Source organism: Chthoniobacter flavus Ellin428 (assembly GCF_000173075.1).
GTDB classification, from domain to species: domain Bacteria; phylum Verrucomicrobiota; class Verrucomicrobiia; order Chthoniobacterales; family Chthoniobacteraceae; genus Chthoniobacter; species Chthoniobacter flavus.
Window position 1 is genome coordinate 1 of sequence record NZ_ABVL01000022.1, and the last position, 57,671, is coordinate 57,671.

At 62.8% G+C, this 57,671-nt stretch carries 46 protein-coding genes (1 of these 46 running past the window's edge); 24 read left to right on the forward strand and 22 right to left on the reverse strand.

Translation table 11 applies throughout. The features are described from left to right. From CFE428DRAFT_RS25280 to speD, 4 genes are all read left to right on the forward strand, one after another. Nucleotides 1-870: reverse transcriptase domain-containing protein (locus CFE428DRAFT_RS25280; RefSeq protein ID WP_042725782.1), on the forward strand; the 870-nt coding region annotated here is incomplete at its 5' end. A 197-nt stretch (nucleotides 871-1,067) separates the two neighbouring features. Next, on the forward strand, nucleotides 1,068-2,582 hold the full coding sequence (locus CFE428DRAFT_RS25285) for a polyamine aminopropyltransferase (protein WP_006982525.1): 1,515 nt from the start codon (nucleotides 1,068-1,070) through the stop codon (nucleotides 2,580-2,582). After that, complete coding sequence (locus tag CFE428DRAFT_RS25290) at nucleotides 2,579-4,165, forward strand: FAD-dependent oxidoreductase (protein ID WP_006982526.1); 1,587 nt, start codon at nucleotides 2,579-2,581, stop codon at nucleotides 4,163-4,165. The genes CFE428DRAFT_RS25285 and CFE428DRAFT_RS25290 overlap by 4 nt, the downstream gene beginning before the upstream one ends. Before the next feature lies 1 nt (nucleotide 4,166). Beyond that, the gene (gene speD / locus CFE428DRAFT_RS25295; protein ID WP_006982527.1) at nucleotides 4,167-4,511 is read left to right on the forward strand and encodes an adenosylmethionine decarboxylase; all 345 of its coding nucleotides are present in this window, start codon (nucleotides 4,167-4,169) and stop codon (nucleotides 4,509-4,511) included. Nucleotides 4,512-4,513: 2 nt separating this feature from the next. Here the strand turns inward: speD and CFE428DRAFT_RS25300 are convergent, their stop codons facing one another. From CFE428DRAFT_RS25300 to rtcR, 7 genes are all read right to left on the reverse strand, one after another. Beyond that, nucleotides 4,514-5,911, reverse strand: a complete 1,398-nt coding sequence (locus tag CFE428DRAFT_RS25300) for a GntP family permease (RefSeq protein ID WP_006982528.1) — start codon at nucleotides 5,909-5,911, stop codon at nucleotides 4,514-4,516. Then, a complete protein-coding gene (locus CFE428DRAFT_RS25305; RefSeq protein ID WP_006982529.1) occupies nucleotides 5,908-6,681 on the reverse strand; it encodes a 3-hydroxybutyrate dehydrogenase in 774 nt (257 codons plus the stop codon). The genes CFE428DRAFT_RS25300 and CFE428DRAFT_RS25305 overlap by 4 nt, the downstream gene beginning before the upstream one ends. Then, the gene (locus CFE428DRAFT_RS25310; protein WP_006982530.1) at nucleotides 6,678-8,534 is read right to left on the reverse strand and encodes an AMP-binding protein; all 1,857 of its coding nucleotides are present in this window, start codon (nucleotides 8,532-8,534) and stop codon (nucleotides 6,678-6,680) included. The genes CFE428DRAFT_RS25305 and CFE428DRAFT_RS25310 overlap by 4 nt, the downstream gene beginning before the upstream one ends. Before the next feature lie 103 nt (nucleotides 8,535-8,637). Beyond that, the gene (locus CFE428DRAFT_RS25315) at nucleotides 8,638-9,762 is read right to left on the reverse strand and encodes a thiolase family protein (RefSeq protein ID WP_042725797.1); all 1,125 of its coding nucleotides are present in this window, start codon (nucleotides 9,760-9,762) and stop codon (nucleotides 8,638-8,640) included. A 99-nt stretch (nucleotides 9,763-9,861) separates the two neighbouring features. After that, on the reverse strand, nucleotides 9,862-10,356 hold the full coding sequence (locus CFE428DRAFT_RS25320; RefSeq protein ID WP_006982532.1) for an endonuclease V: 495 nt from the start codon (nucleotides 10,354-10,356) through the stop codon (nucleotides 9,862-9,864). Nucleotides 10,357-10,509: 153 nt separating this feature from the next. Next, nucleotides 10,510-11,343 carry an NAD(P)-dependent oxidoreductase gene (locus CFE428DRAFT_RS25325; RefSeq protein WP_006982533.1) on the reverse strand — a complete coding sequence of 278 codons (834 nt, stop codon included), beginning with the start codon at nucleotides 11,341-11,343 and terminating at the stop codon, nucleotides 10,510-10,512. A 318-nt stretch (nucleotides 11,344-11,661) separates the two neighbouring features. After that, complete coding sequence (gene rtcR / locus CFE428DRAFT_RS25330) at nucleotides 11,662-13,281, reverse strand: RNA repair transcriptional activator RtcR (protein WP_006982534.1); 1,620 nt, start codon at nucleotides 13,279-13,281, stop codon at nucleotides 11,662-11,664. 229 nt (nucleotides 13,282-13,510) lie between these two features. On the opposite strand from rtcR, the gene CFE428DRAFT_RS25335 reads away from it, so the two are divergent. The 3 genes from CFE428DRAFT_RS25335 (at nucleotide 13,511) to rtcA (ending at nucleotide 18,483) form a co-directional block, all read left to right on the forward strand. Then, complete coding sequence (locus CFE428DRAFT_RS25335) at nucleotides 13,511-15,067, forward strand: vWA domain-containing protein (RefSeq protein ID WP_006982535.1); 1,557 nt, start codon at nucleotides 13,511-13,513, stop codon at nucleotides 15,065-15,067. Between the two features lie 700 nt (nucleotides 15,068-15,767). Beyond that, a complete protein-coding gene (locus CFE428DRAFT_RS25340; RefSeq protein WP_006982536.1) occupies nucleotides 15,768-17,282 on the forward strand; it encodes an RtcB family protein in 1,515 nt (504 codons plus the stop codon). 172 nt (nucleotides 17,283-17,454) lie between these two features. Beyond that, complete coding sequence (gene rtcA / locus CFE428DRAFT_RS25345) at nucleotides 17,455-18,483, forward strand: RNA 3'-terminal phosphate cyclase (protein WP_006982537.1); 1,029 nt, start codon at nucleotides 17,455-17,457, stop codon at nucleotides 18,481-18,483. Nucleotides 18,484-19,027: 544 nt separating this feature from the next. Here the strand turns inward: rtcA and CFE428DRAFT_RS40060 are convergent. After that, nucleotides 19,028-19,351 carry a VOC family protein gene (locus CFE428DRAFT_RS40060; protein WP_237705565.1) on the reverse strand — a complete coding sequence of 108 codons (324 nt, stop codon included), beginning with the start codon at nucleotides 19,349-19,351 and terminating at the stop codon, nucleotides 19,028-19,030. 175 nt (nucleotides 19,352-19,526) lie between these two features. Here CFE428DRAFT_RS40060 and CFE428DRAFT_RS25355 point away from each other — a divergent pair, with 175 nt between their 5' ends. Both CFE428DRAFT_RS25355 and CFE428DRAFT_RS25360 read left to right on the forward strand, forming a co-directional pair. Continuing rightward, nucleotides 19,527-19,949, forward strand: coding sequence for a VOC family protein (locus CFE428DRAFT_RS25355; protein ID WP_006982539.1), 423 nt, complete (start codon nucleotides 19,527-19,529; stop codon nucleotides 19,947-19,949). A 203-nt stretch (nucleotides 19,950-20,152) separates the two neighbouring features. After that, entirely contained in the window at nucleotides 20,153-20,791 is a 639-nt protein-coding gene (locus CFE428DRAFT_RS25360) for a hypothetical protein (protein WP_006982540.1), read from the forward strand. A gap of 4 nt (nucleotides 20,792-20,795) precedes the next feature. Here the strand turns inward: CFE428DRAFT_RS25360 and CFE428DRAFT_RS25365 are convergent, their stop codons facing one another. From CFE428DRAFT_RS25365 to CFE428DRAFT_RS25385, 5 genes are all read right to left on the reverse strand, one after another. Continuing rightward, complete coding sequence (locus tag CFE428DRAFT_RS25365; protein ID WP_131989986.1) at nucleotides 20,796-21,173, reverse strand: hypothetical protein; 378 nt, start codon at nucleotides 21,171-21,173, stop codon at nucleotides 20,796-20,798. An 87-nt stretch (nucleotides 21,174-21,260) separates the two neighbouring features. Then, nucleotides 21,261-21,665: a type II toxin-antitoxin system VapC family toxin gene (locus CFE428DRAFT_RS25370; RefSeq protein ID WP_006982542.1), complete on the reverse strand. Its 405-nt coding sequence runs from the start codon at nucleotides 21,663-21,665 to the stop codon at nucleotides 21,261-21,263. Then, entirely contained in the window at nucleotides 21,662-21,871 is a 210-nt protein-coding gene (locus CFE428DRAFT_RS38480) for a ribbon-helix-helix domain-containing protein (RefSeq protein ID WP_006982543.1), read from the reverse strand. The genes CFE428DRAFT_RS25370 and CFE428DRAFT_RS38480 overlap by 4 nt, the downstream gene beginning before the upstream one ends. Before the next feature lie 91 nt (nucleotides 21,872-21,962). Then, entirely contained in the window at nucleotides 21,963-22,829 is an 867-nt protein-coding gene (locus CFE428DRAFT_RS25380; RefSeq protein WP_006982544.1) for a cysteine hydrolase family protein, read from the reverse strand. Next, nucleotides 22,826-24,160, reverse strand: coding sequence for an amidohydrolase (locus CFE428DRAFT_RS25385; RefSeq protein ID WP_006982545.1), 1,335 nt, complete (start codon nucleotides 24,158-24,160; stop codon nucleotides 22,826-22,828). Before CFE428DRAFT_RS25385 ends, CFE428DRAFT_RS25380 begins: the two co-directional genes overlap by 4 nt. Nucleotides 24,161-24,246: 86 nt before the next feature. On the opposite strand from CFE428DRAFT_RS25385, the gene CFE428DRAFT_RS25390 reads away from it, so the two are divergent. Further along, nucleotides 24,247-25,791 carry a DUF3592 domain-containing protein gene (locus CFE428DRAFT_RS25390; RefSeq protein WP_162145313.1) on the forward strand — a complete coding sequence of 515 codons (1,545 nt, stop codon included), beginning with the start codon at nucleotides 24,247-24,249 and terminating at the stop codon, nucleotides 25,789-25,791. 278 nt (nucleotides 25,792-26,069) lie between these two features. On the opposite strand, the gene CFE428DRAFT_RS25395 is transcribed toward CFE428DRAFT_RS25390, so the two are convergent. The 3 genes from CFE428DRAFT_RS25395 to CFE428DRAFT_RS25405 form a co-directional block, all read right to left on the reverse strand. After that, nucleotides 26,070-26,984, reverse strand: coding sequence for a restriction endonuclease (locus tag CFE428DRAFT_RS25395; protein ID WP_042725784.1), 915 nt, complete (start codon nucleotides 26,982-26,984; stop codon nucleotides 26,070-26,072). Between the two features lie 597 nt (nucleotides 26,985-27,581). Then, nucleotides 27,582-28,667, reverse strand: a complete 1,086-nt coding sequence (locus CFE428DRAFT_RS25400) for a Fic family protein (RefSeq protein ID WP_006982549.1) — start codon at nucleotides 28,665-28,667, stop codon at nucleotides 27,582-27,584. Nucleotides 28,668-28,999: 332 nt separating this feature from the next. After that, nucleotides 29,000-29,842, reverse strand: coding sequence for a PEP-CTERM sorting domain-containing protein (locus CFE428DRAFT_RS25405; protein ID WP_006982550.1), 843 nt, complete (start codon nucleotides 29,840-29,842; stop codon nucleotides 29,000-29,002). Nucleotides 29,843-30,092: 250 nt separating this feature from the next. On the opposite strand from CFE428DRAFT_RS25405, the gene CFE428DRAFT_RS25410 reads away from it, so the two are divergent. From CFE428DRAFT_RS25410 to CFE428DRAFT_RS25420, 3 genes are all read left to right on the forward strand, one after another. Beyond that, entirely contained in the window at nucleotides 30,093-30,536 is a 444-nt protein-coding gene (locus CFE428DRAFT_RS25410; RefSeq protein WP_157447631.1) for a hypothetical protein, read from the forward strand. Nucleotides 30,537-30,812: 276 nt separating this feature from the next. After that, a complete protein-coding gene (locus CFE428DRAFT_RS25415) occupies nucleotides 30,813-31,763 on the forward strand; it encodes an ABC transporter ATP-binding protein (protein WP_006982552.1) in 951 nt (316 codons plus the stop codon). After that, nucleotides 31,760-32,950, forward strand: a complete 1,191-nt coding sequence (locus CFE428DRAFT_RS25420) for an ABC transporter permease (RefSeq protein ID WP_006982553.1) — start codon at nucleotides 31,760-31,762, stop codon at nucleotides 32,948-32,950. The genes CFE428DRAFT_RS25415 and CFE428DRAFT_RS25420 overlap by 4 nt, the downstream gene beginning before the upstream one ends. A gap of 6 nt (nucleotides 32,951-32,956) precedes the next feature. On the opposite strand, the gene CFE428DRAFT_RS25425 is transcribed toward CFE428DRAFT_RS25420, so the two are convergent. Both CFE428DRAFT_RS25425 and CFE428DRAFT_RS25430 read right to left on the reverse strand, forming a co-directional pair. Further along, nucleotides 32,957-33,856 carry a hydroxypyruvate isomerase family protein gene (locus CFE428DRAFT_RS25425; RefSeq protein WP_006982554.1) on the reverse strand — a complete coding sequence of 300 codons (900 nt, stop codon included), beginning with the start codon at nucleotides 33,854-33,856 and terminating at the stop codon, nucleotides 32,957-32,959. A gap of 115 nt (nucleotides 33,857-33,971) precedes the next feature. Beyond that, a complete protein-coding gene (locus CFE428DRAFT_RS25430; protein WP_006982555.1) occupies nucleotides 33,972-34,337 on the reverse strand; it encodes a L,D-transpeptidase in 366 nt (121 codons plus the stop codon). 300 nt (nucleotides 34,338-34,637) lie between these two features. On the opposite strand from CFE428DRAFT_RS25430, the gene CFE428DRAFT_RS25435 reads away from it, so the two are divergent. The 10 genes from CFE428DRAFT_RS25435 (at nucleotide 34,638) to CFE428DRAFT_RS25485 (ending at nucleotide 50,528) form a co-directional block, all read left to right on the forward strand. Then, nucleotides 34,638-36,338, forward strand: a complete 1,701-nt coding sequence (locus CFE428DRAFT_RS25435) for a hypothetical protein (protein WP_006982557.1) — start codon at nucleotides 34,638-34,640, stop codon at nucleotides 36,336-36,338. A 548-nt stretch (nucleotides 36,339-36,886) separates the two neighbouring features. Then, on the forward strand, nucleotides 36,887-38,212 hold the full coding sequence (locus CFE428DRAFT_RS25445; RefSeq protein ID WP_042725788.1) for a hypothetical protein: 1,326 nt from the start codon (nucleotides 36,887-36,889) through the stop codon (nucleotides 38,210-38,212). 107 nt (nucleotides 38,213-38,319) lie between these two features. Continuing rightward, entirely contained in the window at nucleotides 38,320-39,930 is a 1,611-nt protein-coding gene (pckA, locus tag CFE428DRAFT_RS25450) for a phosphoenolpyruvate carboxykinase (ATP) (protein WP_006982559.1), read from the forward strand. A gap of 81 nt (nucleotides 39,931-40,011) precedes the next feature. Then, entirely contained in the window at nucleotides 40,012-42,144 is a 2,133-nt protein-coding gene (glgX, locus tag CFE428DRAFT_RS25455; protein ID WP_006982560.1) for a glycogen debranching protein GlgX, read from the forward strand. 79 nt (nucleotides 42,145-42,223) lie between these two features. Beyond that, nucleotides 42,224-43,129: a polyphosphate kinase 2 family protein gene (locus CFE428DRAFT_RS25460; RefSeq protein WP_006982561.1), complete on the forward strand. Its 906-nt coding sequence runs from the start codon at nucleotides 42,224-42,226 to the stop codon at nucleotides 43,127-43,129. After that, nucleotides 43,126-44,844: a SulP family inorganic anion transporter gene (locus CFE428DRAFT_RS25465; protein WP_006982562.1), complete on the forward strand. Its 1,719-nt coding sequence runs from the start codon at nucleotides 43,126-43,128 to the stop codon at nucleotides 44,842-44,844. Before CFE428DRAFT_RS25460 ends, CFE428DRAFT_RS25465 begins: the two co-directional genes overlap by 4 nt. A 48-nt stretch (nucleotides 44,845-44,892) precedes the next feature. Next, complete coding sequence (locus CFE428DRAFT_RS25470) at nucleotides 44,893-45,294, forward strand: hypothetical protein (RefSeq protein WP_131989982.1); 402 nt, start codon at nucleotides 44,893-44,895, stop codon at nucleotides 45,292-45,294. A gap of 106 nt (nucleotides 45,295-45,400) precedes the next feature. Next, nucleotides 45,401-46,093: a GntR family transcriptional regulator gene (locus CFE428DRAFT_RS25475; protein WP_006982564.1), complete on the forward strand. Its 693-nt coding sequence runs from the start codon at nucleotides 45,401-45,403 to the stop codon at nucleotides 46,091-46,093. Then, nucleotides 46,090-49,200, forward strand: coding sequence for a DUF1592 domain-containing protein (locus tag CFE428DRAFT_RS25480; protein ID WP_006982565.1), 3,111 nt, complete (start codon nucleotides 46,090-46,092; stop codon nucleotides 49,198-49,200). The genes CFE428DRAFT_RS25475 and CFE428DRAFT_RS25480 overlap by 4 nt, the downstream gene beginning before the upstream one ends. Then, nucleotides 49,197-50,528, forward strand: a complete 1,332-nt coding sequence (locus tag CFE428DRAFT_RS25485; RefSeq protein ID WP_006982566.1) for a DUF1552 domain-containing protein — start codon at nucleotides 49,197-49,199, stop codon at nucleotides 50,526-50,528. The genes CFE428DRAFT_RS25480 and CFE428DRAFT_RS25485 overlap by 4 nt, the downstream gene beginning before the upstream one ends. 5 nt (nucleotides 50,529-50,533) lie before the next feature. Here the strand turns inward: CFE428DRAFT_RS25485 and CFE428DRAFT_RS34475 are convergent, their stop codons facing one another. The 4 genes from CFE428DRAFT_RS34475 to CFE428DRAFT_RS25505 form a co-directional block, all read right to left on the reverse strand. Further along, nucleotides 50,534-51,679: a HupE/UreJ family protein gene (locus tag CFE428DRAFT_RS34475; RefSeq protein ID WP_006982567.1), complete on the reverse strand. Its 1,146-nt coding sequence runs from the start codon at nucleotides 51,677-51,679 to the stop codon at nucleotides 50,534-50,536. Beyond that, complete coding sequence (locus tag CFE428DRAFT_RS25495; protein WP_006982568.1) at nucleotides 51,676-54,702, reverse strand: DUF3604 domain-containing protein; 3,027 nt, start codon at nucleotides 54,700-54,702, stop codon at nucleotides 51,676-51,678. Before CFE428DRAFT_RS25495 ends, CFE428DRAFT_RS34475 begins: the two co-directional genes overlap by 4 nt. Nucleotides 54,703-54,787: 85 nt before the next feature. Further along, entirely contained in the window at nucleotides 54,788-55,384 is a 597-nt protein-coding gene (locus CFE428DRAFT_RS25500) for a class I SAM-dependent methyltransferase (protein WP_006982569.1), read from the reverse strand. A 12-nt stretch (nucleotides 55,385-55,396) separates the two neighbouring features. Next, complete coding sequence (locus CFE428DRAFT_RS25505) at nucleotides 55,397-56,503, reverse strand: hypothetical protein (RefSeq protein WP_006982570.1); 1,107 nt, start codon at nucleotides 56,501-56,503, stop codon at nucleotides 55,397-55,399. Nucleotides 56,504-56,683: 180 nt separating this feature from the next. Between CFE428DRAFT_RS25505 and CFE428DRAFT_RS34480 the strand changes: the two genes are divergently transcribed. Beyond that, nucleotides 56,684-57,671, forward strand: the 5' portion of a protein-coding gene (locus CFE428DRAFT_RS34480; RefSeq protein WP_006982571.1) for a protein kinase domain-containing protein. Its footprint extends 896 nt past the window's final position; the window shows 988 of its 1,884 coding nt (coding positions 1-988); its start codon is at nucleotides 56,684-56,686; the stop codon falls past the right edge of the window.

A 57,671-nucleotide genomic window follows, 5' to 3' on the forward strand; every position in this document is an offset into this window, starting at 1 on the left:
CGCAGTGCCCACGAGGCGCTGGAAAAGATCCGGCAGAACTTGATCCATGGGCGGAGCAGCATCTATGACGCCGACCTGGAAGGCTACTTCGATAGCATTCCGCACGAGCAACTCATGAAATGCGTGAGGATGCGGGTGGTCGACGGCAGCGTGCTGCGGTTGATCGAGCAATGGTTGCGAGCGCCTGTGGAAGAGGAGTCCAAAGGAGGTGGCCGGCGGCGGCGGCGGCGTCCGGAGAGCGGGACCCCGCAGGGCGGAGTCCTCTCACCGTTGTTGGCCAACATCTACCTGCACTGGTTCGACCATGCCTTCCACGCGGTGGAGGGTCCGGCGCAATGGGCCGGAGCGGTCCTGGTCCGCTATGCGGATGACTTCGTCATTATGGCGCGGCAAGTGGGGACGAAACTGGAAGAGTTCGTGCGGGCGAAAATCGAGGACTGGCTGGGGCTGAAAATCAACCGGGAGAAAACCCGCGTGGTGGAGGTGCGAGAGCCCTCTGCGGAGCTGGAGTTCCTCGGTTACAGCTTCCGGTTGGACCGCGACCTGGGTGGGCGGAAAATACGCTACTGGAACATGCAGCCTTCGGCCAAAGCGCTGGCGCGTGAGCGCGAGAAGCTCCGTGGGTTGATCAACCGTCGGCGTGGCTGCCAAGCGCTGCCCGAACTGATCGCCGAACTCAACCGTCATCTGCGCGGCTGGGCCAACTACTTCGGAGCCGGTTACAGCCGCAAGGCGTTCCGGGAAATCAACGCTCAAGTCAGTCGGCGGCTGGCGCGTCATCTGCGTCGCCGCAGTCAACGAGGGTGGCGACCACCGAAAGGTACTTCGATCCACGCTCATCTCCAGCAACTTGGCCTGATCTACTTGTGAATGCCTCGTCCAAGAACGTTCTGCGAAAGCCGGATGCGGGAAATCTGCACGTCCGGTTTGACGAGGGGAGGGGCGGTCGACGGTCATGGCCATTACGGCTCTCATTCCGTCACCCCCCTCCTACTCTACCGTTTAAAATTTCTTTAGTTGCGGCTCCGCCGCGCTAAGTCCTCTGCGTTAAATCCAGCCGTCACCAAATGCACGACCGCGGCCTCCGCCTTCTGCTCCTCGCGTCGGTCTTCACCATCGCGACTTGCGGGCTCATTTACGAGCTCATCGCCGGCACCATCGCCAGCTATCTCCTCGGCGATTCCGTCCTGCAATTCTCCACGGTCATCGGCGTCTACCTTTTCGCCATGGGCATCGGCTCGTGGCTCTCGCGTTATGTGGAGAAAAATCTCCTCGGCGTTTTCATCCAGGTCGAATTCCTCATCGCCCTCTTCGGCGGTTCCGCGGCCGCGGGACTTTTCGCGCTCTTCGCCTACGTCAGCTCCTTTCGCGTCCTCCTCTACGCGATCGTCCTCATCATCGGCACGCTCGTCGGCCTGGAGATCCCGCTGCTCCTCCGCCTCCTCGAGGGACGCCTGCAGTTCAAGGATCTCATCTCGAAAGTCTTCACCTTCGATTACATCGGCGCGCTGCTCGCCTCCCTGCTCTTCCCGCTCGTCCTGGTCCCTTACTGCGGCGTGGCGCGCTCCGGATTTCTTTTCGGCATCCTGAACGGCGTCGTCGGGCTCATCGCGCTTTGGGCCTTGTGGGATCAAGTGCCGCGCGCCCGCCTGCTGCGCCTCAGTGGCCTAGCCGTGCTCGCGCTGCTCATCACTGGCTTCGCCTTCTCCGAGCGCATCATGACCTGGAGCGAAGCGGCCGCCTACGGCGAGGACGTCATCTTCGCCAAGTCGACGCCCTATCAACGCATCACCATCACCCGCCGCGACGATGACATGCGGCTCTATCTCAACGGCAACCTGCAATTCAGCACCCGCGACGAGTACCGCTATCACGAATCGCTCATCCATCCCGGTCTTTCCCGTCTGCCGCACGCGCGGCACGTGCTGGTCCTCGGCGGCGGTGACGGCCTCGCCGTGCGGGAGATTCTGCGCTACCCGCAAATCGAAAACGTCACGCTCGTCGACCTCGATCCTGCGATGACGCGCCTCTTTTCCACGCAGGAAATGCTCACCGTGTTGAACCGCGGAGCGCTGACTGCCCCGCGCGTCCATGTCATCAATGGCGACGCCTTCGCCTGGCTGCGCGCCAATCGCGAAGTCTTCGACTTCATCGTGGCGGACTTTCCCGATCCCTCGAATTTCTCCATCGGCAAACTCTATTCCACCGCCTTTTACCAGCGCGCCAAAACCGCGCTGGCCGAGAATGGCGCCATGGTCATCCAGTGCACGTCTCCGTTTGTCGCGCGCAAAAGTTTCTGGTGCATCGACGAAACGCTGCACGCCTGCGGCCTCGTCACCGAGCCGTATCACGCCTATGTCCCTTCCTTCGGCGAATGGGGTTACATCCTCGCCTCGCCGCGCCCCCTCTCGCGGGACTTTGAGCTGCCCGGCGGATTGCGTTTTCTCGACCAGGGCAATCTCGTGTCGCTCTTCGAATTCCCGCCCGACATGGCGCGTGTGTCAACGGATATCAATCGCCTGAACAATCAGGCCCTCGTGCGCTACTTTGAAATCGAGTGGGCCCGCTATTCGCGCCAATGAAAACGCGGCGCGATTTCCTGGCAACGACCGGCGCGGGTGCCGCGGCTCTGCTCGCGGGCTGCCACCGGGCATCGGCCACTTACCCCGGCAGCATTGTCGGTGCGTCTTCCGCCATCGGCCATCGCCTGCGCGATGGAACTTTTCCCACGCCTTCCGAGACAATCGAGACAAAGGTCGTGATCGTTGGCGGCGGCATCAGCGGCCTGGCCGTGGCGCGGCGTCTGGATCATCACGGCATGCGCGAATTCCTGCTGCTCGAACTCGAGCACGAAGCCGGCGGCAACGCCGCCAGCGGACGCAACGCCGTCTCCGCCTACCCGTGGGGCGCACACTATGTGCCTCTGCCGAATGAGGAATCCACCGAGGTGCTCGCCCTCTTCGAGGAACTCGGACTCACCCGCGGACGCGGCACGAATGGCGCGCCGATTTTCGATGAGGAATCGCTCTGCTCCGATCCGCTGGAGCGCCTCTTCGACGCTGGCCGCTGGCAGGAAGGCCTGCTCCCGCAGATCGGCATCACCGATGCCGATCGTCGCCAGTACGAAGCCTTCTTCACCCGCATGGTGCAATTCCGGGACCGGCGCGGCAGCGATGGGCGGCCAGCCTTCACCATCCCGCTCGATCTCAGCTCCCGCGATCCCGAGCTGCTCGCCCTCGATCGGATCACCATGGCCGAGTGGTTGCGGACCCAACATTTCGACTCCGTGCCGCTGCTCTGGCACGTCGACTATTGCTGCCGCGACGATTACGGCGCCGGCATCGCCCATGTCTCCGCGTGGGCGGGCGTCCACTATTTTGCTTCGCGGCGAGGCCGCGCCGCCAATGCGGATCCCGATGCCGTCGTCACCTGGCCCGAGGGCAACGGTTGGCTCGCGCATCAACTCGCCGCGCCACTCCGCGAGCGCCTGCGCGGCGGATACGTCGTTTTCAATATCGAGCAAAACGGCGAGGACGTCTTTGTCGATGCCTTCGATCTCGCCCGCGAGCGCAGCGTCCGCCATCGCGCGCGCGGAGTGGTCTGCGCCGCGCCACGCTTCGTCGCGCAACGCATCGTGCGCGGTCTCTCGCCGACGAGTGGCCTCGAGTATTCCCCGTGGATGGTCGCGAACATCACCGTCGACACCCTGCCGGGGGGCAACGGCGCCGCGCTGGCCTGGGACAATGTTGCCCGCGCAAGCGCCTCGCTCGGCTACGTCGTCGCCACGCATCAGGACATCACTCTCGTCCCGCAGCAATCCGTGCTCACGCACTACTGGCCGCTCGATGTCGTCGATCCGCGCGACGCCCGTCAACAAGCCATCGCCAGGACGCATCGCGAATGGTGCGACCTCATCGTCGCCGATCTCGTGCAAATTCATCCCGGCATCGAAGAGCACATTCAGAACATCGACGTCTGGCTCTGGGGCCACGGCATGATCCGCCCTGTGCCCGGTTTCATCTGGGGCGAGGAACGCGCCCGCATGTTGCCACCGCACGGTGCCGTCGTCTTCGCACACTCCGACATGAGCGGCATTTCCATTTTCGAGGAAGCCTTTACCCGCGGCACCCACGCCGCCGATTCGCTCCTGCCGCTCCTCGCCTGACATGAACGCGCCCCTCGCCCGCCATACCCTGCTCGAGCTCCACGACTGCGACGCCCGCCTGCTCAACGCGCCCGCCGATCTCAAGGAACTCCTCCTCGAAGCCGTGCGCCGCGGTCACGGCACGATCGTCACCGACGTCTTCCACACCTTCAGCCCGCACGGGGTGAGCGGCGTCGTCGTTATCGCCGAATCGCATGTCGCCATCCACACCTGGCCGGAGCACAGCTATGCTGCCGTGGACATCTTTTCCTGCGGCACCAAGCTCGACCACACGATCATCCGCGACTGGATCCAGCAAGGCCTCCACGCCCAACGCGCCGAAAGCCGCGAGCTCACGCGCGGCTGAAATCAGGCCAGGCCGGTGAGATGATAGGTCACGATCACCACCAGCACCGCCAGCGTCTTGAGACACGTGATGACGAAGATATCGCCATAGGCCTGGCGATGCGTGAGACCGGTGACCGTGAGCAGCGTGATCACCGCGCCGTTGTGCGGTAGCGTGTCCATCCCGCCGCTGGCCATCGCCGCGATACGATGCACCACTTCCAACGGAATGCCGGCCGCATGCGCATTTTGCGCAAAGGTATCACCCATCGCCGCGAGGGCAATGCCGAGGCCACCTGACGCGGAGCCGGTGATCCCGGCCAGCGAGGTCACGGTGATGGCTTCATTGACCAGTGGGTGTGGAACGGATTTCAGCGCATTCGCCACCACCAGAAAGCCGGGCAGCCCGGCGATGACCGCACCAAAACCGTACTCCGATGCGGTATTCATCGAGGCCAGCAGCGCACCGCTGATCGCCGCTTTCGAGCCCTCGGCAAACCGGGCCGTGACCGGTTTCCACGCGCAGGCCAGCACCATGAGAATCCCGCCGAACAACGCGCCTTCCACGGCCCAGATGGCCGCCACTTTCGCGATCTCCTGCGTGACGGGCGCGGCTTTGCCGATCACTGCAGGCACAAACGAGTGCGTCTCCCCGTAGAGGCGGGGAATGTAAATCGTGAAGACCTTGTTCAAGATGCCGACCAGCACGAGCGGCAGGAGGGCCACCCAGGGATTGGCCAGGCGATCGTGAGCGAATGGCTCCGGCTCTTGCTTCAAATCGGCGCCGTATCCTTCCCCAGCAGCGATCGCCAGTCCTCCCCGCCAGCGCAGATACAGCACGCCGGTAATGAGGATGAACACCGCGCCGATGCTCCCGAGCCACGGGGCGGCGTAGGCGTTCGTTTTGAAAAATGGAATCGGAATGATGTTCTGGATCTGCGGAGTGCCCGGGAGCGCATCCATGGTGAACGTGAACGCGCCCAGCGCCACGGTGGCGGGAATCAACCGCTTCGGCAGGCCGCTCTCGCGAAAAAGTTCGGCCGCGAAGGGATAGACCGCGAAGACGACGACGAACAGCGAGACACCGCCGTAGGTCAGCAACGCGCAGACCGCGACGATCGCGAGGATGGCGTGCTGGGGCCCAGCGATGCGGACCACGGCAGCGACGATCGATTTCGAAAAACCGGAGAGCTCAATGACTTTCCCAAACACCGCCCCGAGCAGGAAGACGGGGAAGTAAAGCTTCAGGAAGCCGACCATCTTGTCCATGAAGAGGCCGGTAAACATCGGTGCGACGAGTGAGGGATCCGTGAGCAACACGGCGCCCAGCGCCGCCACCGGCGCGAAAAGAATGACGCTGTGCCCGCGATAAGCCGCGTACATCAATAGCGCCAGCGCCGCGAGGATGACGAGGCAACTCATTGCGCCGTCCAGCCACCATCGATGGCGATCGCCTGCCCCGTGACATTGCGCGCCAGCGGGCTGATGAGATACTCGATGGCGGCGGCGACTTCCTCAAAAGTGATGAAGGCCTTCTTAGGCATCGGCGCGAGCATCACTTTGTCGATCACTTCATCCTCCGAAATCCCCCGTGTCCGAGCCTGCCCGGCAATCTGCGCATCGACCAACGGCGTGCGGATGTAAGCCGGACAAATCGTATTGCTGGTGATATCGACGCCCCCCGTCTCCAGCGCCAGCACCTTGGAGAAGCCGAGCAGCGCATGCTTCGCCGCGGTGTAGGCCGACTTGTAAGGCGAAGCGATGAGGCTGTGTATCGAACCGATATGAATGATCCGGCCGAAGTGATGCGCGCGCATCCCGGGCAACACCGCGCGCGTCATGAGAAACGTCCCTTTCAGCATCACGTCGTTCAGCAAATCCCATTTCTCAACCGGGTATTCCTCGATGCCTGCGACATGCTGCAGTCCGGCGTTATTAATCAACACATCGACCCGCGTGTCGCCCAATTCCGCGAGCAACTGCCCGATGCTTTCCTCGGAAGTCACATCGAGCGCAAAAGCACTCGCGTGACCGCCCGCCGCGTGAATCTGCTTCACCGTCTCCTCGGCCGCGTCGAGGTTGAGGTCCGTGGCGAAAATGGTATGCCCCGCGCGAGCCAGCGTGGCGCCGATGCCACGGCCCAAGCCGCTGCCGGCGCCGGTGATGAGAATATTGCGATCGTGATGTTTCATGGGGAAAGCACGCTGTAACGCGCCCGCAATTCGCGGCGCATGACTTTGTTGGAGGCGGTGCGGGGCAGCGCATCGATCACGACGACATCGTGAATTTTGAAAAGCGGATTGAGCTCACGCTTGATCGCGCCCTGCATCGCCGTGGCGAGCTGCGCCTTGTCCGACGCGCCGGAGCAGACCGCGTAGATCACGAGCTGGCTCGGTCCGCCGTCCCGGTCGGCCACGGCGATCGCCGCCGTCTCCGTCACCCCCGGCACGCCGCGCAAAGTTTGCTCGATCTCCGCCGAGCTTACCTTGATCCCACCCAGATTCATCGTGTCATCCGCCCGCCCCAGCGCCCGCCAATAGCCACCCGGCAGCCGTTCCATCTGGTCACCATGCCGCCGCAGCACTTCGCCCGCGGGCCCACGCGGTGTACCGGCGAAATAGGTTTCGTGATGGTCCTTGTTGAGCAGCGTATTCGAAAGACCGATGGACGGCGGCACGAGGAACAACTCGCCGATGTCCGCCGTTCGCTCCTCTTCATCGAGAATCATCACCTCGAGCCCCAGCGTCGGGGTGTTAAAAGTCCCCGCGGCCATCGGGCGCGCGAGCGTGTTGGTCATGTACGCGCCGCCGATCTCCGTCCCGCCGCAGTACTCGATCACCGGCTTGCCGCCGGCAAATTGCATGAGCCACCGCATGTCGTCCGCGCGCGAACATTCGCCGGTGGAAGCGAAGGCCTCGATTGCGCTCCAATCGAGCCCGTCGAGACATCCGCTTGTCCGCCACGTGCGCACCAGGCTCGGCACCAGACCCAACACGGTTGCCCCGCTCGCCTCCACGAACTGGCCAAATCCTTTCCCCGTCGGCGCGCCGCAATACAGGCCGATCGCCGCGCGATTCATCAACGCGCCGAAGATCAGCCATGGTCCCATCATCCAGCCGAGATTCGTCGGCCAGACGACCACATCGGCCGGCTGCACATTCACGTGAAAGTGGGCGTCCACCGCGCACTTGATCGGCGTCGTGTGTGTCCACGGGATCGCCTTCGGGTCGCCCGTGGTCCCCGAGGAGAAAAGGATGTTTGTTGTATCCGCCGGCGCACGCGGCTCGCATTTCAGCGGCGCCTCCATTGCTAGAAATTCCTCCCATGCGTAATCCCCGATGCGCAGCGGCTGCTTCAAACTCCCCGCCGCCGGCAGCACGATGCAGCGCGGCGCGCCGGCCTCGATGGCCTGCGCGTAAAGCGGATGCGATTTTCCCGCGCGAACCTGCACATCCTGCGTGAACACCCCCACCGCCTCGGCGATGCGCAACCGCGTTGCGATCTCGCGCGGAGCAAAGCTATCCGCGATCCCCACCACCGCGCATCCCGCGGCCACAATGCCCAGGTAGATCGCCACCGATTCCGCGGTCATCGGCATGAAGATCGCCAGCGCGTCCCCCGGCTGATAGCCGAGCCAGCGGAGATTCGCCGCTACGCATCCTACGAGCGTCTGCAACTCGCCGAAAGTCATCCGGACCATTTCACCACCCTCGGTTTGGTGAATGATCGCCGTGGTCTTCTGCGGCGCGGTAAAGCAACTCTCGACGATATTCATCCGCGCGCCGGGGAGCCACTCTGGTGCTTCCTCGCCCCGCGAGAGATCCACGACCTCCCGATAAGGCTGTTGAAAACGCACCCCAATCCGCTCGATCGCCAGCCGCCAATATTCCGCGCGGTGCTGCACCGACCAGGCGTGCAATTCCTCGTACGTGCCCTTCCCGGTTTCCCGCATCAGCCATCCCACATTGGTCGTGTCGATGAATTCCTCGGTGGGCGTCCAATCGGCTGCCGGAGTTGAGTTCGTTTCGTCGCTGGGGGAAAGCATCGCAGAAAGATTCAGTTCTTAATCTTAATCTTACTCCTAATCTTAATCTGCATTCGTGGGGAGGGATTAGAGTAGATTAGGATTAAGAGTAGAAAACTTCCGCTCACGGCCGCTCCACCACCATCGCACACCCCATCCCGCCACCCACGCACAAAGTCGCCAGCCCGCGCTGCGGCCGGCGATGGGCGAGATGGACGAGCAACCGCGCACCGGACGCCCCGATCGGATGCCCCAGCGCGATCGCCCCGCCATCCACATTCACCCGCCCCGGATCCAGCCCGAGCTCCTGCACGCAGGCCAGCGATTGCGCGGCAAAGGCCTCGTTCAATTCGATCACATCGTATTCGCTCACGTCGCGCCCCAGTTGCCGCGTCGCATGCACCGGCCCAAGCCCCATCTCCGCCGGCTCGCAGCCCACCGCCACGCTGGCCGTGATGCGCATCATCGGCTGCAGCCCCAATTCGCGCCCGCGCTCCTCGCTGCACACCACGAGCATTGCCGCGCCATCATTGATGCCCGACGAATTTCCCGCTGTCACCGACCCACCCTCGCCAAAGGCTGGCTTCAATGTCGCCAGCGATACCGCCGTCGTCTCCGGCCGCGGGTGTTCGTCCTGTGTGAGCTTGTCCACCGGCACGATCTCCTCCCGGAAATTTCCCGCGGACAGCGCCGCGGCGTAGCGCTCCTGGCTGGTCGCTGCAAATGCATCCTGCGCCTCGCGCGAGATACCATATTTCTGCGCCAGCCGCTCCGCGGTCACGCCCATGTGCACATCGCTGAAAGCGTCGATCAATCCATCGCGCAACAGGCTGTCGATCAGCACGCCGTCGCCCAGCTTGTAACCCGAGCGCGCGCGGTTGAGCAGATACGGCGCATTCGACATCGATTCCGTCCCGCCGCACAACACCATGCGTGCCGCGCCGCTCTCGATCGCCTGCATGGCCAGCCGCACCGCCTGCATGCCCGACGCGCACATCATGTTCACGGAATACGCCGGCACCGATACAGCGAGCCCCGCACCGAGCGCGATCTGCCGCGCCACATTCATCCCTAGCCCGGCACCGAGCACATTCCCGACGGTTACCTCATCGATCCACGCTGGCTGCAGTGCGGCGAGCGCCGCTTTCGCCGCCGCCACACCGAGATCCACCGCGGATTTCTTCGCCAGCGCCCCGAGAAATCGCCCCTGAGGGGTACGTTTGGCGGCGACAATCCAGATCGGTTTCATATTCATGCTTTAAAGGAGGGACGCGCTCCTGCGCGATCCCAAATCTTCGATGACCCGTCATCGAGAAAATTGGGGAACGCGCAGGAGCGCGTTCCATCGTCAGCCGCGCCGGCAAAGATCATCCACCCGTTTGAGCAGCGTCGGGATGCGGTGCGCTCCGTGCATTGACCGCACCCGTTCGGCCGCCACGTCCACCGGCACGCCCTCCGCTGTCACATAGAGCGGCTTCTGACTCGTGCCGCGCAATATCTCCTGAGCCCTATCGGCGCCTTGGAACTTCGTCTTCGCCACGCCGATGATCACGCTGCCTCCGCCCAGCGCCTCGTGCAAATGTGCGCCCAGGCCCGGCGTCGCCGTCCCCTCCAGCCACACATACCCATCGATGATCACCGTCTCGATCGGCGGCAACGTCCGCAACACCGCCAGCAGGCACGGCAGCTCCCGTCGGTAGAATTGCCCCGGCTCATAAGGCTGGACCTCCGTGATCTGCACGGTCCGCTCCTCCAGTGCGATCGCGTCGCTCCAATCGCGAAAGACCACCGCCGCGGCACAGGCTCCCGTATCGCGGTAATCCACGTCAAGGCAGGCGAGCATACGGCACGCGGTCTACAAGTGTTTTGCCTGCCTTTCGAGGAGAAACGCCAGCGATCCGCACTGCGCCAGCGGCAGAGTGGCAGCGGCATCCCTGACGCGATGTGTTTCACGATCAGCGGCTGGAAGCCGCAGCCACTTTCCACCGTTTCACGGTTACTCTTCCTCCAGCAGGCGAATGAGCCCGATGAAATCATCCTCCTTCCACCCCGCCTCCATTCCCCGCTCGTAGCTCTGCTTGAGCAGCGCCGTCTGCGCCAGCGTGAGCGACATCTTACCCGCCGTCTCCATGGCCAGGCGCAAATCTTTGGCCATGTGCTTGAGCGAAAATTGCGGCGAATAATCCTGCTCCCGCAGCTTCGGTTCCTTGAGATCGGCCAGCGGGGAATGTGCGGCATTGCGACCGAGCGCGGCGAAGTAAGCATCATCCGAAATGCCCGCCGCGCGGCAGAGCGTGAGACTCTCGCAAATGGTCTGCGCGATGCCTGCGATGTTCATGTTCATCGCCAGCTTCAGCGTCGAGGCCGAGCCCGTCGGCCCGACGTGCAGGATGGCTTTCGAGATCGGCTTCAACAGCGCCTGCGCGCGCTCCACCACTTCTGCCGAACCACCGAGGTAATACACCGTCTCCCGTTTCGCCGCGGCGGCCTTACTCCCGGTGAGAGGCGCCTCCAGGAAAGTCGCGCCCGTCTTCTCCACCTGCGCGGCAAATTTCAGCGTCCACTCCGCGGAAATCGTGCTCGATTGCACCACCATCTGCCCCTTCCCGATCCGCGGCAGCACCTCTTCCAGCACCGACTGCACCGCTGCCGGATCAGCCACCACGATGAAGATCGCCTCCGCCCCCTCGATCGCTTCGGCGATGGTCTTGTAAAAGTGCGGGAACTCCTTCGGCGTGCGGTTCCAGCACCGCACCGCATTTCCATCCGCGATCAAATTTTGCGCCCAGGCGCTGCCGATGATTCCGAGGCCGAGTACAGCGATATTCATAGACTTCTATATTCGTCTCTACCATCCGTGCCGGGGGCAAGTTTTTGCTGCTGCGGGTCGCGGTTGTAACGGCAGTTTATGATCTGATCTTTACCTACCTCTTTGTCAGCTGGATTTGGATGAGCGCGATGAATGCGCCACTGGGAGCGGCGACTTCCCAGTCGCTGAGCGTTCCCAACGCGCGAAGCGCCACTTCTTGGCGTCACTACGCGACGCGGGGCGACTAGGAAGTCGCCCCTCCCAGGGGAACGTGGAGACGCTCACTCCTTCATGGCCCCAAAGTGATGGGCCGGGGAAAAGTTGTGGGTCAAAATCAGGTCATAGACCGCCGCGAGAGTGAGCGGTCGCTTTGCTCCAAGTCAGATCGAAGCGATCGAGGTACTTGCGCAGGCGGTCGGCATCATTGGTCACCTTGCGTTTCTCGCGGCTGACGGAAAAGAGGCGGCGACCGGCGTCGCTGATCGTGGGACTGCTGCGGCAGACGCGCAGGACGCAGGCGAGTTGTGCCCGGTCGAAAAGATCCAGCTTCGCTGCCGCTTCTGCTCCGAGCACTGCGTTGAGCAGCGCGTCATCCGAATCGACCGGCGCGGGCGCACTCCATCCACCCAGCAAGCGCTGGATTTCCGCGTCGAGCACCGCGCGTGTGATGCGCCCGCCGGGCGCGAGCGTGGCCATGCGGGTGACGGCGGCATTCAGGTCGCGAAAGTTCGCGCTCCAGCGCGCCTCGGGGGAGCGCGCAAATTTCAGAAACGCCGCGCGCACGTCCTTCGCCATGCTGATCCGCCGCCCCGCGCGTTTGCCTGCGGATTCCAGCTCATGGTCGAGATTCGGCTCGATGTCCTCGGAGCGCTGCGCCAGGCCGGGCAGTTGGAAGGTCCAGAGGTTGATCCGCGCGAGAAGATCTTCGCGAAATTTTCCGATGCGCACCGCTTCCAGGAGGCCGCGATTCGTGCCGGCGATGAGCTGGAAATCGCTCTCCACCTCGCGATCGGCGCCGACGGGGAGGAAGCGCTTTTCCTCCAGCGCGCGGAGGAGCATCGCTTGTTCATCCGCGCCGAGTTCGCCGATCTCATCGAGGAAAAGCAGCCCGCCATCGGCGAGACGCAGCAGCCCGGTGCGATCGCGTTGCGCACCGGTGAAAGAACCGCGCACATGGCCAAAGAGCGTGCTCGTCGCGGTGTCGCCGCGCAGGGTGGCGCAGTTCACCTCCACGAAGGGACCGCTGAGTTGATGGCGCTGTTTCTTGAGCTCGAAGACGCGCCGCGCGAGCGAGGATTTTCCCGCGCCGGTCGGACCCATGAGCAGGATCGGTTCGCGCGAAGCCACGGCCACTTGCTCGATTTCCTCGATCATGCGGTTGAAGGCCGGGTTGCGCGTGGCGATGCCGCTCTTCAAAAACGTCCGCGCTTCGCGCTGTTCCTCGGCAAAGCGCGCGGCGATGCGATCGTAGCGCGAAAGGTCGAGATCGATGATGGCGTAGCGCCCGGGCGAGCCACGTTCGCGGTCATCGGGTGGTGAAGTCTGGATGAGCCGCGCCGGGATGTGCCGCGATTCGGCGAGGAGAAACAGACAGATCTGCGCCACGTGCGTGCCGGTGGTGATGTGCACCAGATAGTCCTCGCGTTCCGGCTGGAAGGGATAGCTTCGCGCGAAGTCAGCGAGCGCGCCGTAGACTTCTTCGAAATCCCACGCGTCGCGAAATTCCACCTCATGCCGCCGCACCTCGGTCTCGGGCGAAACGCCGGCGATGTCCTCGGCCACGGTTCCGCCTAGCGAAGTCGCCTTGCGATCGTGCAACAGCTCCAGCCGATCCACGAGCAGCTCCTCCTGCTGGCAGAGCGAAACGGTCGGCCGCCACATTTCCCAGCGCCGCGGGCCGACGCCGCGATCCAGTTGCGTGCCGAGGAGACCGAGGATGACGAGTTTCTTCGCAGGCATAGCGTGCAAGATAAAATACTAGCGTATCCGCTCGTATAGCGAGTGAAAAAGCGATCGGTGGCCTTGGCGAGTTGTGACGCCGAAACAATTTTCTACCTGCTGGTGGTAAGGAACTTACGCCCCCACTCCAGAGCTCGGAAAGAGAGCCGTGGCACGCCGCGAGCATTACTCCCTCACGTTCGCTCAACCAGCGATTCACCAAAACGAAACCCCAAACCCGAATACGATCATGGCCAACAAATCCCTGTTTTCTTCCTTTGTCGGGCGCCAGCAACCCCAAGCCGATACCCGCAACGAAGCTGGCGGACCCGCCTACCGCTTTTCCACCAAGCACGCCCTCGCCCAATACGCCGTGACCGGCTGCTTGAATTCCACCTTCTACGCCAGCGCCACCGCGCAGCTCGCCCAAGTGCTGAAGCTCGCCGCCGCCGCGGATGCCGAATTCGTAGCCAAGACCGCCCTCTACTGCCGCACCCGCGGTTACATGAAAGACATGCCCGCGCTGCTCTGCGCGACCCTCGCCGCTCGCGATGGCGCGCTGCTGGCCCGCGTGTTCGATCGCGTGATCGACGACGGTAAGATGCTGCGCAACTTCGTGCAGATCGTCCGCAGCGGCGTGCTCGGTCGCAAGTCGCTCGGCTCCGCGCCGAAGCGCCTCGTGCAGCGCTGGTTTGAACAGCGCGACGATACCCAGGTCTTCCGCGCCGCGGTCGGCCAGAGCCCGTCTCTCGCCGATGTGATCAAGATGGTCCACCCGCGCCCGGCCGACGCCGCCCGCGAGGCGCTCTACGGCTGGCTCATCGACCGCCCGCACAATGCCGACGCGTTGCCTCCGCTGGTCCGCCAGTTCGAGGCCTTCAAACGCGGCCACTCGAAGGTCGCGCCCGACGTGCCCTTCCAGATGCTCACCGCGCTTCCGCTCGGTCGTGCCGCGTGGCAGTCCATCGCCGGCCAGGCTCCGTGGCAGATGACCCGCATGAACCTGAATACCTTCGCCCGCCACGGCGTGTTTGACGACCAGGTGCTCACCCGCCAGATCACCAACCGCCTGCGCGATCCGCACAAGGTGCGCCGTGCCCGCTGCTTCCCCTATCAACTCCTCACCGCGTATCACTCCGCCGATAAGGCGGTGCCCGCCGCCGTGCGCGATGCGCTGCAGGACGCGATGGAAGTCGCGACCGAAAATGTGCCGGCGATCCAGGGACGCGTGTTCGTCTGTCCGGACGTGTCCGGCTCCATGCAGTCGGCCGTAACCGGAAATCGCCCCGGCGCCACCACGCAGACCCGCTGCATCGATGTCGCCGCGCTCGTCGCCGCCGCGGTGCTTCGCACGAACCGCGATGCCGAGGTGCTCGCTTTCAGCGATCACGTCGTGCCCTGCGAGCTCAATGCCCGCGACAGCGTGATGACCAATGCGCGCAAGCTCGCCTCGCTGCCCAGCGGCGGAACGAACTGCTCCGCGCCGCTGCGTCACCTGAACGCGCAACGCACCGAGGGTGACCTGGTGCTCTTCGTTTCCGACAACATGTCGTGGGTCGATCGCCAGGGCGGAGGCCGGAGCACGGCGACCATGCAGGAGTGGGAGAAATTCCGCTCGCGCAACCCGCGCGCCCGTCTGGTGTGTCTCGACGTGCAACCCTACGTCTCCACGCAAGCCGCGGAGCGCGAGGACATCATGAACATCGGCGGTTTCTCCGACGTCGTGTTCGAAATCATCGCCGCCTTTGCCGCCGGAGAATTGAGCCCGGAGCACTGGGTCGGCTTGATCGAAAAGATCGAGCTGTGAAGCCGAAGCCCGCCTGCGCAATTGGGCGCGGGCGGGCGAGGCCGCAAAAACTTTCGCCGAATGCCGGTGGGACTACATCTAGAAAAATGCGTCTCACTAAATTTTGTCGGCGAACTCTTTCTGTTCTTTGAAATTTTGATTTTCGTGAGCGTGCCGAATGCCGGCACGGACTACATTGATAAAGCGCTCCTTCGGGAGCGCGACGGGATTCAAAGCCCGATTCCGCTTCGGTGGAAGTTGTCCTGCCAATGGTTGTCGGCACGCTCGCACACCGGCCTTCGTGACGAATGCCGTGCGGAACTACATCACATCGCTGGTCGCGGGTTCGATTCCCGTCCTGGTCGCAAGATCGGGTAGCTCAGTTGGTAGAGCATCGAAATGTTTCGCCAAAAACTCGTCGTCACGAATCTTGGCCACCGCCCCTTTTGCGGCGAATGCCGATGGGACTACATCCCTACGAAGGACGAGGTAGCGGGTTCGACTCCCGCCGGCTCCATTTTTCGACGGAGCTGTAGCTCAACGGTAGAGCGCGTATTACGTCTCATCATTCTTGTCGTCGCAAAACTCTTTCTGTCCCTCCTACTCTTAATCGTAATCTTAATCTTAATCCCCATCGGATGCCTCGCGGTTCGGAGATTAAGATTACGAGTAAGATTAAGATTAAGAAGCGGCCCCCGCCACCTTTCCAACTTACCCAAACATGAACACCGAGTCCCTCTCTCCCCATTCCATTAACGTCACCGGCGAAGCCACCGGCTTCCTTCCCGCGCCCGGTTCGCGCGGTAAGCCCATCACCGTCATCGGCACCGAAGCCATCCGTGGCTCCTTCGATGCCAAGTGCCTCGAGCAGGCCATGAATTCGCGCGGCGCCCCTGGCGTGACCGATCTCGTGCTGAACCCCGATGCACATGCCGGCTACGGCGCGCCCGTGGGTTGCGTGCTCGTCTCGCCCACGCACGTCTATCCCGGCCCCGTGGGCGTGGATATCAAATGCTCGATGAGCCTGCTCGCCCTCGATCTCCCCGCCGATGCCGTGGCCGATAAAGCCACCCGCCGCGCCTTGATCAATGCCATCTGCGAACGCACCCCGACCGGTGCCGGCCGCGGCCAGCGCACCGCCAGGAAATCGCGTCACGTCTCGCCCGAGCTCGGAAAACAGCTCGTCGTCGAAGGCGCCTCGCGCGCCGTGTGCGATGCGCTCGGTATCCCGCCCGCCTGGGCGGAACGCTGCGAGGATTCCGCGCACGTCGGCCACGATCACACCCACGCCGCCCTCGGCCTGCGCCTCGAGCGCCTGCTCGCTGGCGGCGCGCTGCCGAAGTTCGACGACAAGATGACCCAGCTCGGAAGCTACGGCGGCGGAAATCACTTCGGTGAATGCGAAGCCGTCGAGATCGGCGACAACGATCGCGCCCGCAAAGCCGCCGAGACCTTCGGCCTGCGCGATGGCGGCCTCGCCTTCCTCTCGCACTGCGGGTCCCGCGGCTTCGGCCACAACCTGGCCAGCGGACAATTCCGTGCGCTCCAGCGTTTCTTCGAGACCTGGGGCCTGCCCTTGCCCGGCCAGGACAAGGAACTCGTCTACGCCCCACTCGGTACGCCCGAGGCGGATGCGTATCTCGACGACATGGCGCTCGGCGCGAACTTCGCCACCGTGAATCATCTGCTGATCAACGCCCTCGTCCTCGAGGCGTTCCAGGAGATCATTCCCGGTGCCACCGGCCGACTCGTCTACTTCATCAGCCACAACATCGCGCGCCGCGAGATTGTGGATAACCGTGAAGCGTGGGTGCATCGCAAAGGCGCCACGCGCGCGTTCCCTGCCGGCCACCACGCCCTGCGCGATACGCCCTTCGCCGAGACTGGCCATCCCATCCTGCTGCCGGGAAATCCCACCGCGGGTTCCTGTGTGATGGTCGCCGAACCTGGCGCCGACAAGAGCTGCTACTCGGTGAACCACGGCGCCGGCCGCGCCAAAGGCCGCAAGGCCGCCATCCGTGAACTCGACCAGAAAACGGTCGATGATGAATTCATCACCCACGACATCCTGACCAACTGCCGCTTCTACCCGAAGGATGAAGCGCCCGCCGCCTACAAGGACTTCAACGAAGTCCTGCGCAGCGTCGAGCGCGCCGGCCTGGCCGCCGAAGTCGCCCGCCTGCGCGCGCGGTTTGTCATCAAGGATTCGGATGAATCGCTGGGAGGGGCGGCGTAGGAGAAAGGCAGAACACCCAACGTCCAACGTCCAATCGGCGCAATCGTTTGCGCAGTGGCTTCTCTTCATTGGATGTTGGGTGTTGGACGTTGGATGTTGGATGTTCAAATCTAGACGTTCTGTTTTGACCGGTAGCACGTCCTCCCACTTTTCACTTTTCACTTTCACTCCCATGAGTCTTCTCACCATCGACGGCGCCGCGGGCGAAGGCGGCGGGCAGATCCTGCGCACCTCGCTTGCGCTCTCGCTCGTCACCGGCCAGCCCTTCCGCATCGTCAACATCCGTGCCGGACGTAAAAAACCCGGCCTGCTGCGCCAGCACCTCACCGCGTTGCAAGCCGCGACGCAGATCGGCAACGCCGCCGCCGATGGCGCCACCATCGGCTCGCAGGAACTCGTCTTCCGCCCGGAAGCTCCACGCGCGGGCGAGTACCGTTTTGCCGTCGGCACCGCTGGCAGCACCACGCTCGTGCTGCAAACCGTCCTGCCCGCGCTCATCCGTCTCGGCGAACCCTCGCGCCTCATCCTCGAGGGCGGCACGCACAATCCCTTCGCCCCGCCGTTCGATTTCCTCGCGCGCACCTTCCTGCCGCAACTCGCCCGCCTCGGCCCCGTCGTGGAAACGCACCTCGTGCGCCCCGGCTTCTATCCCGCCGGCGGCGGCAAACTGGAGATCACCATCACGCCTGCCAAAACGCTCCAGCCGCTCGACCTCCTCGATCGCGGCGCCGACGCCGCGCGCCGAGTCGCCGCCCACCTCGCTGCGCTCCCCGCGAGCATCGCCGAACGCGCCTTCGAGCAATTTGAAAAACGCCTCGGCTGGCCTCGCGACGCTTATGAAATCGTCGAGCACCCCGCTGCGTACGGTCCCGGCTTCGTCCTCGTCGCCGAAGTCGCCTCGGAAAAAATCGTCGAGGTCTTCACCGGCTTTGGCGAACGCGGCGTGCGCGCCGAGCAAGTCGCCGATGGGGTCATTGACCACGTGCGCCACTATCTGGCCCACACCGCCCCAGCCGGCGAATACCTCACCGACCAGCTCCTGCTCCCGCTCGCCCTCGCGGGCCGCGGCGCCTTCCGCACCGCCGGCCTCTCCCGCCACGCGCAAACGAACATCGCCGTCATCGAGCAATTCCTCCCACAGCGCTTTGCCCTCCGCGCCGCCGACAGCGACGGTACTGAAGTGCACATCGGCGCCGAGTGAAGAACGGGGCAGCGGCACCGCCCACGGAGGGACACGCTCCTGCGCGCTCCCCATTTTAGGTTGGGTTTGCGAATTACCTTTGGCGAGGCGTAGCTTGGCAGCGTTTTGGAGTGCGCCTGTCCTCTCTAAGCATGGCCCACATCTTTGCTCGGTGTTTGGGCGTCGATACGGATAACGCCTTGGGAGCGGCGACTTTCCAGTCGCCGACCAGGACCAACGCGCGGAGCGCCATCTTTGGGGCGTCGCTCCGCGACGCAGGGCGACTGGAAAGTCGCCCCTCCCAGTGAGCCGCAGCCGATTTCCCCGCTGTCCTAAACCTCAAAAAGATGTGGGTAATGCTTAGAGAGGACTACCGCTCCAGGAACGCTAGCGTCTATGGCGCACTTTTCCGAATTCGGAACCCAACCTAAAATGGAGAACCGCGCCAGAGCGCATCCCTCCGAGTGATCCATTCAGAAGATCGTCCACACTCCCGGCGTCAGCATTTCCAGCAGATGCCCGTCGGGATCCCGAAAATAGATGCTCTCGCCGCCGCGCTCCCAGGTCACTCGGCTTTCGACCTCCACCCCGTGCGTCTGCAGATGCGCTTCCCATTCCGCCAGCGTCTCCGAAGGAACGGAGAAGCCCGATGTGCACCGGCCCCTGTCCCATCGTGCGGCGGCACCACGCCTCCCGGCAAACGAGAGGGTGTCAGCGATGTGCCTTGCAAGAAAAGCAACAGCACATGCCGGTCAGCGACACTAAAGGCATGAAACCGCGCATCGCCGGTCAACGATTTCAGGCCGAGAATGGTTTCATAAAAGTGGACCGCTTGCGCGATGTCTTTCGTATAGAGGGCCGTTTCAATGATGCCGGTGATCGTTTTCATGATGGGCAATGTCATGGACATCCCTAGCTTGGCACATCTTGTCTGATTCCGCGCGCGGCCAGGCAGAGAAGAAGGGCGGGCCCCTTTTTTTGGAGTCGGCGCGGCCAGCCCGCTTTTTGCCTGACACACCGCGGCAGCGCCGCAAAATGCGCGCCTCACTCCGGTCCTCAAATTCATGAAACCACGAATCGCGGCACTCACTCTCGGCGTCGATGACCTGGAACGCGCCCTGCGATTTTATGGCGATGGCCTCGGCTGGAAAACCGAAGGCATCGTCGGCACCGAATTCGAACACGGCGCGGTGGCCTTCTTCGACTTGCAGCCCGGCCTGATCCTCGCCCTGTATCCGCGAACCAGCCTTGCCTACGACGCCACCCTGCCGCCCGGTCCACGCAGCGAGACCGAATTCACCATCGGCCACATGGTAGCCTCCGCCGCGGAAGTCGACGCTGCGATGGAACTGGCCGGCCGAGCCGGAGCAAAGATCGTTAAACCCGCCGGCCAGACTTTCTGGGGCGGTTACGCCGGCTATTTCCAGGATCTCGATGGGCACTTGTGGGAAGTGCTGTGGAATCCGCATCTGCCTCTGCCGGAATAGGTGACAGCGCGGTTGGCAACTCCGTCGTCGGAGGGATGCGCTCCTGCGCGTCCCCAATTGCCGATCACCTTCGCCCCGAAAGTCAGGGGAACGCGCAGGAGCCCATCCCTCCTCAGGAAATTCACCCCGCGCACATGTCTCTTCGTCATTCCCCCAATAAACTCCCGCCCCCAAGGTTACGGTTACATCCCCTCCCTCCCGCCATGCCCTCCCTCCGCTTCCCCATCGCGTGCCTCACCCTCGCCAGCGCCCTCTGCGTGGCCCCGTCCCTCCACGCCGAGGACCTGAAAAGCATCGCCGCCGCCATCGACGGCTACCGCTACGAATTCCCCTGCAAAGACCCGATGCCGGAAAACCCCAAGCCCGGCGCCGACGGTGTTTCCGCGCGCGCCACGAATGACCCGGCGACGAACGACAAATTCACCGACGTGAAGAAATTCGGCGGCGACCCGGCCAAGCGTTACAAGGTCACCCTCCGCGTGCGCGGCGTGGTCGAGCCAATGATGTACAAGGACGGCCAGATGGACGGCGACCTCTTCTACATCGGCGGCGAACCGAACAACGCCACCTACAACATCTACGAGCTGAGCGTCTCCGCCCCCGAGTCGCATTATTTCTTCAACCGCCAGGACAAAGTCGGCCACCGCATCTTCACCATCGACTATACGAAGACGATCGAGATCCAGGGCGGCGCCACCCTCACCTTCCACGGCGACGGCCAAAACGGCCGGATGATCACCAACTTCCTCAAACTCGTCGTCCCCGAAGTCCCGCCCGCCCCGCAGCCCTACAACGGCCAATTCATCCAGCTCAACGTTACCGACGTCAGTGAGGTGAAGTAACCAGTCAGCGACCGCTGACGTGAGCGGCACCGAGCCCCTTCGCTTGAAGGCGATCGCGGATGTATTCGGAAAGCGGTTGGTGAAAGCGGAAACAAGCAAATCCTTCGCAGACCGGCTCGGCGCGGCTGAAGAGCGAAGCAGGCAAATTCTTCAGAAGAGCACTGCGCCGTTCGACCAATACTTCAAAGCAATAGCCCACCACCCACGGGCTGGGGTGGGAGAAGTGCCGGAGTATTTCCGCATCGGAAATAGAAGTGCTCGCGACAATCTTCCGCAGCGCGATCAACTCCGGATAAGTCGTGGCACTCGGTCCCGCAGGGCCAATGTAGATGGCGTCCGACGCCGCCCACAGCGGGAAGAACGCCTTCAATGATCGGATCATCCCCGCGCGCAGAGCCAGGGAATACACGAGCCGTAAGAAAAGTCGGAGGATCATCGATGGCCGGCGCGGAAAGAGGCGACGAAGCAGTTAACGGCCGGGCGGCATGATGACCGGGATGGCCTCCCGCCCATTCCGTCGATAAACGCGAAAATCTCCATCGACTGTGATGACCGGTAGCTTGGGGTGCAGTTCGCTCAGCCGGATGAGACAGAGATCGGCCAGATCCGGCGCTTGATCAGCATAACGTTTTGCCAGTGCGGTGAGCCTCGACTGATGGCTCTCGATCGCGAAGGCCACCCGGACGAGCCCGGTCTCCAGCATTCGCAACACGAGGGCGCTGTTGCGCAGATGAAAGGCCGCCTCGGCCAGGACAGGCTCGCAGGTCAGCAGTGGTTCCTCCACCCGCTCCGCCAGCGCATGCGCCCACGGAAAGAAGCGATCCCGCCGCGCGGCGAACGCGACCAGAAACCCCGTATCCGCAATCCCGTTCATCGCTGAAACCCACGCTTCTGGCTCAAACCGGGCTCCCCTTCGACACTCCCCGCCAGATCGAGAAACGCCTGCCGCGCCTGCCGCGTCCGCGAAATCTCCAATTGCTCCCGCACGATGCGCCCCTTCGGCAACCCCGTCCGGCGAGCCTCCTTTTCCAGCCACTGGCTCAATTCCTTCGGTAGACGAACGGTGATTGTATTACTCACGGATCAAAATGTAAGACAAGAATGTCCGATTGCAAGACATCGGCTGCCGCTTGACCTTTCACCTTATACGGGCGAGGTCGTTTGCGGCAGATCACTCGTCCCCCTTGAACCGAAAGGGAGCACTCCCCGTGAGGTCGCTGCTCGTGAATGAGGGGCACCAGTATTTCTCCACGTGCTCGATGACCAACGCCGTCCCGGCGAAGTGACTTACCCCTGGCGGCCGCTCCGGGTTGTACATCGTATCCGTCATGTCGCGCATCAGGGCCACGCGTTTGCCCAGACGCACCATCTGCCGAATGGCAAAGGGACGGCCGAGCACGCACATGTTGAGATGCACTCCGCAGAGAACCACGTTTTCGATGCCCCGCTTCGCCAGTAGATTCCACGTCTCCTGCCCGTTGTCCGTGATCGCGTCGGGCTCCGCGATTTCGATCGTCGCGATCTGGCGCGTCCACGGGCTGCGAATCACGCATTTCTCTCCCGTGCACGAGCAACCCATGTCCGAATCATCGATCGGCAGGACCCCTTCGTGCTGCCCATCGGTCCAATACCACGCGGTGCCCCAGCGCTCGGTGGTCACGAGCGGCACCGGCGTCGGAGCAAAGGGCGCGGCCTGCGCGCGCTTGCGCTGGGGCGTGTCCTTGTAAAAATCCGTGCAAGTGCTCGGCGCATGGATGATGAAAATGCCTTTCGTCCGGGCGCTCTTCACCGCCTCATTGAGCGGCCCCGCCATCTCACCCACGCGGCGCTCGGCCGACTTGCACCAGTGGTGGTCCCACATGTCGCAGATGATCAGCGCGGTCTTCTTCGGATCCCACGCCTCCGTCTTCTCGCTGGCCGCGCCATTCGCCCGTGATCGCAAGTGCAGCTCCAGCGGGGTGGATTTCGTCGGCTCGGCGGCAAAGGCGGCCATCGCGAAGAGGAAAGAGAAGAAGAGGAAAAAGGAACGCGGTTTCATTTTTTCATCAAGGTCAGCAAGGCGGCGGTCATCGCTTTCACTCCCGTCTCGATCGTCGGCTCGGGCACGGGCTTGAAAAATGGCGAGTGCAGCGCGGGAAGCGTGATCCCTTTCGCATTGGCTTCGGCCACCACCTCGGGCGGCTGGGTGCCGAGCCAGAACATGCAAAGCGGTACTTTTTCTTTCGTCCCGCCAAATTCCGAAAAGTCCTCCGCGCCCATCACCGGTTCGCGCGGGATGACATGATCGGCGCCCAGCGTGCCGGCCACGGATTCGCGCACCTCACCGGTGAACGCCGGCTGGTTGTAGAGCGCATTGGCGCTTTCCTCCGAGACTGTCACCAGCGGCATCTTGTCGTCGGGCATCCCGGCGGCCTGGGCCAGGTTCAGGGCGATGCGCTTGACGCTGGCGATGAGCTTTTGGCGGGTCCCGGCTTTGTAGCTGCGCAGGGTGATCTGGAGGCGCACTTCATCGGGGATGATGTTGTGTTTCGTCCCGCCGTGAATACTGCCCACGGTGACCACCGCCGGGTCGCCCGGTTTCACCTCGCGGCTCACGATGGTTTGCAACGCGAGGACGATTTCCGCGGCGAGGACCACGGGGTCCTTGCCGAGGTGCGGCATCGAGCCATGGCTGCCGACCCCGCGCACGACGATGTCCATCGAGTCCACATTGGCCAGAGCAAAGCCCTCGGTCAGGCCGATGGTCCCGTGCGGCAGTTCCGCGGAGCAATGCAGCGCGAGGGCCTTTTCGGGTGTCGGGAATTTGGAGAACAGACCTGCGCGCAACATGAGACGCGCCCCCATGACGCGCTCCTCTGCCGGCTGCCCGATCATCACGAGGGTGCCTTTCCATTGATCGCGCAGCTGAGCCATGACGCGCGCCGTGCCGATGAGGCAAGACATGTGAATATCGTGGCCGCACGCGTGCATCACCGGCGCCTCACTGCCTGCGTCGTCCTTCGTCACGATAGTGCTGGCATAGGGCAGCCCCGTTTTCTCTTTCACCGGCAGAGCGTCGAGCTCCGTGCGGACGAGGATCACCGGTCCGTCGCCATTTTTCAGTATGCCGACGATGCCGTGCAGGCCGACTTTCTCCGTGACGTCCAGACCCGCGGCGCGGAGTTCCTGCGCGAGCCGGGCGGCCGTTTGCTCCTCGTGCAGGGAGAGCTCGGGGTGGGCGTGGAGATCCTTGTAAAGCGCCACGAGCGACGGAAGTTCCTTCGCCGTGATCGTGGCGGGATCCGCCGCGAAAGCAGCGCCGCCGATCAGGGTGGACAAAAGAATCGGCAGCACCCGAATCCGCCGGGGGGACAGTGCGGTGAGGCTCATGGCAAGATAACTCCGCGCGTAAACGCTTATTAAATCGAATGTCGCTTTTCCCCCGAGGACGGGAGAAGATCGCTGCCTCCGACACCATGACCCGACCCGTCCCAGGTCCCAGAACGTTGGCCCGCTTTGAGTCGCTGAAGCTGCATTTCCTTGGGCTCATCGTCCTGGCGGTGATCGTCTGGAATTTACCCGGCCCCATTCTCTACTTTGGTGCACGCCAGATGATGTCGCGCACCGATCTCTGGATGCCCGACGGATGGAATGAGCCCCAGGTACTGCGGGCCTTTGAAGAAGCGCAGCGTGTCGTGCAGGTGGATGCCACCCTGACGACCAACGCGCACGGATTCCATCCCGAACGCCGCGACCACTTGACCGTCCTCGCTCCCACCAAAGGCGAGGCCATTGCCGGGCGCAATGCCATAGTCGCCGCGATGCGCGCCGTATTTCAGAAGGAACACGCCGGCTTCTTGAACAGCTCCCGGGAAGGGCCGTATGCCGACCCGGTCCCGAACGCGACCACCGACGCTCTGGGAAAAGCATGCCGGTGGCTGGCCCTGGCGTTGGTCTTGGTCGCGGTGGGGGACCTGGTCCTCCAGTGGCGGCGCTCGCATCTTCCGGTTCTCGCCCTGGTCGGCATCCTGGCCACGCTGCTCACGGGGATCGCCTTTGTTTTCAATGTGCTCTGGGTTTTCTTTTTCGCCGTGGGGCTGCCCGCGGGCTTTCTCGCGCTCATCGTTTACCTCACCCTGCGGGTGCGCAAGGCGGCCGGGTGGGAGGAAGGCCGGGCGCGAATTACCCGGGCCAAGGTCCAGGTGGACCATGCGCACTTCGACAAAACCCGCGCCATCAACAAGGCGGCCATCGCCTACGAGTTTACCGTCGACGGTAAGACGATTCAGGGTGATCGGATCAGCATCGGGCTGGCCCCCGCTGAGCGGGTGGACCAGACCCTCAAGCGCTATCGGGTCGGCGCGGAGGTGTCGGTCTATTACGATCCGGAGAATCCCCGCGATTGCGTGCTGGAGCGCGATCCGCCGGTCAGCTTCGGCTGCCTCTGGGGTGGGACGATCGCTGTGCTCCTCCTTTATGCCGTTGGATGGATTTGGATGAAGACCGGCTGGTCTCCCGGGCCATTTTTGACCAGGGCTTTTCCTGCGCTCCACCATCCGGTGGTCGTCGTCGGTGCGGGATCGTTCGGGCTTTTCTGCGTGGCCGCCGGGATTTGGAATCGCCTGCATCCGCGAACCGTCGCCGCCTGGGTGCGCACCTCAGGCACCATCGTCACCAGCGAGACGGAAACCTATACCGATTCGGGCGCGTCGACGAGCCGTTCCGGGCGCAAGATGTACAACGCTGTCATCGAGTTCAGCTATCACGTGGACGGCCAGGAATATCGCGGCACCAAAGGAGCGACCGACCTGGTTCGCGTCACCGTGGGCAACGCCCAGGCGAAGTCCGAGGAAGAAGTGGCCCGCTACCCGGTCGGGATGACGGTCGACGTCTACTACGATCCCGGGAACCCCACCAGCGCCTCATTGCAGCCCCGCGAAGAGATCATGCTCACCGGAAATCACACGCTGATCGTTGGCGCGATCTTGATCCTCGTGGCGCTGTACGCGGCGACCCATTGAGACGAGATCGTTTTCCACTGGGCCGCGGACGGACAAACCGTTGCCAAGATTTGTTGACCGACCCCTTTCTTCCCCCGGCGGCAATTCCGTGAGCTGACCGACTTCGCGCAGCAGTGCGTCGGCGAGCAACTCGAAATCACCCTCGGCGCCGGCGCCAGCACTACGGAATGGATGCTCATGCCGCGCCTGCCGGCCTTGCGCAAAGCGCTGCGCGGTCCCAGGTGCGGCTCACCCACAACGGAGTCGTCCCGCGAAGCAGCTTTAACGAAGGAGGAAAGTCAGTTGTCCTCGAAATAGTCGCTGTCGATCTTTTTGACGTGATAGGCGTGCTCTTCGGCTACGCCGATGCCGTGTTCGATCATCAGTTCGGCGAGGCGCCGGCCGTCGACTAGGATTACTTTTTGGTGAAGGCCGGCGGCGTAATCCTTGGCGTTGTCGTGAAAGCCGCTGGTCGTGATGAAGACTCCCTTTGAGGCCTTTTTTCCGGCGAGCGCGCCGACGAAGTTTTGGATCTCCGGGCGTCCGACATTTTGCTTCCAGCGTTTGGCCTGAACGTAAATGACATCCAGACCCAGGCGGTCTTCGTTGATCACGCCATCGATGCCTTCATCGTTGGTCTTTTGGGTCACGGCGGCGGCTTCTTTGCGCGAGCCGCCGTAGCCCATCTTTACCAGGAGATCGAGCACCACCTGCTCGAAGCGAAATGGATTGATGGTGGCCAGCTTGGCGAGCAGGTCGGCGACCAAGGTTTCGCGGAGTTCCGTGAACGCGGCTTCGATTCTCTCCTCGGGGGTCGCTTCCCCGTCGCCCGTGGAGGCGGGCTCTGCGGTGTCAAACGCCTTGGCCGCGGCGGTGCGCTGGTTGCGCTGCTTTTGCTCGAGGATGAACTTTCTGAAAGGCTCGAAGGTCATCAAGGCCTGTCGGTCGAGACGCGCAGGAGGATTTTGCAGCAGTTTCAAACCTTCCGGCGTGATGCGCAGGGTGGCTTCGCGCGAAAGCTCGGCGAGACCGGCTTTGCGGAGGTGGAAGCCGGCCCAGCCGAGGCGATTGCGCACGGTGGTGGATTGACTGCTCGGCAGCAGCCGATTCCGTTCCTCTTCGCTCAGTTGAAAGACATCGCCCATCTGGGCGGAAAGATCCCGTTGGTGATGCTCCTGGCCGTCGGCCAGCAATTTAAGCAACGGAAGCGCCATTTCGTCGTACGTGGGGGATGCCCATAAATCTAGTTCCTTTCTCACGCGCAAAGTGAGGTTTGTGAACCCGTCTTTCCAAGGTAATTTATCGGGAAAGATGCGGGGGTTCGATCGCCTCTCGCGCCGCCACGCAATGGAATAGCCCCCAGCAGTCTGCATTACAAAGCCCTCAATGGTCGAAAATACCCCGGTTTTTCGACCTGTTCTGCTGATGTGTCGATGGCATCGACGTTTTAACGGGATATGTCGAAATCGGGATGGGGTTATTCCGCCTCTTCTCTCACTGTCGTTTCCAGAGGAAACGCACGCTCCGATGGCACTTGGGGGCTCCTTTTTGGAGTCGATGGAATCGACATGTTCCGCATAATTGTCGAAATATTGGCATGTATTTCGACATAGTATGAAGGATGTGGCGGTGGGGTCGACAGATAGTCGCTGGTAAAGCGGCGGGGTTCTTCGACTGCGTTTCAGTACACTCCTTGCACTTCGCTCAGAATGACTCGTGAAAGGAGGCGGGTTGAGACGGCTAGGCCGGAACACCCCTTCGACAGGCTCAGGGCGCTTTGCCGCAACCATCCAATGAGGCGAAAGGCAGCGTCAGGCGGTGAGCACCTTAACCAACGCCGGGTGGCGGTAGAGGACTTCGCGGCCGCGTTTTTCGCCTTTGAGGATGCCGAGACCTTCGAGGGCTTGCAGGTATTCGGAGGCGGTTTGGCGCTGGGCGATGCCGGCTTCGACGAGGAAACTGATCTTGCTGTAGGGCTGGGCGAAGATGAGTTCGACGAGTTCCTTGGAGTAGACTTTCGAAGGCAGTTTGGCGCGGCAGAGGGCGAGGGTTTCGTCGAAGAGGTCGCGGACGGCGAGGATGCGGCCGGTGGTCCAGGTGGCGGTCTCCTCGACGCCGGTGAGGAGGAAGAGGATCCAGGGTTCCCATTCGCCCCGCTCGGTGACGCCGCGGAGGAGCCGGTAGTATTCGGCTTTGTGCTGGATGAGGTGCCGGCTGAGGTAGAGGACGGGGATGCGGAGGAGGCCGGCGTGGATGAGAAAGAGGATATTGAGGATGCGCCCGGTGCGACCGTTGCCGTCGGTGAAAGGGTGGATGGCTTCGAACTGGTAATGGGCGACGGCCATGCGGACCAGCGGGTCGAGATCGCCTTCGGTGCTGAGAAGGAAGTCTTCGAGGTTGCGCAGCTTGGCCTGGATGACGTCGGGGCCAAGCGGGGGGGTGTAGGTGATGGCTTTGGTGACGGGGTTGCCGATCATGATTTCCTCGTCGCCGCGGAAGCTCACTTTCTCGTCGCGGAGGACGCTGCAGAGGTCTTCCATGAGGTGGAGCCGGAGGGGCTGGGCCTGGATGGTCTCGAAGCCGCGGCGGAGGGCGGTGCGGTAGCGAAGGACTTCCTTGGTGGCGAGGTCGGTGGCGCGCGATTCGTCGAGGGCGGCGGTGAAGAGGGCGTCCTGGGTGGTGACGATGTTTTCGATCTCGGAGCTGAGCTTGGCTTCCTGGAGGGGGATGACGTTGATGAGGACGCTCTGGTTGGGGATGAGGTCGCCGGTGCCTTTGAGTTCGGCGAGGGCTTTATTGGCGGCGACGCAACGCTTGAGGACGGCCTTGGTCTCGAGTTCGACGGGCGGCGGGAGGAGAGGGAGGGCGTTGTGGGGTTCTTCGGGGTCGAAGGTCATCGCAAGGAGAGGAAACTATGGGGAAGCGAGCGGGGCAATTTTAATGACAGCCGAGTGGAACGAGACAAACTGCCGAACGCAGCCCGTAGGGCCGAGTTAAATGACGAATGAATGGGGAATGCGGAGTGCGGAGTGCGGAACGGCAGATGGCAGATGGCAGAATGCGGACAACCAACATTGCCCCCGCGGCGCCATGGGCGTCTCGCAAAGCCTCGGCTCAACGTCCAAACGCCTCCAGGGGGCCACAGGCGTCTCTCGCGCAAAGCGGGACCGGTTCCCAACATCCAAGTGACTCCACGCCATCGCGAGCGTGGACGCCGGTCACGGGATCATCAGCAATCGCGCGTGCGACGGCGCCGGCGGCTTCCGTAAAGGGCGATGCTGGTCAGGAGCAAAGCGAGCGTGGAGGGCTCGGGGATGGTCTGGAAGGAGAAGGGCTGGTCGCTGCCGGTGCCGAATTGGAAGGGAGTAATGTCGGCACCGCCAGCGGTATTCGAATTGCGCAGGTAGAAGGTGCCGGTGGCCGGGTCCACGACGCCGATGGTGTCGGCGCCGTCGTTGTTCCAATCGCCGGGGATGGGTTTCCAGCCAGGCGCGCCGAAGGCGAAGACGGCGTCTGGGGCGCCGCTACTGAGGCTGTTGCGGAGGTAAAAAGTACCGGTGGCCGGGTCGTAGAGGCCGATGCCGTCGCCGCCCAAGCCGTCCCAGTTTCCCGCGAGGGGTGTGAAGCCGGGCGCTCCAAAGGTGAAGGTGATGTCGGGAGCGCCAGCGGTGTTCGAGTTGCGAAGGTAAAAGGTATTCGTGGTGGGGTCGACAATGCCGATGGTGTCGGTGCCGTCGTCGTTCCAATCGCCGATGATGGGTTTCCAGCCGGGGGAGCCGAAGGTGAAGGTGGCGTCGGACGAGCCGGCGCTGTTGCTATTGCGGAGGTAAAAGGTGGCGGTGCTGGGATTGTAGACACCGATGGTTTGGGTGCCGTCGCCATTCCAGTCGCCGGCAAAGTAGGTCCAGCCAGGAGCGCCGAAAGAAAAGGTGGTGTCCGGGGCGCCGTTGCTGAGGGAATCGCGCAAGTAAAGGGTGGCGGTGGAAGGATCGGCGAGGCCGATGCCGGTCTGGCCAAAAGCGCGATGAGCAAGAAGGGTCGCAAGCGTTGCGGCAATGAAAAGGCGCTTCATCTCGTAGAAAGAATCCTGGATGAAGGCATAATATTAAACGAATCGGCGCGGCTGCGACGGCAGGGCTGATGGACCGTAGGGCGTTTCTGTGAAACGCCAGGGTTGATTCGTGGATGAGACGCAGCCATGACGCCTGACCCCGACGCTCAGAGTGAGGTTCGCTCTGACGAGGCGTGGAGGGTTTCGGCGCGGCGGTGTTTTCGCCGTTGGACGTTTTCGCCGGAAGGTGGTAGCGCTGGAGAATATGAAGATGTTCCTTCCCCTGCTCGTTTTCGCTTTGTTCGCTTCATCGGCGCTGGGGGTGCTGGGCGAGACGGAGCAGGAGCTGTTGAAACGCTATGGGCGGCAGACGAAGACGGGGACTTCGCATCTCCCGGGGGTGACGATTGGAGGGTTTCAATTTGGCGCGTTCCAAATCGTGGTCGGTGTGGCGGGTGGGAAGTCGACTTTCGAGCGGTATTCGAAGCGGGATCAGACGAAGCTGAATGCGAATGAGGTGGCGGCGCTGATGAATGCCAATGCGGGTGGCCATGCCTGGAACGAGGACAAGGATTCGAAATTCGAGGGCAAGCGCTGGATCCTGGATGATCAGACGGTGGTCGCCGAATTGCCGACGGAGGGCAAGGACCTGACGGTGATGACGAAGGCGGGAGCGGAGCTTTTGAATTCGGACAAGACGCCGGCGAAGAAGTAGCGGCGGTGAGAGAAAGGCGCTCACGCACGGAGCGAGCGTTCCGGAGGGATGCGCTCCTGCGCGTTCCCTGACATTTACTGCCCCGCCCTCCCAAATGGGGATCGCGCAGGAGCGCGTCCCTCCGTTGCCGCCGAATGTGACATTCGGTCGGCATTGCGTCTGCCTCGCGCCGGCAGGCCGATGAATCCACATCATTCGTCCCCTGCCCCGCAAGGCTGTGTGGACAAGATGGCCGCGGCCCGGATAAATCCCCGAACGTTTATTTCCCACTCACCGATGCCAGAGTCCGTCATAGTCCTCGAGAATCTCGCCAAGTCCTTTGGCCACACCCATGCGGTGGATGGTGTGACGATGACGATTCCGGCGGGAGAGATCTTCGGGTTCCTCGGCGCGAATGGTGCGGGCAAAACGACGACGATGCGGATGCTGTGCGGGCTGACGAAGCCGACGGCGGGACACGGCTCGGTGCTCGGCCACGATATCTGGAAGGGACGCCATGCGATCCGTCCGAAGTTCGGTTACGTGGCGCAAAAGTTCAGCCTCTATCCGGATCTCACGGTGTTGGAAAATCTGCGCTTCTTCGGCTCGGCGTATCAGGTGAGCGGGCAGCGGCTGAACGATCGCATCGAGACGTTGCTCGACCAGCTCGACCTGCGCTCGAAGAGCAAGGAGCTGGCGGGGAGTCTTTCCGGCGGCATGAAGCAGATGCTGGCGCTCTCCTGCGCCTTGGTGCACGAGCCGGCACTGCTCTTTCTCGATGAGCCGACGTCGGGGCTCGATCCGGTGCATCGCCAGCAGATCTGGGATTTGCTCTACGACTTGAGCAGTAAGGGCACGACGATCTTTGTCACCACGCATTACATGGATGAAGCGGAGCGCTGCACCGAGGTGGGCTTTCTGCATCGCGGCCGGTTGCTGGCGAAGGAATCGCCGCTGCGGCTGAAGCAGCGTTTCAAGGGGCAACTGCTGGAGATGCAGATCGAGCCGGCGATGGAGGGGCTGGTGCGCTTGCGCAATGTGCCGGGCATTCTCGGCGTGGCGCTGCGCAGCGGGCGGGTGCGCATTTACTCCGCGGAATCCGAGCGGCTGGTGGCCGAGTGGCAGAAACAGTGGCCCTTTGAGGGGCTGACCTGGCTGGGGCATTCGTGGGCCGTGCCGGACATGGAGGATGTTTTCAAAGCTTACTCTCAGGGCTATTCCGAAATCCTGGAGACCTCTGCGCCATGAACTTCGCCGCCACTCTTCGCTCCACGGCCAGCGTCGCGAAAAAGGAATTCCTGCACATCCTCCGCGACTGGCGGGTGCTCGTGCTCATTCTTTCGCTGCCGCCGGCGTTTACGCTGTTGCTCGGCCATGCGTTTGAAAATACGGCGTCGACGGATACGCCGGTGCTGTTGCGCGATTCGGACCAGAGCGAGCAGAGCCGCGCGCTGGTCGACAAGCTGAAGGCGGACAAGACTTTTGCCTGGCGGGAGATTGCGCCGGAGACGCCGGGGACGATCAATCTGCTGAAGGCGGGCGTGATGATGAAAGTGGTGATTCCGCCGAAGTGGGGCGAGAGCCTGCACGATGGCGATCCGCAACCGCTGCAGCTCACGCTCAATGGCATCGACACGACGACGGCGCCGCAATTGAGCGGTGAAGTGCAGCAGGTGCTCGGGCAATTCCAGCTCGATTCGCGCCAGGCGATGATCGACAACCTCCCCGACGAGGTCTTCGAGATGGGAAAGAAGATCCCCGAGGCGACGCGCAAGCAATTCGTCTCGGCGATGTCGCCGTGGACGGTGACGAGCAAGATTCTCTACAACCCGGATTTGAAGTTCATCGACTTCGTCATGCCGGGCATCGTCGGACTCATCCTCCAATTGCTCACGGTGACGCTCACGGCCTGCACGATTGCGCGGGAACGGGAATCCGGCACGCTGGCGCAATTGCTGGTCAGTCCGCTGAGCCGCAACCAGATCGTGGCGGGGAAGGTCTTCCCGCATCTCATCGTGTCGATCCTGCTCATCGCGGCGACACTGGCCACGGGGCATTTCCATTTCCACGTCGAGTACCGTTCGCCGATGCTCACGGGGCTGCTGTGTTTATTGTTCCTGCTCTGTTCGCTGGGGACGGGGCTGTTGATCTCCGCGTTTTGCCAGACGCAAACGCAGGCGATTCAATTCGCGGTGTTCTATTTGTTCCCGGTGTTTCCGTTGTCGGGGGCGTTTGCGCCGCTGGATCAATTGCCGCCGGGGATTCGGATGCTTTCGCAGGCCTTTCCGCTCACCCATTTCTGCCATGCGTTCCGCATGGTTAGCATGGGGCAGTTGGGCGTTTCGTTCGTCGCCGGGGATCTCGTCTTCCTGGCGATCGGCGCGGTGGTGACGTGCTTCGGTGCCGCGCTGCTGCTGCGGCGGATTCAGGATTGACGCCCCTTACACGTCGCAGATGCCCACGGCCTGCTTGAGCGAAGAGATCACATCGGGACGCGCCGGGATGAACTCCTGCGCCACGTGGCCCTGGTGGCCGGTCTCAACGATTGCCCGCATGATTGCGGCGTAGTTCAGCTCCTGCGTGTCATCGATCTCGTGCCGGCCGGGCACGCCGCCGGTGTGGTAGTGCGCGAAGAACTCGTGGTTCTTCTTGATCGTGGCGATGACGTCGCCCTCCATGATCTGCATGTGGTAGATGTCGTAGAGGAGCTTGAAATTCGCGGAGCCGACCTGCTTGCAGAGCTCGATGCCCCACGCGCTCTTGTCGCACATGTAATCGGGGTGATTCACGCGGCTGTTGAGCAGCTCCATGCAAAGGATGACTTTCTTCTTTTCGCAGAGCGCCATGAGGCGCTTGAGACCTTCCGCGCAATTCTTCAGGCCGGTTTCGTCATCAAGACCATCGCGATTGCCGGAAAAACAGATGAGATTCGTGAAGCCGGCATCGGCCACCGCCGCGATCTGCGGTTCATAGGCCTGCACCAGCAGGTCGTGGTGTTCCTTGCGGTTGAAGGCCCGCGGGATGGGTCCCAGATCCTTGCCGTCCGGGCGTTTGATCGTGGGATTGCTCGTCATCGCGCAGGCGAGGCCGTGTTTCTGCAGCGTCGGATAATCTGCGGGCTGCAGCAGTTCGACGGAGGTGAGTCCCATGTCCTTGCCCGCGGCGCAAAGGTCCTCGAGGCTCACTTTCGGATAGCACCACTTGCACACCGAGTGATGGATGTGGCCTTTCAAGCCGGAAGCGGCATCGGCGGCTTCGAGACGCTGGCGCAGCGCGGCGACGGAGAGGGCGGCCAGGGCGCCCGTTTGGAGAAAAGAACGGCGGGAAGTGGAGGGACTCATGGCGGGGAGAATAAGCCGCGATTGGGGCGGTGTCATGCGGCGAATCGTGGCAGGAAATCGACGAATGGACGGCTATGTTTTAACACAGAGAACGCAGAGGAAGACCAATCCACTCCTACGTCTTCCCTTCCCAATGCCCAGTCACTTCGACCGGTGTGCCCGGTTCGACCCAGTCGAAAAACTGTTTGGCGGGGTTGCCTTGATCGAGCGGGACGCGGATGCAGCCGTGCGAGGCGGGATGGCGCGGGACGGAGGTGAACCCGTGGATGAAGACGTTGCCCGTAACTTGCACGCTGTAGGGCATCGGGGCGTTGTCGAAGAGGCGCGAATGGTGCATGCGTTCCTTGACGCCGACGTTGAACTCGCCGTTGGGCGTGGACTTGTCCCACTTTCCGGTGCTGACCCGCGTTTCCAGCACCACCCGGTCGCCATCAAAAGCGCGCAGTGTCTGGGTGGTCTTGTCGACGACCACCCGTTTCATGGAGTTGGCCGGAGTGGGCGGTAGTTGAGCGCACGCGTTCAGCGCAGCGAGACAAAGCACGAGAACAAACCATCGTCGCATGCCCTACTATAACACGATGCCGGCCATCTGGGAGAAAGACGCGCAAATTGTCGTCTGCCGGCGACTGGATTTGTTTCGCCCCCAAGCGCCCTCTGAGCCCTTGCGCGAACCGCGCAATGTCGGAACTTAAAGTTGAATACAGGCTCGCGTAAACGGGTCTATTCTCTAGACCGCGCTGGTGGCCATAGTCCGCCGGTGCGCGAAAAAATGCGGTAACCCATGAACTTACGATTCACTTCAGTGGCGCGGAGGATCCTCGTCTTCGGTCTCATTACGGGAAGCGCCTATGCCGCGGGTGCTGGCGGAGCGGGCTTCGGAGGGACAGGTGGCTTGCAGGGGAACGCCAGCGGGATGAATGGCACCGGCGGAGCCAGCGTGACCGGTGGCACGAGCGCAGGTATGGGCAGTGGTGGTGGGTTTTCCCATTCGTCGGGAGGCGGAGGGAGTTTTTCGCATGGATCAGGGAACAGCGGTTTCTCCAGCCCGTCCGGCGGGTTTGTCTCGCCTCCCTCCATGCCCGCCCGGGGTGGCTCGAATTTCTCTGGTGGGCGGGTTCCATCCGGACTGGTGAATCCACCCACGCCGGTCGTCCGCGCTCCGGTCGTCCGCGCTCCGGTCGTCCGCGCCACGGTGGCCGCCGCTGCGGAACTTCCCGCGACGACTCGTTCCGCTGCGGTGATCGAGCGCCCCGCGTCCGTACCGGTCCAGCCAGGGGCAGGCATCTCCGGGGTCCCCCGCTTTGGGATACCATCGGGCCAGCATTCGACAGGTCCGGCCAGAAGCACCGTCGAAAGTTTTCTCGGAGTTCCCAGCAGCACGACGACCGGCAGCGCGCCAGCCAATGCCGCTACGCATGCTCCTTCCAACTTCGCCACGCAACGGCCGGCGGGCCCTCCTCCCGCTCCCGCCCAACGTTCCGATTGGGCCGTGCGCTCGCAGAACCGCAGCCCGCAATGGCAGCAGCGCGTCGAGAGCCGCCACCTCGCCTGGAGCCAATGGCAGGAGAAAAATCAGGTGCGGCTGGATACCTTCGCGCAGACGCGCGACCAGCGCTGGGCCAGCCTTCAGGCTACGCAGCAGACTCAGACTCCGCAGAGTGTGAGCGATCCCCGTTCCATGGTCTCGCAGCAACATCGCCAGGCGACGTGGAACTTCCGCACCGATCGGGCGAATGAAATCCGCGGCCGGGCGCGGGACTTCTATGATGGCTATTTCGATGACCATTGGTGGGGTCGCGTCCCTTGGGCCTATGGCTACGGCTATCACGGCTTCGGTCATTATCCGCGCAATCCCTGGTGGTGGTGGCGGCGGGCCAGTTGGGCGGACGTGAGCAGTTTCGTGGATGGGTGCGGGATTTATCCCGCCTATGCCGACTACGGAGATAACGTCCTCTACGATGGCGATAACGTCTACGTCGATGGCCAGCCCATGCCCGCCGATCAATACACGGCGCCGATGGAAGATCTCGCGGTGAATGCCCAACAGCCACCGCCTCCCACGCCACCTGCGGAAGGACAACCCGCGGAGTGGATGCCGCTCGGCGTGTTCGCCCTGGCGCAGGAGGAAAAGGGCGATCCCATTTTGTTTCTGCAGCTTTCCGTGAGCCGTGAGGGCACGATCAGCGGAGCGTACTCCAGCACGCTGACGCACGACCAGCGGCCGGTCATCGGCGTGCTCGATAAAGCGAGCCAGCGGGTGATGTGGCGCATCGGCGCCAATACCGACACGCTCTTCGAAACCACCCTCGCCAATCTCACCCAGGATGTTTCACCGGTGGCCGTTCACTTCGGCAATACCCACACGCAGACCTGGCTGCTCGTCCGCATGCCCGAGCCGGCGGACGCCGGAGGGCCCGAGGATATCCCCGATGTCAGCCCCACGTCGCTGCCCTTGGAATCGCCCGCCGCTTCGACGCCATAGCGGGCGTCTCAGAGACTGTGAAAAAGGGCCCGCGAATTACGCGAATGACACAAATGGAGTGTTTTTCATTCGCGTCATCTGTGTGATTCGCGGGCCTGAGACCTCACTGGCGATTTCTTTCACAGTCTCTAAGACTTTAGTCTTATGGACGCGCCCGCGTGACAGCGGGACTATGCACTTCGCCATGGATGGCAACGGGCTCTCCATCGCACACAAGAAAACTGAAGCCCATGAAAATACGCTTCGCTCCCCTGTCGGCGCTCGCCCTTGCGGGGAGTCTGATTTTTGGGAGTCCCCTCAGCGTGGAAGCGCGTGGGGGAGGGCGCGGAGGAGGTGGAGGTGGTCGTGGCGGTGGTGGTGGCGGTGGTGGTGGTAGCTTTTCAAGCCCAGCGGCCAGTGGCGGTGGCTTTTCCAGGGGAGGAGATTTTTCGCGTTCTTCCGGCGGAGCGGATTTTTCCCGGCCGTCCGGCGGCGATGTCTCACGTCCCTCGACATTGCCGTCCCGTGGCGAATCGAACTTCAACGGCGGGCGGGTTCCATCCGCGCCGGTGAACCCGCCTTCGACGGCGGGGCGGCCATCCATCGCGGGTGGCGCGGCGGAACTTCCCTCCGGCAATCGGCCCAACGCCGGGATCAACCGGCCTGCGTCACTGCCGGCGCAACCGGGTGCCGGCATTTCCGGTGTTCCGCGGCCCGGAATGCCGTCCGCACAACGTCCGTCGGCGCCGGCCAGAAACGATGTCGGAAATTTCCTCGGCGTGGCGGGCGGCGTGGCTGCGGGCAGTGCGCTGGCGAATACCGCCGCGCAACATTCGGCGAATCGGGAGCCCGCGACCCAGCGACCGGCCGGGCCGGCCCTGCGACCCGAGCAGCGGGCGGATTGGGCCGCCCGTTCGCAAAATCGAAATCCGCAATGGCAGGAGCGGGTTGAGAATCGGAATACCGCCTGGAACAACTGGCAGCACAAAAACCAGGAACGGCTGAATAGCTTCCAGCAGACTCGCGACCAGCGTTGGACCAGCCTCGAGACGGCCCAACAAAACCGGCAGAACTGGCGCAATCAAAACCGCCCGGACTGGCAACAGCATCGCGGGGAGCTGTGGGGCTATCGCGCCGACCGGGCGGATGAAATCCGCGGCCGCGCGCGGGATTATTACGACGGCTATTTTGATGATCGCTGGTGGGGCCGCTGCACCTGGGGCTATGGCTACGGCTACGTCGGCTTTGGCAATTACCCGGCGAATCCCTGGTGGTGGTGGACTCCCGCGAAATGGCTCGCCGTGAGGGGTTTCATCAACGGCATCGCCTCCGACCCCTACTACATCGACTACGGGATGAACGTCATCTACGACGACGACACCGTCTATGTCGATGACCAGCCGGTGCCGGCGTCGCAATACACGGAACCCATGGTGGACCTCGCGGTGAATGCCGGGCAGCCACCTCCGCCCACGCCACCGGCGGCGGGGCAACCGGCGGAGTGGATGCCCCTCGGTGTCTTCGCGCTCGCGCAGGAGGAAAAGGGCGATCCGATTTTGTTCCTGCAACTTTCGGTCAGCCGCGAGGGCGTGATGAGCGGGGCCTACTCGAGCACCCTCACGAATGACCAACGCCCCGTGGCGGGGATGGTCGACAAAGCGAGCCAGCGCGTGGTGTGGCGGATCGGCGTGAATACGGACACGATCTTCGAGACGAGTCTCGCCAATCTCACCCAGGACGTCTCGCCCGTGGCCATCCATTTCGGAAAGGGCCGGACGCAGATCTGGCTGCTCGTCCGCATGCCCGAGCCGGCGCTCGAGGGAAGTCCCGAGGCCATTCCCGAAATCAGCCCCACGCCGCCGCCCCTGAAAGCGCCGGCGGCGGCATCGAAATAGCGAAGCACGTCCTCGATCGACGATTGCGTAGCCCGCATAAGACCTTGGTCCGATAGCGGGCAACGCGATCCTTTCCTGATTATTCCAAAACCAATCGCCCTCTCGAGATGAAAACTCCGCCGCCCACTTCCTTTTCGCTCAGCGCCCATGGTCTCACCGGTCGAGACCGTCTTCCCACAAATCTCCCGCCCGCCGCGCCCTCTACGAGGGCACGCCCATTCGTTACGAGAAAGAATGCCAGCATCGCCGAGAAAGGGCGGCCCTCGTGGCCTACTCCCGGCGCGAAGACTGGCCGTTCGCCCAAGGACAAGCGGGTGGTCGAGCATCCGAATTCGAAGAACGACGTCTGGTGGGGCGCGGTGAATATCCCCCTCGAAAAACAGACCTTCGATATCAACCGCCAGCGCGCGCTCGATTATCTCAATACCCGCGACACGCTCTATTGTTTCGATGGCTTCGCCGGCTGGGATCCGAAATACCGCATCAAGGTTCGGGTCATCTGCTCGCGGCCGTATCACGCGCTCTTCATGCACACCATGCTCATCCGCCCGAGCAAGGAAGAGCTGGCCAGTTTCGGCACCCCGGATTTCGTCATCTACAACGCGGGCGCCTTCCCGGCGAATCGGCTCACCGCCGGGATGGGTTCGACCACGAGCGTCGACCTGAGCATCGAGGACAAGGAACTGATCATCCTCGGCACCGAGTACGCCGGCGAAATGAAAAAGGGCGTCTTCACCGTGGCGAACTATCTCGCCCCGAAACGGGGTGTGCTCTCCATGCACTGCTCGGCGACCGCGGACAAGCAGACCAGTGCCTCGTCGCTCCTCTTCGGCTTGAGCGGCACCGGCAAGACGACCCTCTCCGCCGATCCGAAGCGCCTGCTCATCGGCGACGATGAACACTGCTGGAGCGACGATGGTATCTTCAACATCGAGGGCGGTTGCTACGCGAAAGCGATCAATCTCACGCCGGAAAGTGAACCCGATATTTTCCAAGCCTTGCGCTTCGGCGCGGTGCTGGAAAATGTGGTGCTCGATGAAGGCCACGACGTGGACTACACCGACACGAGCATCACGCAAAACACCCGCGGCGCGTATCCCATCGAGTTCATTCGCAACGCGAAGATCCCCTGCATGGCCGGGCACCCCACCGATGTGATCTTCCTCACTTGCGATGCTTTCGGCGTACTGCCACCGGTGAGCGCGTTGTCGCCGGCGCACGCGATGTATCACTTCATCAGCGGCTACACAGCGAAAGTGGCGGGCACGGAGATGGGTGTGACGGAACCGCAGGCCACTTTCTCGCCGTGTTTCGGCGGACCCTTCCTCGTCTGGCATCCGAGCAAATACGCCGAGCTGCTTGCGGAAAAGATGCGCAAGCACAAGGCGCGGGTGTGGCTGGTGAATACCGGGTGGGGCGGCGGTGGCTATGGGACCGGCAAGCGCATCAGCCTGAAGAATACCCGCGCGATCATCGACGCGATCCACAGCGGGGCCCTGACTACGGCGAAGACGGAGCGCGACCCAGTCTTCGGCTTCGATATCGTCACGGAGGTGCCGGGTGTTCCCGCGGAAATGCTGAAGCCCCGCGAATCCTGGGCCGACAAAGCAGCCTACGACGCGACCGCGAAGAAACTGGCCGCCCTGTTTCGCAAAAACTTTGAAACCTACGAAACGGGAGCCAGCGCGGAAGTGAAAGCCGCCGCGCCATTGAATTAACCGTCGATGCATTTCACCGAGCCTCACCTGCCGCGTCTCCTCGTGGAGGTAACTGCGCCAAAGATCTGAGCAGGTGCGGCTATGCGAAATCTCGAAGATCCTTCCGCTGGCCACGCTCTCCGGCTTTGGCCGGGCCAGTGGTCGCCGCTCGGCGCGACCTTCGATGGACACGGGGTGAACTTTGCCTTGTTTTCGGAGCACGCGACCAAGGTGGAGCTATGTCTCTTTGATTCCCGGGACGATTCCGTGGAAACCCACCGGCTGACGCTGCCCGAGAAGACGAACCAGGTCTGGCATGGCTATCTGCCGGAGGCGAGACCGGGACAGGTCTACGGTTACCGGGTGCATGGTCCTTTTGCTCCTGCGCAGGGGCACCGCTTCGACCCGAGCAAGCTCCTGCTCGATCCTTACGCGAAAGCCATCGCGCGCGATCTTCGCTGGGATGATGCGGTCACCGCCTTCTCCCGGGACAGCGCGGCTTTCGCGCCTCTCGCTCGGGTGGTGGATTCCGCGTTTCCGTGGAATGGCGATCGCCCGTTGCGCACCCCGTGGGAGGAGACGTTGATCTACGAACTCCACGTCAAAGGGTACACGAAACAACATCCGGAAGTGCCCGCCGATTTGCAGGGGACTTACGCCGGTCTGGCTGCGCCGGCTTCGATCGAGCACCTGCAAGCTTTGGGAGTGACCGCGGTGGAGTTATTACCGATCCACTATCATATCGACGAACGGTTTCTCGTGGAAAGGCAGCGCACGAATTACTGGGGCTACAATACGCTCGGCTTCTTCGCGCCGGATCCGCGCTATGCCGCGAGCGGGTTGCCCGGTGCCGTGTCGGAATTCAAGACGATGGTCCGGCGGCTGCATTCGGTGGGTATCGAGGTGATTCTCGATGTGGTCTATAACCACACCGCGGAAGGCCCCGAGCAGGGGCCGACGCTGTCCCTGCGCGGCATCGACAACGCGGCCTACTACCGGTTGGCGGACGACCGCTCGCGTTATGTCGATTTCAACGGGTGCGGCAATTCGCTCAACGTCGCCCACCCGCGCGCGCTTCAGCTCATCATGGATTCGTTGCGCTATTGGGTGATCGAGATGCACGTGGATGGGTTCCGCTTCGATCTCGCCAGTGCGCTGGCGCGCGAACTGTGGGAAGTCGATCGACTCGGCGCGTTCTTCGATATCATCCATCAGGATCCCGTGCTCTCCGAGGTGAAGCTCATCGCCGAGCCTTGGGACCTTGGCCCGAATGGCTATCAGGTCGGCAACTTCCCCGTTTTGTGGTCGGAATGGAATGGCCGATACCGGGATTGTGTGCGGCGTTTCTGGAAAGGCGACGGCGGCAAGGTTGGCGAATTCGCTTCGCGCCTGGCCGGGAGCAGCGACCTGTATTCGCGAGGTGGCCGCAGTCCGAGCGCGAGCGTCAATTTCATTACCGCCCACGATGGCTTTACCCTACGCGACTTGGTGAGCTATAACTCCAAACACAACGAAGCGAACGGCGAGGACAATCGGGACGGTTCGAATGACAACGATAGCTGGAACTGCGGCGTGGAAGGCCCGACCGAAGATGCAGCGATCGGCACGCTACGCGCGCGCCAGCAAAAGAATTTCCTCGCGACGCTCTTTCTTTCCCAAGGCGTGCCGATGCTTCTCGCCGGCGATGAGTTTGGCCAGACGCAGCAAGGGAATAACAACGCGTATTGCCAGGACTCTCCCATCGCCTGGCTGAACTGGAATCTCTCCGGGGAGCAACGCGCACTGCTGGAATTTGCGCGAGAGTTGGTGCGCCTCCGCAAAGCGCAGCCCGTCTTCCGGCGGCGGCACTTCTTCCAGGGCCGGCCGATCCATGGCGAAGACAGCAAGGACATTTACTGGTTCAAGCCGGATGGCGTGGAGATGTCCGATGCGGATTGGAACGTCGGTCACGCGCGTTGTCTCGGCATGGGGTTGGTCGGGGAGCAGATCACCGAGACCGATCGATGCGGCCGGCGTGTATCGGGCGATAGCTTTGCGATTCTCTTGAACGCGTCTCACGAAGGGGTGTCTTTCCGACTCGGCGCGCGGCAGCGTGACGTGCGCTGGATTTGCCTATGGGATACCGCGGTCGAGAAAATCGCCGCGCCTGTTTTTAGTCATCAAAGCAGCTTTCCCCTCCAGGCGCGTTCGCTGGCCATCCTGCGGGCCGAGCCGATCCTGCATTCGGGAACTTAGACCAATGCCTCCTTTCTCGTGTCGCCAACGAAAGCGTTTCCATTCAAACTAACCCCGCTCGTCTCCCTCCTCCCCTCTTATGAAGACACAAAAAGTCATCGAAGCCGCGCATAAACTCTCGAAACCTTACCGCGTCACGAATGGGAAAAAGTTCCGGCTCAAGGACGTCGATCCTGGTGATACCGGGGATTTGAAATCCGACGATAAGACACGCGCCAAGGAAGCACTGCAGAACGGCGTCGACGCGCTCGCGGAGTTACAAGACATGCTCTACGCCCAGGATCGCTGGTCGTTGCTCCTCATCTTTCAGGCGATGGATGCCGCGGGCAAGGACGGCACGATCAAGCACGTGATGTCGGGCATCAACCCGCAGGGTTGCCAGGTGTCGTCCTTCAAGTCGCCATCCAGCAACGATCTCGATCACGACTATCTGTGGCGTTGTGTGAAGGAACTTCCGGAGCGTGGGCGCATCGGCATTTTCAATCGCAGTTACTACGAGGAGACGCTGGTCGTTCGCGTGCACCCGGAATTTCTCGCCGGCCAGAAGCTTCCGGCCGAATGCGTGACGAAATCCATCTGGGATGATCGCTTCCAGGACATCCGGAGTTTCGAACGTTATCTCACACGCAATGGCACCATCGTGCGGAAATTCTTCCTCCACGTCTCAAAGGAAGAGCAGCAGAAGCGCTTTCTCGAGCGGCTCGATAACCCGGATAAGAACTGGAAGTTTTCCGCGAACGATGCCAAGGAGCGCGGTTTTTGGAAGGATTACATGCACGCTTATGAGGAGACGATTCGCGAGACGACGACGGAGCATTCGCCGTGGTACGTGGTGCCGGCGGATAACAAATGGTTCACGCGTGTAGTGGTGGCCGCGGCAATCATCGATGCCATGGCCTCGATGAACTTGCACTACCCGAAAGTCAGCTCCGCGAAACGCAAAGAGCTCGCCGTCGCGAAGGAGGCCTTACTTGGACACAAATGAGCGCGCCCTCCACCCGCGACGGCCCGCCTGGAGGGTTTGGGTACGGGAGGCTTCGACTTCCCGCGTTGGAATGGCTGCGGAGTTATCAGCGGTCGTGGTTTCGCACTGACCTGGCCGCGGGTGTCACGCTGGCGGCGTATATGCTTCCGGCGGCGCTGGGTGACGCTTCACTCGCGCATCTCCCTCCACAGGCCGGCCTTTACGCGTGTCTGTTCGGCGGCCTGGTTTTCTGGCTGTTCTGCAGTTCGCGGCATACGGCGGTGAGCGTGACCTCCGCCATCTCGTTGCTCGTCGGCTCGTCGCTCGGCGGGATGGCGGGCGAGGATGTGGCGCGTTTCAGCGCGATGGCCGCGGCCACCGCTTTGCTGGCCGCGGCGATTGCCTTCGTCGCCTGGCTGGTGCGGGCGGGCTCGGTGGTGAATTTCATCTCCGAAACCGTGATGACCGGATTCAAGCTTGGCGTGGCCATGGTGCTCGCCAGCACGCAGCTGCCGAAGCTCTTCGGCGTACCCGGCGGGCACGGAGATGTGTGGGAATGTTTCGGCGTCTTCTTCCGCCACATCCACGAAACCAATGAAGCGTCGCTGCTTCTCGGCGGTGGGGCGCTGGCGGTCCTGATTCTCGGCAAGAAACTGCTCCCTCATAAGCCGGTTGCCTTGTTTGTCGTCGTCGGTGGAATCGCCTTGGCGACCTTCATCGATCTCGGTGTCCACGGCGTGAAGCTGCTCGGCGAAGTGCCGCGCGGTCTGCCGGTGCCCTCGCTGCCCGCGGTGGACCGGCACGAGATCAGCGAGCTGCTGCCTCTGGCGCTGGCCTGTTTCCTCCTCGGAGCGGTCGAGACCGCGGCGATCGGCCGGATGTTCGCCGCCAAGCATGGCTACCGGTTTGATAGCAATCAGGAATTCCTCGCCATCGCGGCGTCCAACCTGGCTTCGGGACTCATGCACGGTTTTCCGGTAAGCGGCGGCACCTCGCAGTCGCTCGTGAATGAAAGCAGCGGTGCGCGTACTTCTCTCTCGGGATTGATCTCCGCGGTGCTCATCGCGATTGTCGCCGTCTTTTTCACCGAGCTCCTGCGCAATCTGCCGCAGCCGGTGCTCGCCGCGGTCGTGCTCATGGCGGTGGCGAGCCTCGTGAAAGTCGAGGAACTCCGCCGGCTCTGGCGGGTGCATCGCGCCGAATTTCTCGTGGCGATGACGGCCTTCCTCGGTGTGCTCTGGGAGGGTTTGCTCAAGGGCGTGCTCGTCGGCGCGGTCATTTCCCTGGTCCTGCTCATCCGTCGTGTCTCGACACCGCATGTCGCTTTCCTCGGTCGCATCCCGGGCGCGCAACGCTACTCCGATCTTGAGCGGCACGCGGACAATGAACCCACGCCCGGCATCCTCGCCTTCCGCGTGGAAGCGGGCATCGTCTATTTCAATACCGATCACATCTTCGACTCCGTGCTCAAGCGCCTGAATGCGGCAACGGAGCCGATCCATTTGGTCATCTGCGACCTCTCGACTTCACCGCGCATCGACATGGCGGGCGCGCACCTGTTCCTGACGCTCCACGCGGAACTCGCCAAACGCGGTATCGCCCTGCGCGTCGTCGAAGCCCACTCCAACGTGCGCGACATGCTGCGCGTCGAGGGCTTGGAGGAAAAGATTGGCCGGATCGATCGCTTCACCTCTCTCGCCCACGCGATCGACGATGATCGAAAGACCCCTGCGTAGGACCAAAGTCCGATGGTGGCGGAGCGGTGGCTGGACGAGCATGATTTCATGCCGATGCGATTCCTGACCAACGATTTCAAGGATTGCCGGTTGATCAAGCTCGACCCGAGTGAGGCGCATAGTCCTTTCGTCGTCGAGCAGGAGGGTGTCGGGCCGAATGATCCCGCGTGCAAGACGCGGATGTATTACCTGCAGCATGATGGAAAGTGGATCGATGAGGTCGCCCGCAGCACGCGCCCCGACAGCGAGATCGGTGACATCGTCTTCGAGAGCCCCGCGGAGGCGGTCGAACTGCTCTCGAGCCTTTTCGGCAAACCTCATGTCCGCGAGTTGCCCGTGACCGAAGCGGATGTGGATGCCTACATCGCCCGGGCGCAGAGCGCCGGTTCCGCGGAGGCGGCCTTTCGCGAATTCCTCGCCCGGTATCGTGGAGCGAAGAAACGGAAGTAAGTCTTCGGTCGGTTTCTTTTCTTCCCCCCAAAAAAACGCTCAAAGAATTTGCTGGCCCGGCGGTCAAAAGTGTCGACACTTTAAAACTGTCGACAGTTTTTACCCCATGTCTCCCCGCAAACCGTCCCCGCCTACGCAAAGCCGTCGCAATCTCGCCGAGGAGATCACCGGCCAACTCCGTGCCGCCATCGTTTCCGGCCAGATCAAGCCAGGCACATCGCTCGCCGAACCGGTGCTCGCCGAACGCTTTGGCGCCAGCCGCGCGCCGATTCGCGAAGCGCTGATCGCCCTCGAACGGGATGGCCTCGTCGAATTCAACGACCGCAGCCGGACCCGCGTCCGCTCGCTCACCTCCGCGGATATCGAGGAGATCTGTTCGATGCGGGTCGCGCTGGAGAGCATGGCGGCGCGACTGGCCGCGCGGAAGTGGACCGCGGAGGATACGCGCGCGATGGACGAGAATATCCGCCGGCAGGATCGCGCGGCGACGCTCGGCGAGCTCTCGCACCTCGATGTCGAGATGCACGAATACGTCGTGCGCCTCGCCGGACACCGCCGTCTGCTCAACGCCTGGCGGGGCATCCGCTGGCAATTCGAGATGAGCCTCGCCTACACGCATCGCCTGCAGCAGAAGCTGGATTTCGAACCGCACCGCATCACGGTCGATTCCCATCGTCGCGTGCTGGAGGTGCTCGCCTCGGGCAAGCCGGAGCTGGCCGCAAAAACGATGGCGGCGCACATCGAGGGCGCGCTCGAATGGTCGCTCGCACAGTTCCCCGTCGAACCGGTGGTCGCATGAAGACACGCACGTTCATTGTGTCGGCTTCGATCGCCCTGCTCGTTCGCTCCACGAATGCCGCGCCGCCGGATTTCCAAAAGGATATTCGCCCCCTCCTCGCGGACTACTGCCTGAAGTGTCACTCCACCGAAAAGCAAAAGGGCGATCTCGACCTGGAGCGCTTCGCCTCCTACGACGAAGCGAAGAAGCACCCGGAAGTGTGGGTGGATGTGCTCGATGAATTGGGCAACAAGGAGATGCCACCCAAGGACAAGCCGCAGTTGTCCGCCGAGCAGGCCGCGCGGCTCACGGCCTGGGCGCAAGGCACGCTGGACGAGATCGCCCTGGCCAGCGCCGGCGATCCCGGCCCGGTGGTGTTGCGACGTCTCTCGAATTCCGAATACCTCTACACGGTGCGCGATTTGACCGGCGTGCCGACGCTGAATCCGACGAAGGAATTTCCGGTCGATGGCGCGGCGGGCGAAGGCTTCGACAACGTCGGCGCCGCACTGGTGATGTCGCCTTCCCTGCTCGGCAAATATTTCGAAGCGGCGCGACAGATCGCCGGCCACGCGGTATTTTTGCCGGACGGGATGCGCTTCTCCGAGGGAACGAGTTCGCGCGATTGGACCGATGAAATCCTGGGCCGCATTCGCGCCTTCTACGGGCCTTTCGGCGAAGCCGGCGGCGCGACGGCGATAAATCTGCAGGGTGTCAAATTCGAAACCAACGGTGGCGGCCGCCTGCCCGTCGAGAAATACGTCGACGTGGTGCTGCAAAATCGGGATGCGTTACGCGCTGGGGAAGTAGATGACGTCGCCCACGCGACTGGCGTGAACGCGAAATATCTCGCGCTCCTGTGGCACACGCTCAACGACCGTTCTCCGTCTCTCTTGCTGGACGGTATCCGGGAAAAATACCGCCACGCATCCGCGAAGGACGCGGCGGCGATCAGCCAGGATATCCGCGCCTGGCAGCAATATCTCTGGCGTTTCTTCAGCGTCGGGCAAATCGGGAAGAAGGACCACGCCGCTGGCTGGCAGGAGCCTTGGGCGCCACTCGCGACACAGCAGGAATTGCGGCTCAAACCCGCGCTGCCGACCGACGGTAGCGAGGTGAAGCTCTACCTCATTGCCAGCACCATCGCTGGGAGCGGCGGGGCTGTGCGTTGGGAGAATGCGCGGCTCGTGGCCAAGAATCACGAAGACGTGAACCTGCGCGATGTGCCCGGCGTGTTGCCGGCCAATCTCGAAGCGCAGGCGCCATCGATCCTCGAAGTGAGAATTCCCTCGGTGCTGATGTTCAAGGATGCGGAGTTCGTCGTCACTGCGAAGTTGCCGGAAGGCAGCGCACCGGACGCCAGCGTGCAAGTCCGCCTGCTCGCGGCGATGCCGGCGAAGATCCCCAGTTTCGGTCCAGGCGAAACCACCGCGACGACGATCAAAGGCCTCTGGTCGGATAACAACGCGCGGATCAGTTCCGCCGCGCCCATTCTCGTCGAGGATCGCGGCGCGGCGCGGCAGCGATTGGAGAAAGCATTCGCCGATTTCCGGGCGCTCTTTCCGATCGCGCTTTCCTACAACAAAATCGTCCCAACGGACGAAGTGATCACGTTGACGCTGTTCTATCGCGAGGACGAGCAGTTGAGGCGCCTCATGCTGGATGACGCGCAGTCAGCCGAATTGGACCGGTTGTGGGAGGACCTGCGTTTCGTCAGCGAGTCGCCGCTGAAGAAGGTCGATGCCTACGAGCAACTCTACCAATTCGCCACCCAGGATGCCGACCCGAAGGCCTTCGAAGCGCTCCGCGAGCCGATCCTGCAAGCCGCGGCGGCCTTCAAGGAGGAGGTGGAGAAGGCGGAACCGAAACAACTCCAGGCGGTGCTCGATTTCGCGCCGCGCGCGTGGCGCCGCCCGCTCACCGCCGCAGAGGAATCTCACCTGCGCGGTCTTTACCAAAAATTGCGCGCGCAAAAGTTGTCGCACGATGCCGCGCTCCGCATGACGCTGGCGCGCGTGTTGGTTTCCTCCGCGTTCCTTTACCGCGGAGAATTGGCCGCGCCCGGTCCGGAAGCGGCGCCGGTCAATGATTGGGAGCTGGCGACACGCTTGAGCTATTTCCTGTGGTCCTCCGCACCGGATGATGAGCTGCGCACGGCGGCCGCGACCGGTCGTCTGCACGAGCCCGAGGTCCTCGCTGCCCAGACGCGTCGCATGTTGAAAGACGCGCGCGTCCGCCGGCTCGCGACGGAGTTTGGCTGCCAGTGGCTGCACGTGCGCGATCTCGAGACCCTGGATGAAAAGAGCGAGCGCCACTTCCCGACCTTCGCGGCCTTGCGCGGCGACATGCAGGAGGAAGTCGTCCGCTTCTTCACCGATCTTTTCCAGGAGGATCGTTCGGTGATCTCGTTGCTCGATGCGGATTACAGTTTCGTCGATGGCGCCCTCGCGAGGCACTACGGCATCCCGGTGCATGGCGACGAATGGCAGCGCGTCGATGGCCTGCGCGCCCACGGCCGCGGGGGCATCCTGGGCTTTGCGGCCACGCTGGCCAAGGAAAGCGGCGCCTCGCGCACGAGTCCCATCCTGCGCGGCAACTGGCTCACCGAAGTCGTCCTCGGCGACCGGCTCCCGCGTCCGCCGAAGGGTGTGCCGCTGCTGCCCGAGGAAGCGCCCGCCGGCCTCACCGAGCGGCAAATGATCGAGCAGCACAGCACCGACGCCAAATGTGCGAAGTGCCACCAGCGCATGGATCCGTTTGGCTTCGCGCTGGAAGGCTTCGACGCGATCGGCCGCGCCCGCACGAAAGACTCCGCCGGTCTCGAGATCGACACGCAAGCGAAGCTGCCCGACGGCACGACTTTCACCGGCCTGGATGGTCTGCGCGATTATCTCCTCTCCAGGCGCCGCGAGGCTTTCCTCCGCCAATTCTGCCGCAAGCTCGTTGGCTACGCGCTCGGGCGGGCGATGCAACTTTCCGACAAGCCGCTCGTCGACTCGATGATCGCGCGGCTGCAATCCGGCGACGATCACGTGGGCGATGTCGTCGAACTCATCGTCCGCAGCCCGCAGTTCCGCAACGTGCGCGGACGCGATTTCCTCACCGCCACGAATTCCCCAAAACCATGAGCACACATCACTTCTCCCGTCGGGCGTTTCTCCGCGGCATCGGCGTCACCATGGCGCTACCGTGGCTGGAGTCTTTCAACGTGTGGGGCGACGAGCCGCAAAAGAACAAGCCGGCCAGCGAAGCGCCCGTGCGCCTGGGGGTCCTTTTCTGCGGCAATGGGTTTCACTCCAAGGAATGGTGGGCGCGTGGCGAAGGCAGCGCGATGGAGCTCGGCCAGGTGCTCGCGCCGCTCCACGATTTTCGCGAGAAGTTATTACTCGTGAACGGGCTGTATCACGAGGAAGCGCGCAAGGGGAACATCCACAGCTCGCAAACCGGCAACATGCTTTCCGGTGCGCCGATCGCCTCCGGCGGTGAGATTCGCTCGGGGACGAGCTTCGATCAGTTACTCGCGCAGAGTTATGGGCGTTCGACGAAAGTGCCCAGCCAGGTGCTGGCTTGCGAACGCTCCAATCCCGCGGTGCACAAGAACTACTCGATGCTCTACAGCTCGCACATTTCGTGGAGCTCGCCGACGACGCCGACCCCGCTGGAGCTCTTTCCCGCGCTGGCCTTCGATCGCCTTTTCAAGGACGAAGCCACGCCGGGCGAAAAGAGCGTGCTCGATGCCGTGCTCTCGGATGCGCAGGACTTGCGGCGCAACATCAGCGGCAACGACCAGCACAAGCTCGATGAGTATCTCGATTCCGTGCGCGACGTGGAGAAGCGGATTGAAAACGCGGGCCAGCGCGGGGAGTTACAGGGCTGGCGGCCGACGCTCGAAAAGCCGAATATCCAGCGTCCCGCCGACGGCATTCCGCAGGACATCGGCGAGCACATGCGTCTCATGTGTGACATCCTCGTGCTTGGTTTCCAGACCGACACCACGCGCATCACCACGCTCAAGCTGAACAACGACCACAGCGCGCTGCGTTTCCCGAATCTTCCGAGTGTGCAGCAGGTGGGGCACGGCATCGATTACATGATCCACCATCTGCTCTCGCACAGCGATGGCCCGGACTGGCTCAAGGTGAACCAATTTTTCATGGAGCAGATCGCCTATCTCGTGCGCAAGCTCGACGCCGTGCAGGAAGGCGAACGCACCATGCTCGACAACACCATGCTCCTCACGTGTTCCAGTATGATGGTCGGCGCCCGGCATAACAACGACGAGCTCCCGGTGATGCTCCTCGGCCGTGCCGGTGGGCGGCTCCAGAGCGGGCGCGTCCTCGATTACAAAGACAAGCCCGAGCGGCAGATGTGCCGGCTGTTTCTGTCGATGATGGATAAGATGGACGTGCGCTTGAAAACCTTCGGCGACGCGACCAAGCGGCTGGAGGAAGTGTAGCCAATCTACACCGGCATGAAGCTGAGGCCGAAGGCGCGTTCGATGAACCAGCCGACCCCGAAAAGGGCGATGGCGATGCTGATTAACGCTTTCACCTGTGGCGCATAGCGGTGCCTGGAGATGATGAGGATGAATGGCATCGCCGCGAGCACGATGGCGAGCTGGCCGAGCTCGACGCCGACGTTGAATGAAAGCAGGCAGCGGATGGTGGCTTCGCGTGGCAGACCGAGTCCAGCGAGGACGTTGGCGAAGCTGAAGCCGTGGATGAGGCCGAAACAGAAGGTGAGCATCCAGCGATGCGTGACGTTCTTCCGCCACAGGTTCTCGACGGCGACATAGATGATGGTCAACGCGACGCCGCACTCGATGAAACGCTGCGGGAGCGTGACGATCTTCAACGCCGCGAGGATGAGCGTGATGCTGTGCGCGATGGTAAATGACGTGATGATCTTCACGAGATCGCGCAACCGGCCGACCACGACCAAGGCGAGCAAAAAGCAGATGTGATCGTAGCCGAGAAAGATGTGTTCGACGCCGAGCTTCAGGAAGCGGCTGACCGCGGCCGGAATGGTCTCCTTGGGCGATGCCAGCTGGGACGCCGAGGGCGTGTAACTCGCATCGTATAGATAATCCGGTTCGCCTTCGGTGAAGGTGACTTCCTGCGTCTGGCCGTGATGTTCGAAGACACCCAACACGGTGTGCCGCGCGCCGAGTTGCGAAAAGAAAGTGAAGGTGAGTGCGATGTCGTGTGGCGGAGTGGAGACCGTCCGGCGAAAGGGAAACACGATGAGACTCTCCGCAGCGTGCCAGTCGGGCGCGGCGATCGCGGCGACGTCCTTGTTGGGCCACAGGGCTTCGAGTCCCGTGCCGAGATCAGCCGGCTGGCCGTCGATCTCGAGCAGCACGTGCTCGCGCAGGAACCGCTGGATCGCGGGTGTGCCCGCGCGAAGTTCCTCACGGGCGTGCCGTTGATCGTGATTTGCGTCGAGATCGGTGATCTTCAGCAGCGTGAAGACATCGTAGGTCAGACGCAATTCGACGGCGTCATCCGTCACCACGCACCGCACGTAACTCGTATCCAGATTATGCGCCAGCGCCGCTCTGGAAAGCAGCGCCAGCACCAGCCAGACGACCCAGAATGGCCGCCTCACTTCTTCGGCTCAAACTTAATCCACATCGGGCTGGCCCACACGAGCTCACCGTTGGCTTGTTCCCCGCGCACATAGTAGTAGCTCGTCTGGCCGGCGGCCGGCTTCGGATCGGTCCACTCGACGTCGCACTTCTGCGAGTTCGGCGTGGCGGTGAAAATCTCCTCGTCGTCCTTCACGAAGACGACCTTCGAAAAAGCGCCCGTGCCTTCGAGGTGGATCTTGAACTTCGGCGCCTCGCTGGTCGTGAACTCGTCGCCCATCATGTGCGGGCCGCAGCGGAAATCCGCGACGATGTTAGTCGTCGAGGCGTAGACGTGGCGCGCCTGCATGGCATTGAAGATGGCTTCGCGCGAAGAATTCTCCGCATAAGCCAGCGCGTAGCTGATGTGCGTGCTGCCATGATCGCTGCTCGATTCAAATGAGAGCCGATAACCTTTCTTCAGCGCGAGATTCACGAAGCCGAGTGGCTCCCAACCGCCGATGGCGTCATCCGCCGTGGGGCTGCGCGGGGCACCGGGGCGCTCATAATTCTGCCGTGCTCCCTGGTAGATTTCGACGAAGGGCTCGACCTGCGGGTCGTTGTTCCGCCAGTCGGTGCCCATGTCCGTCGCGCTGGTGTGCGAGGCGCAGATGCCGTGGAAGAAGTGCAGATACTTGTAGAGCATCAGCGTGTCCGGCGCCGGCGCGGGATTGTCGCGCAGGGAGATCGGCAGGCGCGGCAGCGTGCGAATGCCGCGGCGGGTGAAGATGACGTTGCGATGCCCCTCGGGATAGCGCACCGAACGCTCGTAGGTATAGAGCGCGTTAAAAGCGCCCGGCAGGTAAAAGGCGTCGGTCGTCTTCTGGGTCAACCACCACGGGTACTCGCGCCCGGCGCCGTTGTCGTGATCGCCGCAGCCCAGCCAATCCATGCCGGCCACGTCGATCGCATAGCGCCACATATCCTCGAGCGGCCCGTCATTGCCGCCGTCGCCGCTGATCTCCGTGTGCCGATGGAATTCACCCCGCTCGATCTGCAATTTCTTGCCGTCGAATTCCGTGCGGTAGGCGTGCACATTGGCGATATCCTCCCGTTCTTTCACCGTGGCGGGCGACGGCCCGGCCTGCGGATCGGGCTGCACCTTGGCGGCGATTAACTTCGCGGCTTGCGCCGGACCGGTGGCTTGCAAGTGCGACACGTACAGATCGTTGTCGTAAGGATCGTTCTCGGCCTCCAGCGAAAGGTTGCCCCCAGGGCCGTTGCCGCGTTTCACGATATGCCGATCCTGCCGGTGATCGCTGCTATGGACCATCGTGAGCCCCTCGCCGGTCGGCAACACCACGGGCACGTTGTACATGAGGTTGTCGCTGTGCGGCATGAGCAGCGGGCCAGTCCAGTGATCGCCGTCGGTGTAGCAGGCCCAGTCGAACCACAGCGACCCGAGCGGGGTGCGGAAATCATTTTGCCGCGAGCGGCAGAAGAGCCAGATGCGGCCGCCCTTGTCGCAGACGATGCGCGCGAGATTGTTGTGCGGGAAATTTTTGGTCGCCTCCGCTTCCTGGCCGGCTTTGCGCGATTCGGCACCCGGCTCCAGCGCGGGCACACGCGCATTGCGCTGGCGCTTGCGCGGTCCGCCCGCGCCCGGCAACACGGGTTTGAAGGACCCCTCCGGCTCCATCCACTGGCCATCCTTCAGCACGGCGAGACCGATCTGCCGGTCGCGATACAGCGGAATGCCCTTGTCCTTGACCAGCGCGCCCCAGTCCTTGCCCCACGTCGGGCCGCTCTTTTCCCAGGCGATCCACAGTGCGCCCGTCTTGTCGTAAGTCATGGCCGGCCGCGCTTCGTAATCCGGCGTGTCGGCCACCGGTCGCGCGTCACTTGCCTTCCCGGCGGCAAATTCGCGCATCCAGACATCGTAATCGCCCTTCTCGTAGGTATCCCACGCGATGGCAACCTTGCCCGCGGTGGTCGCGATCGCCGGGGCCCAGCAGTTGCGCTTCTGCGTGCTCACCGGTTCCGCCGGACTCCAGCCATCCTTCGTCTGGTGACGCTGGAAAATGTGGAAGACATTTTCACGGGCGCCCTGCCACGCCACCCACACGTGGCCGTCGCTATCCGTCGCCGCTACCGGCCACACGTCATTCTCCGGGGAATCCGAAAGCTGGGCCGGTTCGCTGAGCTTCTTCGTCTTCGGGTCGTAACTGCGGGCGAAGATATCGAAATTCGAGCGCGGGTTGTCCGGGAACGGCTTGTAACCCGCATTCTCCGCCCAGATGACCCAGACCAGCCCCCTGCCATCCACCGCGACGGCACTCTTGTAAATATCGCGACCGGTTTGCGTGATCGCGATCGCTTCGCCGTTGAGGGGCCGTAGCCAGAGCTGATCGCCACCCGGAGGGGTCGCGAGGAATTTCAGGTCCGCCGGCTCCTTATCGTAACTTCTTGCCCGCTCGGCGCGATCCAATCCCGGGGTGAAGCTCTGCCACGCCGTCCACACCGTGCCGTCGGCCGCCACCGCGCCGCTCGGGTAATCTTCGTCGGTTTTCGCGTCGGTGGTGAAAGTCTGGGCTGCGGCCGTGCGCTCCACTTCCACCGCGCCGTTCAATTCCGGAACGATTTTGCCGGGAGTGATTTCCGAAAAAGCGAAGGTGAATTCCCCCTGCTTGGTCTTGATCGTGACGTGCGAATCTTCCGTCACGCCGGTGAAAGTGATGAGCACGCCGTTGTCGCCGAGTGGGAGTGAAGTCACCGCATTGGCCGGGCGGGTGGCTTCCTTGCCGGGATTGTTCGAACGGCGCCGGTTGGCGACCGTGTTGGGCCGGGTGCGGCACGCCCAACCGCTGGTGCCGTCGACCTTGTCCTGTTGCGCGAAACGCCAGCCGCCGATGAGGCTTACGCTGCCCGGCGTGACCGAGACGGTGCCGGACCAATCGGTCGCTTCTTTGTCTTCCAGGCCGAGGCGCACTTTGACGCCGATGTCATCCGCGAAAGCAGCGGTGGTGGAGAGGGCGAGAACCAACGGGAGGAGGGAAGGTTTCATGGGTGGAGACGGCAAAACCCCGGGAAGTTGACGGGGTTGCGAGCTAACAGGTTACAAATTTGCCACAATCGTGGCCAGCCTGTCCCTACCGCTGCACCACAAACTCGATAAACGCCTCCGCTCCATTCGGCGGGATCGTCTGGTCCATGGCCGGGCCGATGCGGTAGTTATAGCCTCCGTCGCAGAGCTGATAGTGATAGTTCTGGATCACCCGATCCGTGTCCTTGAGCGTGGCCAGCCAATTCGGCACATGGATGTGAATCGGCGCGGGCGAACCATTCAGCGACAGGCTCCACGTGCTCTTGTGATCCCAGTTGAAGCGCGAGGGCCAGATCATGCCTTCGTAGAGCTCCCATGACGGAACGGTGCAGATGAGCCAGCCGCCTTTCTTGACCAGCGTGAGCCAATCTTTCACGCAGGCCGTGGGATCGAACATGTGCTCGAGGCTCTGGCTGGAGTGGATGAAATCGAAAGACTCGGGCGGGAAGTAGGCGGAGAGCCGGTTGGCGTCGCCGTGCGGTTTGTCGAAGAAGAACATCTCACGAATGCCCGCGAACCATCCCACCACGAGCGGATCGTCGCCCGGACCGACATCCAATCCCCGCCCGACGAAAACCGATTTCCAATCCACCGGCTGATCGGATTTCTGCCGCCGCCGCATCGCCTTGGAGGTCTCTTTCATCGCGCGTCTCGTTTAAAGGATCAGGCGGTGCCCCCGCTTCTCGTGGGCGAAATAGTTGAGCGAAGTCCCCGCGGGCATCTTCCGTTTGCGCAGGACATCGAGCACGAGGTTGATGCTGTTCGCGCCATCGAAGAGCAGGAGATCGATATAGGCGTGGCACCGTCCCATCGCGCCGCCGAGCACCTGGCCGCCGGCTGCTGGCCCGAGCACCGCCATGAGCGCATCCTCGATTTCCCCACGTGCATTGGCTTCGTTGCCTTTCGGCAAAACACCGATATCGAAGGCAATGTAGACATAGTCCGCGCCGGTGCCGGCGAGCGGATCTTTCAATTGCCCATTCGCCGCGGAGAATTCACCAATCAACGCCTTCACCGCGGTCGAGCCCACGAAGATGTCTCCGCGCAATTCACCGGGTCGCTCTTCATTCAGACGGTAGAGCGTGACCGATTCGCCGGGGCCGCCCTTTTTCCACTGGTGCTGGGCGTGCACGCGCTCGAGGTAGGTGCGCAATTCGGTGAGGGGCATGGCGCCGGCGAGATTCTGGTCGTTCATCTCGACGCGACCGATCCAGTTTTGCGTGCCGATTTCCCCCAACGCCTCGTCCAGCATGAGAAAGAGGACCATCCAGCGAGTGCGATCATCCAGCTTCGGAAAGAGCGGATGCCAGGCGGTGAGATTCAGGCGCTGGTGGTCGGCGTCGACCGTCGGCGTGAGCCAGAACGCTTTGCCTTCGAAAAGGTGTTCGCCGATTTTGAGCTGGGCGGTGTCCAGATGCTGCGACGGCTGGCGTGAGCCGTAAAAGGTCCAACCCGGGAGCTTCGGCGCCTGCTTTTGCCAATACGCGGCCAGCAATTCGTAATGCGGATTGCCTTCCGCGGACACGGTGAGCGAATGCCCCTGCTCATTGGCGCCGGGCCCGAAGACCCAGGCGAGGCCAGGGATGACCTGGTTGACGTGCTGCCTGACTTCCCCGGCGAGTTCTTCCACGCGCTTTTCCTCGATGGTGCGGTAGTAACGATCCGCCACACTCGCGTACCATTCCCAGAAACGCGCGACGCGTGTCTTGAAAGTGGTCTCCGTAGGCGCCGGAGGCGCTTTCCGTTTAAAGAGGGAGAACATGGCCGCAGAGCATAGCGAGCCCGCCGCCGACGGCGAAGAAATTCCGGCAATGCCCAAGCCTTTGCAAGGCGCGCGAGCCCCGTATACTGGAAGGCTCCCTATCCATCCTCCGATGAATCCCGCCGCCGATTTTTCCCACCGCGCCCCGCGCCCGGCGACTTGGAAAGGAATCCTGTCTCGATGAACGCGCTTTCTGCAGAAATCGTCGTGGCCATCGATGGCGTGGAGGTGGCGCGGCGGGCGGTTCCGCCGGGCGAATACCTCCTCGGGCGCGGAGTGGATTGCACTTTTCGTTTCGACGACGCGGCGGTTTCCGATCAACACGCGCGGCTGCGCTTGTCGACCGATGGCCCGGCTACGATCGAGGATCTCGGCAGTGCCCATGGGACTTATCTCAATGAGAGAGCCATCACCGGCGCTGCGCCCTGGCCGCCGGGCGCGGAGCTGCGCATCGGTGCGAATGTGCTCACTCTCAATTTCGAGGCGGAGCCACCGACCATCCCGGCTTCGATCTACACGCCGCCCAGCCCACAACCGCTCGGGCCGCTCGACAGCGCCCGGCCCGAAGGCGGTGGTGATGACGAGCTGCAGCGGCAATTGCACCTCACGCAGCGCCAGGCGCAGAGGCTCGAGCCCGGCCGCGAAGTCGCCCGCGGTGGCATGGGAGCCGTGCGCACGGCACGGGAGAGCGCCACGCGCCGGACGGTGGCCATGAAGGTAATGCTGCGCCCGAGCAACGCGCACGATACCCTGCGCTTCATCTCGGAAGCGCGCATCACCGCGCGGCTCGAGCATCCGAACATCGTCCCCATCTACGACCTCGGCGTGGACGAGCAGGGCAAGCCGTTCTACACGATGAAGATGGTCGAGGGCATCACCCTCCAGCGTGTGCTGCAGTTGCTCAAGGAAGGCGTCGCCGAGACCGTGAAGCGCTACCCGCTCGCCGCGCTGCTGACCATTTTCCAGAAGCTCTGCGACGCCCTCGCTTTCGCCCACGCGCGCGGTGTCATCCATCGTGATCTGAAACCCGCGAACATCATGCTCGGCAAGTACGGTGAGGTGCTGGTGATGGATTGGGGGTTGGCGAAGGTATTGAATGACGAAGGTCGAATGACGAATGACGAAACGCCGACGGCGTCCGAGGCGGCGTCCAGCGCAGATGGAATTG

Bases quoted from the DNA above. Each gene is read 5' to 3' on its own strand.
- CFE428DRAFT_RS25410 (WP_157447631.1), top strand. From the start codon at position 30,093: ATGTTCCTTCCCCTGCTCGTTTTCGCTTTGTTCGCTTCATCGGCGCTG.
- CFE428DRAFT_RS25485 (WP_006982566.1), top strand. From the start codon at position 49,197: ATGAGCACACATCACTTCTCCCGTCGGGCGTTTCTCCGCGGCATCGGC.
- CFE428DRAFT_RS25415 (WP_006982552.1), top strand. From the start codon at position 30,813: ATGCCAGAGTCCGTCATAGTCCTCGAGAATCTCGCCAAGTCCTTTGGC.
- CFE428DRAFT_RS25310 (WP_006982530.1), bottom strand. From the start codon at position 8,534: ATGCTTTCCCCCAGCGACGAAACGAACTCAACTCCGGCAGCCGATTGG.
- CFE428DRAFT_RS25435 (WP_006982557.1), top strand. From the start codon at position 34,638: ATGAACTTACGATTCACTTCAGTGGCGCGGAGGATCCTCGTCTTCGGT.
- CFE428DRAFT_RS25500 (WP_006982569.1), bottom strand. From the start codon at position 55,384: ATGAAAGAGACCTCCAAGGCGATGCGGCGGCGGCAGAAATCCGATCAG.
- CFE428DRAFT_RS25285 (WP_006982525.1), top strand. From the start codon at position 1,068: ATGCACGACCGCGGCCTCCGCCTTCTGCTCCTCGCGTCGGTCTTCACC.
- CFE428DRAFT_RS25505 (WP_006982570.1), bottom strand. From the start codon at position 56,503: ATGTTCTCCCTCTTTAAACGGAAAGCGCCTCCGGCGCCTACGGAGACC.
- CFE428DRAFT_RS25290 (WP_006982526.1), top strand. From the start codon at position 2,579: ATGAAAACGCGGCGCGATTTCCTGGCAACGACCGGCGCGGGTGCCGCG.
- CFE428DRAFT_RS25475 (WP_006982564.1), top strand. From the start codon at position 45,401: ATGTCTCCCCGCAAACCGTCCCCGCCTACGCAAAGCCGTCGCAATCTC.
- rtcA (WP_006982537.1), top strand. From the start codon at position 17,455: ATGAGTCTTCTCACCATCGACGGCGCCGCGGGCGAAGGCGGCGGGCAG.
- CFE428DRAFT_RS25325 (WP_006982533.1), bottom strand. From the start codon at position 11,343: ATGAATATCGCTGTACTCGGCCTCGGAATCATCGGCAGCGCCTGGGCG.
- CFE428DRAFT_RS25355 (WP_006982539.1), top strand. From the start codon at position 19,527: ATGAAACCACGAATCGCGGCACTCACTCTCGGCGTCGATGACCTGGAA.
- CFE428DRAFT_RS25495 (WP_006982568.1), bottom strand. From the start codon at position 54,702: ATGAAACCTTCCCTCCTCCCGTTGGTTCTCGCCCTCTCCACCACCGCT.
- CFE428DRAFT_RS25315 (WP_042725797.1), bottom strand. From the start codon at position 9,762: ATGAAACCGATCTGGATTGTCGCCGCCAAACGTACCCCTCAGGGGCGA.
- CFE428DRAFT_RS25305 (WP_006982529.1), bottom strand. From the start codon at position 6,681: ATGAAACATCACGATCGCAATATTCTCATCACCGGCGCCGGCAGCGGC.
- CFE428DRAFT_RS25460 (WP_006982561.1), top strand. From the start codon at position 42,224: ATGAAGACACAAAAAGTCATCGAAGCCGCGCATAAACTCTCGAAACCT.
- CFE428DRAFT_RS25480 (WP_006982565.1), top strand. From the start codon at position 46,090: ATGAAGACACGCACGTTCATTGTGTCGGCTTCGATCGCCCTGCTCGTT.
- CFE428DRAFT_RS25430 (WP_006982555.1), bottom strand. From the start codon at position 34,337: ATGAAACGGGTGGTCGTCGACAAGACCACCCAGACACTGCGCGCTTTT.
- CFE428DRAFT_RS40060 (WP_237705565.1), bottom strand. From the start codon at position 19,351: ATGAAAACGATCACCGGCATCATTGAAACGGCCCTCTATACGAAAGAC.
- pckA (WP_006982559.1), top strand. From the start codon at position 38,320: ATGAAAACTCCGCCGCCCACTTCCTTTTCGCTCAGCGCCCATGGTCTC.
- CFE428DRAFT_RS25395 (WP_042725784.1), bottom strand. From the start codon at position 26,984: ATGGCGCTTCCGTTGCTTAAATTGCTGGCCGACGGCCAGGAGCATCAC.
- CFE428DRAFT_RS25300 (WP_006982528.1), bottom strand. From the start codon at position 5,911: ATGAGTTGCCTCGTCATCCTCGCGGCGCTGGCGCTATTGATGTACGCG.
- CFE428DRAFT_RS25320 (WP_006982532.1), bottom strand. From the start codon at position 10,356: ATGCTCGCCTGCCTTGACGTGGATTACCGCGATACGGGAGCCTGTGCC.
- CFE428DRAFT_RS25425 (WP_006982554.1), bottom strand. From the start codon at position 33,856: ATGAGTCCCTCCACTTCCCGCCGTTCTTTTCTCCAAACGGGCGCCCTG.
- CFE428DRAFT_RS25380 (WP_006982544.1), bottom strand. From the start codon at position 22,829: ATGAAACCGCGTTCCTTTTTCCTCTTCTTCTCTTTCCTCTTCGCGATG.
- CFE428DRAFT_RS25340 (WP_006982536.1), top strand. From the start codon at position 15,768: ATGAACACCGAGTCCCTCTCTCCCCATTCCATTAACGTCACCGGCGAA.
- glgX (WP_006982560.1), top strand. From the start codon at position 40,012: ATGCGAAATCTCGAAGATCCTTCCGCTGGCCACGCTCTCCGGCTTTGG.
- CFE428DRAFT_RS25400 (WP_006982549.1), bottom strand. From the start codon at position 28,667: ATGACCTTCGACCCCGAAGAACCCCACAACGCCCTCCCTCTCCTCCCG.
- CFE428DRAFT_RS25365 (WP_131989986.1), bottom strand. From the start codon at position 21,173: ATGATCCGATCATTGAAGGCGTTCTTCCCGCTGTGGGCGGCGTCGGAC.
- CFE428DRAFT_RS25465 (WP_006982562.1), top strand. From the start codon at position 43,126: ATGAGCGCGCCCTCCACCCGCGACGGCCCGCCTGGAGGGTTTGGGTAC.
- CFE428DRAFT_RS25420 (WP_006982553.1), top strand. From the start codon at position 31,760: ATGAACTTCGCCGCCACTCTTCGCTCCACGGCCAGCGTCGCGAAAAAG.
- CFE428DRAFT_RS25390 (WP_162145313.1), top strand. From the start codon at position 24,247: ATGACCCGACCCGTCCCAGGTCCCAGAACGTTGGCCCGCTTTGAGTCG.
- CFE428DRAFT_RS25370 (WP_006982542.1), bottom strand. From the start codon at position 21,665: ATGAACGGGATTGCGGATACGGGGTTTCTGGTCGCGTTCGCCGCGCGG.
- rtcR (WP_006982534.1), bottom strand. From the start codon at position 13,281: ATGCCTGCGAAGAAACTCGTCATCCTCGGTCTCCTCGGCACGCAACTG.
- CFE428DRAFT_RS25360 (WP_006982540.1), top strand. From the start codon at position 20,153: ATGCCCTCCCTCCGCTTCCCCATCGCGTGCCTCACCCTCGCCAGCGCC.
- CFE428DRAFT_RS25385 (WP_006982545.1), bottom strand. From the start codon at position 24,160: ATGAGCCTCACCGCACTGTCCCCCCGGCGGATTCGGGTGCTGCCGATT.
- CFE428DRAFT_RS25335 (WP_006982535.1), top strand. From the start codon at position 13,511: ATGGCCAACAAATCCCTGTTTTCTTCCTTTGTCGGGCGCCAGCAACCC.
- CFE428DRAFT_RS25405 (WP_006982550.1), bottom strand. From the start codon at position 29,842: ATGAAGCGCCTTTTCATTGCCGCAACGCTTGCGACCCTTCTTGCTCAT.
- speD (WP_006982527.1), top strand. From the start codon at position 4,167: ATGAACGCGCCCCTCGCCCGCCATACCCTGCTCGAGCTCCACGACTGC.
- CFE428DRAFT_RS25470 (WP_131989982.1), top strand. From the start codon at position 44,893: ATGCCGATGCGATTCCTGACCAACGATTTCAAGGATTGCCGGTTGATC.